44 protein-coding genes are annotated in these 57671 nt (G+C 67.6%); 20 read left to right on the top strand and 24 right to left on the bottom strand.

Annotated features, from left to right (window positions below):
- Positions 1-66 precede the first annotated feature (66 nt).
- Complete coding sequence (locus QMK34_RS22115; protein ID WP_326416105.1) at positions 67-237, top strand: hypothetical protein; 171 nt, start codon at positions 67-69, stop codon at positions 235-237.
- 87 nt (positions 238-324) lie between these two features.
- On the opposite strand, the gene QMK34_RS22110 is transcribed toward QMK34_RS22115, so the two are convergent.
- The 6 genes from QMK34_RS22110 to QMK34_RS22085 all read right to left on the bottom strand — a co-directional run bounded on the left by QMK34_RS22110 (position 325) and on the right by QMK34_RS22085 (position 6623).
- Positions 325-741 carry a type II toxin-antitoxin system VapC family toxin gene (locus QMK34_RS22110; protein ID WP_326416104.1) on the bottom strand — a complete coding sequence of 139 codons (417 nt, stop codon included), beginning with the start codon at positions 739-741 and terminating at the stop codon, positions 325-327.
- Positions 738-1040 (bottom strand): type II toxin-antitoxin system Phd/YefM family antitoxin, encoded by a 303-nt coding sequence (locus QMK34_RS22105; protein ID WP_326416103.1) that lies wholly within the window; start codon positions 1038-1040, stop codon positions 738-740. The genes QMK34_RS22110 and QMK34_RS22105 overlap by 4 nt, the downstream gene beginning before the upstream one ends.
- A gap of 58 nt (positions 1041-1098) precedes the next feature.
- On the bottom strand, positions 1099-2664 hold the full coding sequence (locus QMK34_RS22100) for a hypothetical protein (RefSeq protein WP_326416102.1): 1566 nt from the start codon (positions 2662-2664) through the stop codon (positions 1099-1101).
- A 13-nt stretch (positions 2665-2677) separates the two neighbouring features.
- Positions 2678-3874, bottom strand: coding sequence for an exonuclease domain-containing protein (locus tag QMK34_RS22095; protein WP_326416101.1), 1197 nt, complete (start codon positions 3872-3874; stop codon positions 2678-2680).
- A gap of 375 nt (positions 3875-4249) precedes the next feature.
- Positions 4250-5587, bottom strand: a complete 1338-nt coding sequence (locus QMK34_RS22090) for a DUF6880 family protein (RefSeq protein ID WP_326416100.1) — start codon at positions 5585-5587, stop codon at positions 4250-4252.
- An 88-nt stretch (positions 5588-5675) separates the two neighbouring features.
- Entirely contained in the window at positions 5676-6623 is a 948-nt protein-coding gene (locus tag QMK34_RS22085) for a nitrate- and nitrite sensing domain-containing protein (protein ID WP_326416099.1), read from the bottom strand.
- Between the two features lie 124 nt (positions 6624-6747).
- Between QMK34_RS22085 and QMK34_RS22080 the strand changes: the two genes are divergently transcribed.
- From QMK34_RS22080 to QMK34_RS22055, 6 genes are all read left to right on the top strand, one after another.
- A complete protein-coding gene (locus QMK34_RS22080) occupies positions 6748-7068 on the top strand; it encodes a nucleotide pyrophosphohydrolase (protein ID WP_326416098.1) in 321 nt (106 codons plus the stop codon).
- A gap of 49 nt (positions 7069-7117) precedes the next feature.
- Entirely contained in the window at positions 7118-7804 is a 687-nt protein-coding gene (locus QMK34_RS22075) for a Crp/Fnr family transcriptional regulator (protein WP_326416096.1), read from the top strand.
- A gap of 98 nt (positions 7805-7902) precedes the next feature.
- A complete protein-coding gene (locus QMK34_RS22070) occupies positions 7903-8424 on the top strand; it encodes a hypothetical protein (RefSeq protein ID WP_326416095.1) in 522 nt (173 codons plus the stop codon).
- A 325-nt stretch (positions 8425-8749) separates the two neighbouring features.
- Positions 8750-10678 (top strand): hypothetical protein, encoded by a 1929-nt coding sequence (locus QMK34_RS22065; protein ID WP_326416094.1) that lies wholly within the window; start codon positions 8750-8752, stop codon positions 10676-10678.
- Positions 10671-11627, top strand: coding sequence for a hypothetical protein (locus QMK34_RS22060; RefSeq protein WP_326416093.1), 957 nt, complete (start codon positions 10671-10673; stop codon positions 11625-11627). Before QMK34_RS22065 ends, QMK34_RS22060 begins: the two co-directional genes overlap by 8 nt.
- Before the next feature lie 41 nt (positions 11628-11668).
- Positions 11669-12493: an SDR family NAD(P)-dependent oxidoreductase gene (locus QMK34_RS22055; RefSeq protein ID WP_326416092.1), complete on the top strand. Its 825-nt coding sequence runs from the start codon at positions 11669-11671 to the stop codon at positions 12491-12493.
- Here the strand turns inward: QMK34_RS22055 and QMK34_RS22050 are convergent, their stop codons facing one another.
- From QMK34_RS22050 to QMK34_RS22015, 8 genes are all read right to left on the bottom strand, one after another.
- Positions 12494-13669, bottom strand: a complete 1176-nt coding sequence (locus tag QMK34_RS22050; RefSeq protein ID WP_326416091.1) for a TIGR02679 family protein — start codon at positions 13667-13669, stop codon at positions 12494-12496.
- Entirely contained in the window at positions 13666-17676 is a 4011-nt protein-coding gene (locus QMK34_RS22045; RefSeq protein WP_326416089.1) for a TIGR02680 family protein, read from the bottom strand. The genes QMK34_RS22050 and QMK34_RS22045 overlap by 4 nt, the downstream gene beginning before the upstream one ends.
- Positions 17673-18917, bottom strand: coding sequence for a TIGR02678 family protein (locus tag QMK34_RS22040; RefSeq protein ID WP_326416087.1), 1245 nt, complete (start codon positions 18915-18917; stop codon positions 17673-17675). The genes QMK34_RS22045 and QMK34_RS22040 overlap by 4 nt, the downstream gene beginning before the upstream one ends.
- Entirely contained in the window at positions 18914-20488 is a 1575-nt protein-coding gene (locus QMK34_RS22035; protein ID WP_326416086.1) for a TIGR02677 family protein, read from the bottom strand. Before QMK34_RS22035 ends, QMK34_RS22040 begins: the two co-directional genes overlap by 4 nt.
- A 276-nt stretch (positions 20489-20764) precedes the next feature.
- On the bottom strand, positions 20765-21562 hold the full coding sequence (locus QMK34_RS22030) for a hypothetical protein (RefSeq protein WP_326416085.1): 798 nt from the start codon (positions 21560-21562) through the stop codon (positions 20765-20767).
- 21 nt (positions 21563-21583) lie between these two features.
- The gene (locus QMK34_RS22025) at positions 21584-22750 is read right to left on the bottom strand and encodes a hypothetical protein (RefSeq protein WP_326416083.1); all 1167 of its coding nucleotides are present in this window, start codon (positions 22748-22750) and stop codon (positions 21584-21586) included.
- Position 22751: 1 nt separating this feature from the next.
- Positions 22752-23036 carry a hypothetical protein gene (locus QMK34_RS22020; protein ID WP_326416082.1) on the bottom strand — a complete coding sequence of 95 codons (285 nt, stop codon included), beginning with the start codon at positions 23034-23036 and terminating at the stop codon, positions 22752-22754.
- A 5-nt stretch (positions 23037-23041) separates the two neighbouring features.
- Positions 23042-23296, bottom strand: coding sequence for an SAV_915 family protein (locus QMK34_RS22015; protein WP_326416081.1), 255 nt, complete (start codon positions 23294-23296; stop codon positions 23042-23044).
- A 357-nt stretch (positions 23297-23653) separates the two neighbouring features.
- Here QMK34_RS22015 and QMK34_RS22010 point away from each other — a divergent pair, with 357 nt between their 5' ends.
- The 6 genes from QMK34_RS22010 (at position 23654) to QMK34_RS21985 (ending at position 35120) form a co-directional block, all read left to right on the top strand.
- Positions 23654-26029 (top strand): protein kinase domain-containing protein, encoded by a 2376-nt coding sequence (locus QMK34_RS22010; protein WP_326416080.1) that lies wholly within the window; start codon positions 23654-23656, stop codon positions 26027-26029.
- The gene (locus QMK34_RS22005; RefSeq protein WP_326416126.1) at positions 25912-27303 is read left to right on the top strand and encodes a helicase-related protein; all 1392 of its coding nucleotides are present in this window, start codon (positions 25912-25914) and stop codon (positions 27301-27303) included. Before QMK34_RS22010 ends, QMK34_RS22005 begins: the two co-directional genes overlap by 118 nt.
- Positions 27304-27438: 135 nt before the next feature.
- Entirely contained in the window at positions 27439-29328 is a 1890-nt protein-coding gene (locus tag QMK34_RS22000; protein ID WP_326416079.1) for a DNA/RNA helicase domain-containing protein, read from the top strand.
- Between the two features lie 49 nt (positions 29329-29377).
- A complete protein-coding gene (locus tag QMK34_RS21995) occupies positions 29378-31492 on the top strand; it encodes an McrB family protein (protein WP_326416078.1) in 2115 nt (704 codons plus the stop codon).
- Positions 31489-32664 carry an McrC family protein gene (locus QMK34_RS21990; RefSeq protein ID WP_326416076.1) on the top strand — a complete coding sequence of 392 codons (1176 nt, stop codon included), beginning with the start codon at positions 31489-31491 and terminating at the stop codon, positions 32662-32664. The genes QMK34_RS21995 and QMK34_RS21990 overlap by 4 nt, the downstream gene beginning before the upstream one ends.
- A 125-nt stretch (positions 32665-32789) precedes the next feature.
- Positions 32790-35120: a helicase-associated domain-containing protein gene (locus QMK34_RS21985; protein ID WP_326416075.1), complete on the top strand. Its 2331-nt coding sequence runs from the start codon at positions 32790-32792 to the stop codon at positions 35118-35120.
- A gap of 98 nt (positions 35121-35218) precedes the next feature.
- On the opposite strand, the gene QMK34_RS21980 is transcribed toward QMK34_RS21985, so the two are convergent.
- The 3 genes from QMK34_RS21980 to QMK34_RS21970 all read right to left on the bottom strand — a co-directional run bounded on the left by QMK34_RS21980 (position 35219) and on the right by QMK34_RS21970 (position 38595).
- Positions 35219-35818, bottom strand: coding sequence for a class F sortase (locus QMK34_RS21980; protein WP_326416073.1), 600 nt, complete (start codon positions 35816-35818; stop codon positions 35219-35221).
- Positions 35815-36204, bottom strand: coding sequence for an excalibur calcium-binding domain-containing protein (locus QMK34_RS21975; protein ID WP_326416072.1), 390 nt, complete (start codon positions 36202-36204; stop codon positions 35815-35817). The genes QMK34_RS21980 and QMK34_RS21975 overlap by 4 nt, the downstream gene beginning before the upstream one ends.
- 225 nt (positions 36205-36429) lie before the next feature.
- Positions 36430-38595, bottom strand: a complete 2166-nt coding sequence (locus tag QMK34_RS21970) for a DEAD/DEAH box helicase (RefSeq protein WP_326416071.1) — start codon at positions 38593-38595, stop codon at positions 36430-36432.
- Between the two features lie 71 nt (positions 38596-38666).
- Between QMK34_RS21970 and QMK34_RS21965 the strand changes: the two genes are divergently transcribed.
- Both QMK34_RS21965 and QMK34_RS21960 read left to right on the top strand, forming a co-directional pair.
- Positions 38667-39293 carry a response regulator transcription factor gene (locus QMK34_RS21965; RefSeq protein ID WP_326416070.1) on the top strand — a complete coding sequence of 209 codons (627 nt, stop codon included), beginning with the start codon at positions 38667-38669 and terminating at the stop codon, positions 39291-39293.
- Complete coding sequence (locus QMK34_RS21960) at positions 39293-40855, top strand: hypothetical protein (RefSeq protein WP_326416069.1); 1563 nt, start codon at positions 39293-39295, stop codon at positions 40853-40855. The genes QMK34_RS21965 and QMK34_RS21960 overlap by 1 nt, the downstream gene beginning before the upstream one ends.
- Here QMK34_RS21960 and QMK34_RS21955 read toward each other — a convergent pair.
- The 5 genes from QMK34_RS21955 to QMK34_RS21935 all read right to left on the bottom strand — a co-directional run bounded on the left by QMK34_RS21955 (position 40842) and on the right by QMK34_RS21935 (position 50202).
- Positions 40842-42986 carry an NB-ARC domain-containing protein gene (locus QMK34_RS21955; RefSeq protein ID WP_326416067.1) on the bottom strand — a complete coding sequence of 715 codons (2145 nt, stop codon included), beginning with the start codon at positions 42984-42986 and terminating at the stop codon, positions 40842-40844. The two genes, QMK34_RS21960 and QMK34_RS21955, sit on opposite strands and share 14 nt — an antisense overlap.
- 45 nt (positions 42987-43031) lie before the next feature.
- Complete coding sequence (locus tag QMK34_RS21950; protein WP_326416065.1) at positions 43032-44174, bottom strand: GAF domain-containing sensor histidine kinase; 1143 nt, start codon at positions 44172-44174, stop codon at positions 43032-43034.
- 14 nt (positions 44175-44188) lie between these two features.
- Positions 44189-47455: a thiol reductant ABC exporter subunit CydC gene (gene cydC, locus QMK34_RS21945; protein WP_326416064.1), complete on the bottom strand. Its 3267-nt coding sequence runs from the start codon at positions 47453-47455 to the stop codon at positions 44189-44191.
- Positions 47456-47499: 44 nt separating this feature from the next.
- Positions 47500-48510, bottom strand: a complete 1011-nt coding sequence (gene cydB / locus QMK34_RS21940) for a cytochrome d ubiquinol oxidase subunit II (RefSeq protein WP_326416063.1) — start codon at positions 48508-48510, stop codon at positions 47500-47502.
- Positions 48511-48699: 189 nt separating this feature from the next.
- The gene (locus QMK34_RS21935; RefSeq protein ID WP_326416062.1) at positions 48700-50202 is read right to left on the bottom strand and encodes a cytochrome ubiquinol oxidase subunit I; all 1503 of its coding nucleotides are present in this window, start codon (positions 50200-50202) and stop codon (positions 48700-48702) included.
- Positions 50203-50455: 253 nt separating this feature from the next.
- Here QMK34_RS21935 and QMK34_RS21930 point away from each other — a divergent pair, with 253 nt between their 5' ends.
- Together QMK34_RS21930 and QMK34_RS21925 are read left to right on the top strand one after the other, a co-directional pair.
- On the top strand, positions 50456-51043 hold the full coding sequence (locus QMK34_RS21930) for a TMEM165/GDT1 family protein (protein WP_326416125.1): 588 nt from the start codon (positions 50456-50458) through the stop codon (positions 51041-51043).
- Between the two features lie 207 nt (positions 51044-51250).
- Positions 51251-51862: a DUF998 domain-containing protein gene (locus QMK34_RS21925; protein ID WP_442785188.1), complete on the top strand. Its 612-nt coding sequence runs from the start codon at positions 51251-51253 to the stop codon at positions 51860-51862.
- 58 nt (positions 51863-51920) lie between these two features.
- Here QMK34_RS21925 and QMK34_RS21920 read toward each other — a convergent pair whose 3' ends face one another.
- Both QMK34_RS21920 and QMK34_RS21915 read right to left on the bottom strand, forming a co-directional pair.
- Positions 51921-52562 (bottom strand): IclR family transcriptional regulator, encoded by a 642-nt coding sequence (locus tag QMK34_RS21920; protein WP_326416060.1) that lies wholly within the window; start codon positions 52560-52562, stop codon positions 51921-51923.
- A complete protein-coding gene (locus tag QMK34_RS21915; protein ID WP_326416124.1) occupies positions 52559-53413 on the bottom strand; it encodes a hypothetical protein in 855 nt (284 codons plus the stop codon). The genes QMK34_RS21920 and QMK34_RS21915 overlap by 4 nt, the downstream gene beginning before the upstream one ends.
- Before the next feature lie 94 nt (positions 53414-53507).
- Here QMK34_RS21915 and QMK34_RS21910 point away from each other — a divergent pair, with 94 nt between their 5' ends.
- From QMK34_RS21910 to QMK34_RS21900, 3 genes are all read left to right on the top strand, one after another.
- Positions 53508-54677, top strand: a complete 1170-nt coding sequence (locus QMK34_RS21910; protein ID WP_326416059.1) for a homogentisate 1,2-dioxygenase — start codon at positions 53508-53510, stop codon at positions 54675-54677.
- Between the two features lie 458 nt (positions 54678-55135).
- Entirely contained in the window at positions 55136-56962 is a 1827-nt protein-coding gene (locus QMK34_RS21905) for a substrate-binding and VWA domain-containing protein (protein ID WP_326416057.1), read from the top strand.
- Between the two features lie 11 nt (positions 56963-56973).
- The gene (locus tag QMK34_RS21900; protein WP_326416056.1) at positions 56974-57567 is read left to right on the top strand and encodes a hypothetical protein; all 594 of its coding nucleotides are present in this window, start codon (positions 56974-56976) and stop codon (positions 57565-57567) included.
- Positions 57568-57671: the final 104 nt, after the last annotated feature.

Here is a 57671-nt window from a genome sequence, read left to right as displayed (position 1 = left end):
CGGGTGACCCTTGAGGCAGGGCACAACCCGAAAAAAAGCATTCCTGAGCTGGGAGGGAGGCCCAAGATGTTCTCGATCATCCTGACTTGGGTCGGCGCGGTACTGGGACTGACCTTGCTGGTGGCCATGGCCGCCGGTGCTTTCGTCGTCGATTTCGACGACGCCGTCGGCGACCGGCGGCACAAGGTCCCTGAGGTCCCGGACAACGCGGGCCCGACCACCGCGCCACTGGCCTGACGGCCCGCCGTCACCCGGACCAGGTGCACGGCCGGGTCAGGTGCAGGGGCTGGTCAGTCGATGGGCCGGGTCAGGCGCAGGGGCCGGTCAGGCGAAGGGATTGTGCAGCCGCGCGCCGGTGTCCGCCATGTCCGAGACGTTGCGCGTCACCAGCGTCAGGTCGTGCGCACTGGCCGTCGCCGCGATGAGCCCGTCGATCGACGGGATCCGGTGAGGCGAGCACTGCCGCCCCCACTCGGCCGCGACCTCGGCCGTCACGGCGAAGATCCGGTTCGAAAACTGCTGCGTGAGCGCGGCGAGCCAGCCGGCCAGCGCGTCGGCCTGCTCGCGATCGGACTCACCGCGGTGGCGCAGCTTGTGGATCCCGCGCTCGATCTCCCCCACGGTCAGCACGCTGAGGTAGAGCTTGCTGGACGACACCCCCGCCCACCAGCGGGCGAAGCCGGGGTTCGGCTTGCGCCGCCGCGCCTCGGACACGATGTTCGTGTCCAGCAGGAAGCTCACCCGCCCACCTCCAGCGCGACGTCACGCGGGACGTCCTCCGCTCGCTCGGCGGCGACCTCGTCGAGCACGTCGACCAGCGCGTCGCCGTACTCCTCACCCACCCCGTGCGGCGCGAGCGCCAGCTTGAAGTCGACCTCGACCCCCTGCCCCGCCAGCCGGCGGTAGTCCACGATGTCGATCACCACGGCCACCTCCTCCCCATGCCTGGTGACGAACTGCGGCCCCTCGGCCTCAGCCCGACGCAGCAGTTCACTGAGCCGTTGTTTGGCGTCCTGAACCTGCCACGTTTCGTTCTCCATCTAGACAGACTAGACAGACTTCGGGAGTGGCGGCAAGCAAGCCGGGGCAGACGGCCGCTCAGTTCACTAGATCGAGTGCCTCGCGGTAGTCGTCGAGGTCGAAGTTCATCTCGTCCTCCCCGGCCTCCTGCAACTGCCCGGCGAGCACGTCGCCGAGCCGGTCGAGGATCTCCTCGCGCTCCAGCCCGCCCTCACGCAGCCGGCGCGCGGCCTGCCAGGCCTCCGGCGGCTCGTTGTCCCACAGCTGGTCCACCAGCGCGGTCTTGAGCGCCAGCCGCATCCGCGGCTGGCCGTCGAAGGTGTCCTCGGCCAGCGCCTCGTGGTACTCCGGGTGCTCGCCGATCACCAGCAGCCGCCGCTGCTCGGGGTCGGTCGGCTCGAGGTCGAGCTCCTCGTCGCCGATCTCGGTGTACACCGTCGGCACGGCGAACATCCGGCGGTCCAGCGCCTCGGCCAGCTCGGCCGGGTCGTCGAGCTCCTCGGAACCGTCCAGGTAGGCGTCGAGGGCGGAGTCGTCCTCCTGCGTGAACTCCTCGAGGAACTCGGCGACGGATTCGAGCAGCGGCGCCAGCGCGGGCGCGGGCAGCCCCGCGCGGCTCGCCGCCCACGTGGTCCAGCCCAGCAGCACCGGCTCCAGCGCCGCTTCGTGCTCCTCGGTGAACTCCCCGTCCGTGTGCTCGCCCTCCAGCAGATCCTCCAGGAAGCGGGCGAGCTTCTCGGGGCCGACCCGCAGCGGCGCGACCGGCTCGGTCCGGCAGCCGAAGTCGACGATCAGCCGCGCGCAGGCCCGGTTGACCTCGGTGTCCTCGACCGCGCCCGAACCGAGGAAGTCGGCGACGACCTCGTTCCGCACGGCCTCGGGCCATTCGGTGGTCTCCGGCGACGGCTCGGCCGCGGGCAGCGCGCGGGACCAGGCCAGCGCGAGCGCGTGGAACCGGGCGTAGTCCGCGCTGACGTCGGGTTCTTCGAGGGTGTCCGTCGCGGCCATGCCGTCGGCGAGCAGCTGGTGCGCGCGGGCGGGCAGCACCTGCTCCAGGGTGACCAGCTCGGCGTCTGCCTGGGCCTGCTGCCGCATCTCGGCGAGCACTTCGAGCGGCTCGTCGACGACCACGACGTCGCGGATGCGGCCGCCCTCGGTGAAGTCGACCAGCGCGAGCAGGCCGTGCGACCGCTCGCCGCGGGAGAACACGCAGAGCATCGACGACTGGTCGCCGTAGACATCGCCGCTGCGCCAGCACTCCTCGATGGTCACCTCGGCCAGCCCGTGCTTCCACTCGGGCGCCGGGATTCCCCGGCTCAGCACGGTTTCCAGCGCGATGCCCGCGGCCTCGCGCTCTTCCGGCGTCTCGGCCAGCACGCGCAGCGCGGCGAGCAGGCCGGCGGCGGCGGGGGTGATCTTGCGGGCGGTGAACGCGATCAGCTCGAGCCCGAGCGGGCCGTCCTCTTCGTCGGCCGCGAGGTCCCACCACTCGCCGAGCACCTCGGACGCCAGCAACTCGACCTCGAACACGTCGGGTTCCGCGCCGAGCGCGGAAAAGTCCCGGAGGATGTCCTTGAACAGGCCCGTCACGCTGTGCGTTGCGGGCTGGGGGTTCTTCTTGCGGGCGCGACTGACCGGGCTCATGCCGGACATGCTTTCATCGTCCGGCTCCCGCCCCGATGCCGCGGTCCAGCATCCCGGCGAAGGCGTCCTCGGCGACCACCGGAATGCCGTAGTCGCGCGCCCGGCAAGCCTTCCCCGAAAGAGTGTCGGGATCGGCCGCGACCAGCAGTTTCACCCGTTTGGTCACCGCCGGGTGGACGGCGAGCCCGGCGTCGGTCGCGCGCCGCTCCCAGGCCGGTCGCTCCTGGCGCATCTCCCCGGTGAAGCAGACAAGGTCACCGCGGGCCAGCGCGAACCGGTCGATCACCGGGGCGCGGCCGGGCGCCGGACGGCCGACGTCGTCAGGGGCCAGGCCGAGCAGTTCGGCGACGGCCGCCAGGTCCTCGTCGGCGAGCTGCGCGAGGTAGGCCCGGTGCAGATCGAGCACCGCACGCCTGCCGAGGCCCGACTCCTCGGCGATGCGGACCAGGGCGTCGGCCTCGGCGAGCGAGATGTGCCGGTCGAGCAACGCCCGATCGAGTGAAGCCAGGTAGGCGTCTTGCGCCCCTGGCAACGGTGACCCGAACGGGGTAACGGCGATCCGGCCCATGAAGTGCTCCTCGGCCGCATCCGCCAGCTCTCTGGCCAGCCAGGTCACCCCGGACGGCCAGTAGTGCGGCGAGTAGTAGTGCGGCCACGGGTGTTCACTCGCCAGAGTGAGTTCCTCAGCCCAGCGTGCTCCTGCCGGGTCGGCTCGCACGTACGCCGACAGCAGCTGCGCGGTGGCGAAGGCGTCCGCACTCGCGTGGTGGGCGTCGACCAGGGCGATCCCGACCGCGGCGCAGCAGTCCGCGAGGCTCCGCCCGGCGCCGGGCAGGTACTCGGCGGCCAGCCGCATCGTGCACAGGCCGACGTGCGGGCCCAGCGGGACGCGATAGCCGTGCCGGGAGTACTCCGCCGCGAGGAACCGGCCGTCGAAGTGCAGGTTGTGCGCGACGGTCACGCGGCCGGCGAGCAGCTCGGCGAGCTCGCCCGCGACCAGGTCGAACGTCGGCGCCCGGAGCGCCTGCGCGGCGCTGACCCGGTGGATGCGCTGCGGCCCCAGGTCGCGCCGGGGATTGACCAGCGTCTCCCACTGCCCGGTGAGCTCACCGTCCGGCGAGACGTGCACGACGGCCAGCTCGACGATCCGGTCGCCACGCCGCGGGTCGAGCCCGGTGGTCTCCAGATCGACCACGGCGAACCCCGGCATCCACCACTCCATCCCCGCGCGAGTTCCCGATCACGGAACGCGCTGGGGAGCTTGCCGTATGCCACCACCGGCGGGCGCGGTGACCCCGGGCGCATCGCCCCCGGTGCCCGTCCCGCCGGGAGGAGAACGGGACGGGCACCGGGGGCGCGGGGCCACCGCGACAACGGCTGCCACGGCGACGTTCGTCACCATGGCTTTGACGCGCGGACCGCGGCAGGATCAGCCGCCGGTCGCGACGCCGTTCGAGGGGATTTCACTTTCTGGTCGGCTTTGTTCACGGCAGAGCGAAAAGGCGAAAATTATTCCGGAAATAGCCCGGATTTTCCGTCGGCTCCACCGGCGTACCTACTGGTGAACGACCTGCGGGCGCGGAGGTTACGCCCTGGCGGGCTTCGGAATCGCGATCCGCGCGGCGCGGACTTCGGCGATCAACCGCGTTTTGCGTTTGTGGGTTTCCACCAGCGCGGAGAGGTACGGGCCGAATTCCTCCGTGGTGTCCGTCCGTTTGTGCAGCGTGCGCAATTTCCGAAGATTTTTCGCCGCTTCGGCGTACGAATTCGGGGCTTTCTGGCCGATCAGCTCGTCGACGTGATCGCGGTACACCGGGATCGCCTCGGCGGGATGCTCGGCGGCGCGCGCTTCGGCCAGCTCGACGCGCAGCGCGAGCGACGCGCCGAACCGCGTGCACGCGCGCCAGGCGTCGTCCGGCCGGTCCTCGGCCAGTAGCGCGCGGACCAGCTCACCGGCCTCCACCGGCCCCTCGGCCGCGCGCTCCCGCAGGCGGGCCAGCGCGTCCTTTCGCTGCGACGGCCACTGCCCCGCGGCCGTCGCGCCGTCGCGGAGCGCGACGTAGGTTTCGTGGCAGGGCAGCCGGTCGAACTCCTCGCGAAGGCGGGAAACGCCGTCGTCAACCAGCCGGGGCCGGGGCACCCGGACGACCACCGGGAGACAGCGTTCCTTGTCGTGGGTGAGCGCCCTGGCGGCGTGCGCGATGGCCTCGCCGTGCCGCCCGGCGGCACGCAGCACCCGGACGATTTTGAGACTGACGTCCACGCGCGGCGGCTTGGCCGACAGGATCGCCACGAGCGCGTCGACGTCGCCGGAGACCTCGGCCAGCTCTTCCTGGAGCCGCTGCGCGACCTCACGCCGGGCGCCGGGCGCGTCCTCGGCGAGCACTTTGTCCACAGTGGACTTGACGCGCAGCAACCCGGTGTCGCCCAGCGCGGCGGCGAAGTCGGCCAGCTCGATGACCGGGCGGCCAGTGCCGTCGAACTCGACCTCGAGGATCCAGTCCGCCAGCCGCTCGGCGTCCGGCGGATGCGCGACGCAGGCCCGCGCGTACAGCTCGACAGCGCGTTCGGCCTGGTCACCGACCTCGCCTGAGGAGTCGTCGATCCGCTCCAGCATCTCACTGATGTCATCGACCGTCCGGCGGGCCAGCGGCGCGAGGTCGGCGCGGCTGCCCGCGTCGAGCAGCCGCTGGAGCGTGTCGAGGACGGACCCGACCTTCGCGGCGTACTCGTAGTTCCCGGCCTCGACGGCGGTGTCGAGCAAGCGGTGCGCCTCGGCCACATCACCCCCCTGGGTGGTGGACCGCAATTCGAGTGAACGACGTAACTCAGGGTCACGTTCGGCTTGGGCGTACAGCAGTTCGGCCAACGTCTCCGCGTCCAAGGTGCGCAGGTAAGGCCGCAGATCCGTCGTCGAGCTCACGCGGACCAGTCTGCCCCACGAGTTCGACAGCGCGTGTGGGCCAACCGCGTGCTCTTTTCGGCCTAACCACGCACGTGCGGTGACCGGCTCAGAGTTTCCGGATGCCATCCAGCACCGCCTGCAGGAGCCGGGGATCGGGGATCTCCAGCGACGTCCCGGACGAGCGCGGCCGCGGCACTCTCACCTCGGGCCGCCGGTGCCGCGCCGCCGGTTTCGCGGGGGCGGGTGGCGGGACGACCGGGACCGGCAGCCACCGCGCGAGGCGCAGGACGACGACCGCGATCAGCCCCGCGAACAGCAGGATCGCCGTGGTGGCCGCGAGTGCTCCGCTGAGTGTCCGGCGTCCGCCGTCGATCGAGAGCCGCGTGGCGTAGGTGTCCTGCTGGGTGTAGAGCTCGTCGAGCCGTCCCGCGACCGCGGTGGCCGAAGCCCGCCACACGGCGTACGAGACCGGCAACGGCCTCGCGTCCGCCAGCGCATTTTCGACCGACCCGAGGCGGCTCCAGTCCTCACTGCGAACGAGACTGTCGTACTGCTCGCGACCACTCTGCGTGAGCTTGGTGGACACCACGGCGAGAGCGGTCCGGTAGACACTGACCGTGCCGGCGAACTCGGGCCGCGACTGTTCGTCGAGCCCGGCGGCGGCCAGCGAATCGCCGCGGTACATGCCTTCGGCGGCGGCGAGCAGCTCGACCGCGGTCATCTGCTCGTAGCCAGCGTCGGCGTCCGGCGCGCTTCGGGCCAGGTCCCGCAGCGACGCGACGTCCGCGTCGATCCGGGCGGTGAAGAACGCGTAGCCCGCCGCCTGCGTTCCCGGCGCCTGCAGCGCCCGGTTCCGATCCTGCTGCAACTCGTGGATCCCGCGGGTGACGCCCACGGTGGTGACGGCGGCTTCGGTGGCGCTGTCGCGGGTCTGGATCGCTTGCTGGAGAAGGAATCCGGCGATGACCAACGCGATAAGCCCCAGTGCCGCGCTGGGCACGGACGCGATGAACAGCACGCGGCCACGGAGGGTTCGCAGGTGCTTCAAGTCCATCCTCTCCCGGTTTGTCCCCGAACCCGACTGCGCCTTTCACGCTAGGCAATCTGCAAATTGCAGGTCAACGCGTGTCCGCCATATGGCCGTTAGCCCTGCGTGACGGGCGTGGTAGGCAGTGCCGGTGACCCTCGACGAGCTGACCCTGCGCCTGCGCGACTTCGCCGCGGCCCGCGACTGGGAACCGTTCCACACCCCGAAGAACCTCGTGATGGCCCTTTCGGGAGAGGTCGGCGAGCTGATCTCGCTGTTCCAGTGGCTCACCCCGGAGGAGGTGACCGCCTGGCGTTCGGACCCGAAACTGGAGTTCAACGTCCAGGACGAGCTCGCGGACGTGCTGCTGTACCTGATCCAGCTGGCCGACAGCCTCGGCGTCGACCTCCTCGAAACCGCGAGCGCGAAGGTGGAACGCAACGAAAAGCGCTTTCCGCCGGTGGAGCGCTGAAGCCGTTTGGTTGATACCGGCCGCCCGTTGGTTCGAAGAGACTAGGTACGTGGAACTGCTCCCGCCTGCGTCCTTCGGCGCCCGACTCGGCCGAGAAGCCCTCGAGGAACTGCGTCGAACAGGAATCGCCAAGAAGTACAGCATCGGCGACCTGCTCTTCATGCAGGGAGATGATCACGGAAACGTCTTCCTGGTCGAATCGGGCCAGGTCAAGGTCTACGTGACCGGGCCGGAGGGCGCAGTCCTTATCCTCGGGATTTATGGCAGAGGTGAGGTGCTCTGTGAGATGAGCGCGCTCGAACAGCTGCCTCGGTCAGCGAGCGGCGTAGCCCGGACACCGACGGTCGTGACCGAGATCAACGGCCGGAATTTTCGAGCGTACGTTCGCCGAAATCCGGACGTGATGTCCCACGTTCTGAGCGTCATGCGCCACCGGCTCCACAAGGCCGACGACGAGCGACTTTCATACCTGTCCGAGGGTGTGGTGGTCCGCGTTACTCGCAAACTCCTTGCGTGGGCGGCGACCTACGGTGCCGTTGAACTTGACGGCCGGGTGGAAATCCTCGGTTTCACCCGTCGCGATCTCGCCCAGAGCGTCGCCGCCGCCGAGAAATCCGTGGACGACGTCTTGAGCACCCTGACGAACGCTGGTCTGATCACGACAGGCCGACGTCGATTCGTGCTGCTCGCGCCGGCTCAGCTGCAGGCTTGGCCGGAGCACCAAGCACGTCCCTGACCTTCTGTCTCCCGGTTTTACGGGAGTACGTTCTGCTGCCGGACCGAACACTCTCCTCACCACACCAGTTCGGGAGAGGCGGCAAGTTCATGGTCCAAATGCCCGCGACCAAAGCCCTGTTCGGCTACGACGTGATTGGCGCATCCGGCGTGGATGACGACCTTCTGGACGAGGTCCGACAGAAGGCGGTCGATCTCGTCCAAGAAGCCCTCGAGCACGCCGGGGTCGAAGCCGCCGGGCGCGCGAACTACTCAGCGACCGGCGACGGTTCGCTTGCGGTCTATCCGGAGAGCGACCTACCTGGCCTGATCGATGCCGCACACTTCCTCCAAGGTCGGCTCTACCTGCACAACCGCGAGTTCCTGCCACCCATCCGGCTACGGCTCTGTGTGCATACCGCGCCTGTCCGCGTTGTCGATGGTGATCATTTCCAGCGTCCGACCATAGAGCTGGCTCGGCTTCTCGAAGCGAGCGCGTTCAAGGCGGCCGTCCGCCGGATGGGTACCTACCACCCGGCGACTGTCGCTCTGGTCGTCTCCGACCAGGCCTACCGGGTGGCCGTGCGCGGACAACACACCCAGCGTCTGCGCCCCACGATTTCGGCGAAGTGGAGGTGGTGAATAAGGAGTTCGCCGAACGCTGCTGGGTGTGGGTGCCCGGCCTGGACCCGATGCGCATCCAGGAACTGACTGGCCCGGAAGCACCACCGGAAGCCATACCAACTGGCTCAGCGCCTGAACCGCAGTCACCGGCGGAGGGAACCCAGATCTTCAACGGGGGTTTCCAAGGAAACCATTTCACCGGAAACAACTCGGGCACGATCAGCACCACGTTCGACCGGCCTGGTGACCGTTCGTGACTGTCACAGACAAGAAGACAACGCCGGATGCTGCCGCAGATTCTCCGGAGCACCAACCGACGCCCAGTGGTATGCAAGGAACGGCGATGACCGGGACCAACTCCGGAATCATCGCCAACATCTTTGGCTGGGCACGCCCTTCTGAAAAAGACGAAGTCGATATCAAGAAGATCAAAACCAGCTTGGTCGACGGCCCCGTGCACCAAGCGTTGCAGGACGAAGCTGTGCGGGCGTTCTGTGCCCCGGAACACTACGACAAGGCAGCTCGCATTCTACGGAGAAGAAACCTGGTCCTTCTTTGCGGCCAGTCGACAGGAAGGACGCTAGCCGGCGTCAGCCTGCTGGTCGGCATGGATCTTCCGCATCTTCAGCGTCTCGACCCCGCTCGACCACTCAGGGACATCTTCGATATGAAGATATCCGCCTCCACCGGCTATCTCTGGGATGACATCGCCGCCTCGGCTTGGTCCGAGGGACTCGGAGACAGGACGCTCACGCAGCTCGAACGCAACCTCCGGGAGCAGAATTCGTACCTGGTCATCGCCTACACCGTCGACGACCTGTCGTTCGAGGTGGCCGGAGCGCACATCGTGGAATTGACAGCACCATCCACCCGACTGGTGGCCGATGCGCACATGAAAGCTCTCGGCCTGAGTGGCACCACGCGTACCGAACTGCTCGAAAAGCAAGACCTCGACGCGGTGCTGCCCGACCACAGCAGGCCCAGCCGGGGCGCCAAGGTCGCCAGGGTCCTCCACGAGTTCAACCAGGGGCAGTTGACCGCCGAAGAAGTCGGCGAGATCCTGTACCGGCGGGAGGACCAGGACGTCAAAGCCTGGTTCGAAAAAAACACTGACGTGTCCATCCGCGCGCTGGCCGTTACCATCGCGCTACTCGAGGGGTGCCCGTACAACACGATAACTGCGGCCGCCAAAAGACTCGAGGATCTGCTGAGCAATCCGGAAAACCAAGAGATCTGGCCGTACGATCCCCCAGACATCTTCTTCGAAAGTCGAACTGATCGACTCAAACGCACCCGGGCAAAGATACGCAAAAAGCTTAGAAATGTTAATTGGAACATAGATCCAGAGAATGTCACTTTCACCCGACCGGACTGGGGTCGTCGCCTCTTGCTCCACGTCTGGAAGGAACACGAACGCATCCGGCCGCTGCTGCACGGCTGGATCGACGCAGTGGGTGAACATGATTTACCCGCTTGGGCCGAGGGACACGGCGACGCGCTGAACCGGTTCGGCCAGCTACTGGCGGACTCCGCCGAGCCCGAGACACTGAACTGGGTACGCGAGTGGGCTCGGGCGGAGTCACGAAATCGGCAATCGATGGCAGCCAAAACACTCGACGGTCTGTCTCAGAACAGTTCTTACGTACCGACGATCAAGGATCATCTCCACGCCTGGTGCAGCCCCAGAGTGAGGTTGAGCCTCCGGACCACCGCAGCCATCGCATGTAGCGGCACTCTCGGCCGGAGCCATCCCGAGTTCGCCTTGGTGCAACTCCGCAGATTGACAAAGAACTCAGAAGAGGACCTGCATTTGCTGGTTGTCAAAGCGATTCGAGGACTCCTTGAAGAGCCCAGCAATCGCAGCCTCATCCTCAGCACACTGCCAGGATGGCTCCTGACCGGCGGAGCGACGTCCAAAGACATAGCGCTGCGCTGCTCCCTGGACGCGCTCGCACTGAAAATCGAACCAGTTGCCATATCCAGCAAGGACCAAACACCCGTCCGAATTCTCTTCACTGCACTCCTGGAAAATCGAAAAATGCGAGATCAGACTTTCACATGGCTCAGACATTGGACGGCGAAGGGTGTCGGAAAACCCGAGATTCAAGAGAACATCTCCAGTCTTCTGCGCATTCTGGTCACCAGTCCAGACGTCATACTAGTGCAGAGATTCAGCTTCTTCCTTCGCAAGGAAATGTCTGAGGATCTACAGAAAACAAGACGACTTGCCATCGCCGTGCAGCGTATATTGAAGGAGATCTCCGATGAGTGAGGAATTAACTCAGGATTCATGGCGACAGATACGGCGCCATAGGCGACGATACAACGCCATTTTGCGGCATCAGCTGCGCAGGCGGCGGACCACCGTACTGGTCGCGGAATGCCACGACGGCCTATGGGCCACCTCGAACTTGCACCTCGGCTCCACGACGGGGGTATTGAAGCTCACTCTCGGAATGGCGGGCAGCATCAAGCAACTGTACGAGGTCGACGACTCCCCGACAAGCCTGACGTTCTCAAGCGTATTCGAGACCGAGAACGAGGGAGCGATCGTAGACGGCGATATTTCGGTGGTCTGGCACGTGACTGACCCGGTGGCGCTCATAAAACAGCCGAAATTCGACCACCTGAACGCGATTCGCACCGCGGTCGAAGACGTGCTCCGGTCGATAGTATACAAGACGGCACTCGAAGACATCGAGATACTGGCCGAGCGGGTCGACTCCGAGCTAAAGATGATGCGACAGCTTCGCGAAGGTCCGATCGCGTGGGGCGCGGCTGATACCCTCTTCCGACTCACTGGTATCGGCGCACTGCATCGACATTCACTCGAATCGATACGGCGTGCCCGGATCGTCGACCGAGAACAACGAAGCATGGACCGCGAACGGATCAGCTTCTACGCGGACGTCATAGATTCGGGAAAAATTAGCTTGCTCGCAATGATGCTGAGTAACGACAAAACGAAGATCGACGAAGTGCTGCGGTATATCCAAATGCACGACATCCCGATCGGCCGATCTATACTCGACAAGAACGATCCGTTCCGCAATGCGGTCGGCAGAATAATGAGCGAAGCAGACGAATTCGACTTACACGAAATGCGCCTCGCGTGGCTTGAAAACGTCACGACACGCAGCAGCCAGAGTGCCCTGTCCCAGCTGCAGGAGTCACTCAACGAGACCTTGGAAGGCACCCGAAATGGCACCAAGCGGACCTGATTTCCGTGCTCACAGCACCCGTTTTCCGACAGACTGTGCCCATGGGAGTTCTCGAGGGGAAAGCCGTCATGGTCACCGGAGCGGGGCGCGGGCTCGGGCTCGCATACGCCCAGCACGCGGCGGCGTCCGGCGCGGCCGTGGTGGTCAACGACGTGGACGTCGAGCTGGCCGAAGAGGTGGCGGAGGGCATTCGGGCTTCGGACCGACGGGTCGTCGCCAGCGGCCATTCAGTCACCGACGACGGCCAGGCCGCCGCGATCATCGAGTTGTGTGTCACGGAGTTCGGGGCGATCGACGGACTGGTCGACAACGCCGCGCTGAACCACAAAGCGTTGCCGTGGGACGACGATCCCACTCGCGTCCGCGCACTGGTGGACGTCAACGTGCTGGAACCGTTGTTCTGCGGGATGGCCGCGGCGACGGCGATGCGCGAGCGCGGCGGGGTGGTCGTGAACGTGGCATCGGGATTGGTGCTCGGGCAGCCCAAGGCGGCCGCCTACTCGGCGTCCAAGGGCGCGGTGGCGTCCATGACGTTCTCGTGTGCGGTGGACCTCGCCGCACACGGGATCCGCGTCAACGCCGTCTGCCCGCTGGCCTGGACCCGGATGATCTGGGACGACCCGATCGAGCGCGAGAACGGGAACCCGGAACTCTCACCCGACCGGATCGCGCCGCTGGTGACGTTCCTGCTCAGCGACCTCGCGGCAGGGGTGACCGGCCAGTTGGTCCGCTTCCAGGGCGACCGGCTGCACGTCGTGCGCCAACCGGGGATCAAGCAGCCGGGTCTGCAGCGAGACCACTGGGAGGTCGAGGACTTCGCGGCGGCGTTCGACGGCGGTCTCGAAGGACGGCGGGGACGCTGGTAGTCAACGGCCTTCGATGCTGGTCAGCAGGCGGTCGGTCACCCGCTCCTCCGCGACCGCGGTCTTGTGTGTGCGCAGGGCGTCGGCGAGGGCGGGGTCCCAGGGCGCGTCGGTGACGCGGCCGACCGGGGTGCCGGTGGGGTTCGTGGCCAGCGCGGTGAGGTAGTCCGACGTCGTCAGGTGCCAGGGGCGGGCGCCGGTGCGGGCCATGACGTGGGCTGCGATGCGGAGGCCCTCGCCGTCGAAATCGCCGTGGTAGTGCAGGGAAGCGCCCGCAGCCGCGAGGACGTCGAGCAGGAGCATGCCCGCGCTGTTGGGCCAGCCGGAGGTGCAGACCAGCGGCGGGCACGCCCCGCCGAAGCGGCTCAGCGCGACGGCCAGGACGCTCGGGTTCTCGACGATCCAGACGTCTGGCGGGACGTCCGTGAAGGTGGTGGCGCGGAGCTGTCCCAAGGTGAGTGCGGCCGCGTTGCCCGAGGTGGCGCAGGCTCGGAGGATGACGGCCGCGATCCCGTCGCCGCCCGGGGCGAGGCCGGTGGCCAGTACGACCGCCGACAGCGCGTCGTCGGCGATGCCCGCGCGTTCCCACAGTGCGCGGCGCTCGGCCGCCGACGCCGGTGGTTCCGTGCTGTACACCGTGGCGAGCGCACGCAGCACCAAACTCGACTCCCGCGTGCCGTCGTCCAGCGCGTGGGCGTCGCCCAGGACTTCGTCGGCGAAGGCAGGAAGCGGGACACCTCCGGCAGGGAGTCGCGACAAGACGTGCAACGCCCGCTCCAGCAACTCGCGCGAGACGACGCCCGCGCGACGGACCTGCGCGGTCCAATCACCTAGCGCGGGCTGGCTCACCACGACGTCATGAGTTTCGAGCCAGTGCCACAGTTCTGTCCGCTCCGCGGCGGCCTCGGCTCGCCGGGCCGCGCGATCGTCGAGCGGGCCGAGCAGGTCGGCGACGACCGTGTGGAGGTCGAGGCCGAGCGGCTCCAGGACGGCGTCCAGCCTGCTCAGCGACACCGTCGCGTACTCGGCGGGCAGCTTCGCCAGTCCGAGCAGATCGGCGAGAGCCTCGCGCTCGGCGTCGGCCAGCGGGCCGACGCGCACGGTGCTCACCGGCCGTCCGGACGACAGCCGCTCGTGGACGGCCCGCCACAACGGCCGCAGACCGGGCGAGAGCGTCACGCGTCGTCCGGCAGCAGGTCCGCGCCGTCCCAGACGAAGCGCACGGTGGTGACCGCGTCGTCGCCGTCGCCACCGGTGATCAGCTTGTGGATCGCGATGCCCGGCAGCTCCTGGTAGTCGCACCACTCGTGGTCGGACGTCAGCAGCAGGTCGAGGTCCAGCGACGCCAGCAGGCCGAAGATCTGGCCGCGGTTCGCCGTGTCGACGCCCACGAAAACCTCGTCGAGCAGGATGATCCGCGGCCCCTCTTGGACGGCTTGATAGTGCGCGGCCACCGCGGCGAAGAGCGGCAGGTGCAGCGCGATGGCCTTCTCACCGCCGGACAGCGCGCCGTGCAGCTTCTTCGTCAGCAGCTGCCACCCGGCGCCGTTGGCCCGGTCGATCTTGACCACGAACTGGTGCCAGCTGGTGTAGTCGAAGACCTGCGCGAGCTGTTGTTCCCAGCTCGTCGCGGTGTCGTCGGCCTTCGCCTCCTCAATCCGGTCGCGGAAGAACCGGTGCAGGGACTCGCGATCAGCGTCGCTGAGCCGGACCGGGTCCTTCAGCAACAGCTCGCGCGCGGCCTTCGTCCCGGTCGGCAGGTCGTCGCGAACCTGCCAGACCAGCCGGACCGCGACGTTCGACGCCGTGCGGACCTGCTCCAGCCGCTCGTTCATCGCGTCGACGAGGGCGCCTGCCTGCCGGATCCGCGCGGCCAGGTGCCGCCGGGTGTCACCGGTGAGCGTCTGGTCGAACAGCTCGCGCTCGGCGCCGGTGATGTCACCGCGGCTGCGCTCGGCCTCCGCGCGCAGGATGTCGAGCAGCTCGCTGGCGCCGACACGCATTCCGTTGACCGCCGCGCTGAAGACGCCGACGTCGCCGTCGGTCTCCAGTTCGAGGTCCGCCCGGTCGCTGAGGATCTCGCGGGAGGAGTACACCTCCTCGGTCAGCCGGTGCAGCGCGTCGCCGAGATTTTTGCTGCCGTGCGGCAGATTCGGCCACTTCGCCGCGACGGCCCTGGCGCCTTCGAGACTGGCGCGCGTGCTCTCACCGGCCTCCAGCTCGAGACCAGCGTCGACCGGGAAGCTGCCGGAGGCCAGGTGCCGGAAACGGGACGCGGCCCCGTCGCGTGCGTCGACCGCGGCTTTGCGGGTGTCCTCGTCGATGGACCGCTGCGTGTCCAGCGAGCCGAGCCTGGTCGCCAGCTGGTGCAGCTCCTTGGCGACGTCCTTGGTCCGCAGCTTGACGTCGGCCGCCTCGTCACGCAGGCGGCCCACTTCGGCGAGGACTTCCTGGTAGTCGACGCCGATCGTGCTGTCGATCGCTTCGAGCTTCTCCGCCAGCCCGCCCGCGTCGCGCTCCGCGGTCAGCGCGTCCTCCGCGGACTCCTCGGCAGCCTCCGCCGAACGTCTCGCCTGCTCGGCCCGCTCGGCGGATTTGTCCTTTACCGCCACCATTTTCGCGTGGACGTCGAGCCAGTTGTCCGCCACGTCACGGAAGACTCCGACGGCCTCCGCGAGCGCGTCGAGGCCGTCGCGCTCGGCGGGCAGGCCGTTCTCCGACGCTGTGAACGTCAGCTCCTTGACTGCTGTCCGCACGGCTTGTTCGCAGGCCGCCAGCTGCTCCACCACCCTGGCGACCGCCCGATCCGCGGCACTCACCCGGGAATCCGCGTGGTTCAACGCGGTCGACGCCGCCTCCAAGGGCGCGTGGCCAGGACGGCCCGATCGCTCGGCGGCGAGCTTGGTCCGGCGGCCCGCCAGCACCACGAGCCTACTGTCGAACTCGGCGATCACCGCGCCCAGCTCCCCGATCTTCGCCGTCAGCTCCGCGAGCCTCCGCTGCCGGGCCTGTTCACGCGCGACCGTGCCGATGTACGAGACCTCGCCCTTGTCCCAGCTACCACTCGCGTTCGCCAGCCGCCACCGGCCGTCCGCGCCGATCGCCGCGGAATGCCGCCCCGGCACCGTTTCTCCGTACGCGATCCCGGCGAGCAACCGGGCCACCAGCTCGACCGGCACCGCCCCGCCTGGCTCGGGCCGGAGTACCGAGGCCAGGGACTCGCTCCCGGTCACGGCGGGGAAATCGGTCTCGATGAAGGTGTCGTGCCCGACGACCTCAATGGCGCCGTGGGACGGCACCCACGCGTCGAGCAGGCCGCTGGCCTGCAAGGCTGCCTCCACGCCCGCCTGCTGCCAAGCGGAAACGCCGTCGACGAACGAGACGAGCTTCCAGAACGGCGCACCGTCCATTGTGGATCGATCGGTCGTGCGACCCACCGGCGCGACGGGCGGGAGGTCGACGTCCTCCCGCAGCTGCCGCCGCTCGTCGACGAGGACGGCCAGCGCTTCGTTCGCGGCGGCCCGCTCGGCGGCCACGGTGGTCTGCTCCACCGTGATCTCCTGGAGAACCAGCGCGGCGACGGTGTCGACGAACTCCAGCACCGATGGCTCCGACTCGGCGCATTCGGCCAGCGCGTCGGCGTCGGGGAAAGCCAGCTCCACGCAGCTTCCGGCCCACTCCCGCAGCTTGCGCACCTGCTCACGGACGACGTCCGTATATGCCTTGGCGAGCTCGTCACGCTTGCCCATCGCCTCGGCGAGGTCGGCCCTGACCTGCTCCAACGCGTCTTCGGCGGCGTGCCGCCGGTCGATCGAGGACTCGTGCGCGCCCACCGCCGCGCGCACGACGTCGATCTGTTCCTGCCTGCTCCGGACGGCCGCGCGCAGCAGCTTGCGCCCGGTCTGCGGGTTCGCGGCCATCTCCTCCGAGACTCCGCCCAGCCGCGCTCGTTCCGCGGCACGCGCCGCGTCCGCACCGGCCTCGGACTCGGCTTTCTCGCCTTGGACGGCCAAGTCCGCAGCGATCTCCGCCTGCTGCGCGTCCGCCTCGGCGACGCGCCGCTTCGCCTCCGCCACCTGCCGCTTCAGCGTGGCCGCGGCCTGCGCCGCTCTGGCCTGCTCGCGAAGTTTGTCCAGCTCACGGCCTTGCTTGTACTCGTCGCTGTCCTTCAAGCCCTCGATCCGCGCGCCCAGCTGCTCACTCCGGGTCTCAAGCTCCTCCGCGAGCTTCGCGGCTTCTTCGTGCTTGAGGACCGCTTCCTTGTAAGCGTCTTCGGACTCGCGCGCGGTCCTGGTCAGCCTCGTGAGCTCCGACGTCGCCGAAACCAGCGTTCCGGCCGAAGCCCGGAGGACACGCTGGGCGTACCCGCGCTGCTGGGTGGCGAGCCTGCGCGCGGCCTCGGCCTCGGCGTCAAGGACTTTGAGCTGCTCACGCTGCCTGTCGAGCCGCTCGAATCCCTCGGCGAGCTCGGCGATCTCGCCCTCGCCGAGCGGCGGCAACGCACGGGAAAGCAACGTGGACAACAACGCCGGGTCGAGCCGCTGGGACAGCTTCGGCATACGCAGCTGCAGCAACGCCGTGATCAGCGCGTCGTACCGTTGTTCCGTCAGCCCGGGGAACAGCGTGGCGCGGACAGCCGCGCGATAGTCGGCGGACGTGTCGTGCACCGCGCCGAGCTCACCCAGCTCGTCCTGCAGCGCGGCCTTCGTGAGCGGCTGGCCGGAGTCGGTGACGATCTTCAGCCCGGCAGGCAGGCCGACGCGCCTTTCCGAGGTGAAGTAGTCGACGTGGACGGTCTTCGTGTGCGCGGTGGCCTGCAGCCGAGCCCCGCAAGTGAACCAGGAATCGTTACCCCGGTTGAATTCCAGCCAGACGTACCCGACCCGCGTGGTACCCGTGGCCCCTTCGCCCATCAGGTTCCAGTGCATCGTCCGCTCGCCGGTGCCGAACGTGGACAGCCTGTTGGCGCGGAGGTTGGCGTCGAACAGGAACGGCAGCAGCAGCTCGAGGGCCTTGGACTTGCCCGTCCCGTTGGGGCCGTGCAGCAGCAACCGTCCTTTGTGGAATTCGAAGACCTCGTCGTAGTACCGCCACACGTTGAGGATCCCCGCGCGCGTCGGCGTCCAGCGCGGGGTGCCCGCCGAAGGCTCGATGGTGGCCGCGCGCGGCAGCTCGGTGATCGTCATCGTGTCTCCTCAGAGGACCTGGCGCCGGTGACCGCGTAACGCGACGCCGCGGGCAGTGCGACGACCAGCTCGCCGCTGTGGCGGGCGAGGCCGAAATCCGACAGCACCGCGACGGCGTCGGCCACCAGCTGTTCCTTTCCGTCTTCCCCGCGATATCCCTTGGCCCACTTCGGGAATTCCCGCAGCAGCCGGGCGGCCTCGGCGTTCAGCTGCTCCGGGGCGACACCGCCGTCGGCCGCGGTGATCACGTCGAGCAGCAGCAGCGCGGCGACCTTGGCGTTGCTGGAGTCGTCGGGGAACTTGCCGTCCGTGGCGAGCCCGTCGGGATCGACGAACAGGAACCCTTCGGCCCGTTCTTCCAGCAGGAAACCGCCCTGTTCGGCCGCGCGTTTCAGCAGCTGGCGGCCGGTCGGCGACGACACGTAAGCCAGCTCGGCGGCGGACAGTTCGTCTCGGTAGACGACCGGATCGTCCACCACCCGCCGGAAGACCGAGTGCCGCAACCACAGATTGCGCTGCACGTCGGAGGCGCCATCAGCGGCGTGTGCCGCGTCCGGCGCGTCGCCATATCGCCGCTCCCGGCGCAGCGCGGCCATCAGCTCGTCGAACCGGACGGGAATCTCCTCGACGGGCACACTGAACTGTGAAGCACCGTTAGGTGCGGCTAGCAGGCGCATCACGAGTGTCGAATCGACGCGGTAGAGCACCTTCGCGCCTTCGCTGCCGACGAACGAGTCCGTCGAGCCGTCGACGACCTCGATCGCGCCGTACGACTCCAGCATCCGAAGGACGTCGACGTACGCCATCCGCTCCGCGCGCACCGCGGTGTCGAACGCGTCGATCAGCGGGTCGGCGGCCGTGGCCTGGGTGACCCTGTCCGCGAGTAGGCCGATCGTGGTGACCGGCGCGGCGAGCAACTCGGCCGCGACCAGGCATAACAGTGTGTAGCGGCGCCTGTCGAAGGCCGCGCGCCCGGACCGCGACCGCCGCGCGGGACGGCTCGGATCCGCCTTCGCGCGGACCTTCACCAGCCGCGCGTACCCGAGCCGCGGCTCCACGACGAGCGACCACCCGCAGTAGTAGTCGAACCACTTCCCGATCGGCTCGCGACGACGTCGTACCAGGTCAAAGGCCTCTGGCGTGGCGCTCTCGCTGAGCAGCGGGGCCGCGAGCAGCAGCCGGACGCCCCTGGCGACCTCCTCGCGTTCGGCGATGACGAGCTGGTTGGCGAGGTTGCTCATCCCGTCTCCTCCTGGCCGCGGCGAACCCCGGCGACGCGGATGTCGACCACGAAGTCCGGACCCGCGAAGCGTCCTCGCGGAGTGTGCAGGACCGCGGCCCGGGAGTCCGGGGCCGGTTCGAGCAGGATCTCGACCTTGCCGTCACTGGTGACGCCCCGACGCGTGCCGTCGGTGCTCGGACCACTGGACAGCGCCCGGCCCAACAGATCGAGCAGACGCTGGAAGACGCTGTGCTCAAGCTTCTCGAAGGCCGACAGCCGCACGGGCCCGCCGGTGGCGAGCAGGCTCCACGCGGCCTGAAGCTCCGCCCGCTCGGCCTTGGCCAGCTCGGCACGGGCCGCCTTGATCGCGGTGACGTCGCGAATCTTGCCGGTGCGCGTGAACCGTTCCGTCCGTCCCGAGCTCCTCAGCAGCGCGGACACCTCGACCGACGGCGCGTCTTCCCAGCGGGTGTTGGCGCTGATGAGCTCCGGATCGGCATGTCCCAGATGCGCGTGACGTGAGGAACTGAGCCCGAACGCCGTGGCCCACAGCCGGTGCAGATCAGCCTCCGAGGGCGCGGCGGCGAACCACCGCGCGAGCTCCCGGAAGTCGGCCACCGCACTGCTGGCCCGCCGCCGCGACTCGGTGATCCGGTCCAGGACCTGCAACAACGTCACGATGGCCCGCCGCGCCACGGTGTGCAGCTGCTCGACCCGCGCCGGGCTCCCGTCCGACGGCCGGAACCACGCGCACAACCCCGCCCACCTGGTCCGCCGATGCTCCAGCCAGCTCGCGCCGGCGTCCTCGCCCGCGGTGGGCGGCAGCTCGGCACCTAGCAAAGCTCGCTGCTGCAACACACTCACCCCGCGCTGCTCGACCCGCTCGATCCCGGCCGAGATGGCATGGGCACGCTGGTCGAGATTGGTCAGGAACTCCTGCAAGTACGTCACCGTCGACGCCTTGACCTCGTGGAACGTCGTCAGGTCGGCGCCCTCGGCCCGCAGCAGCCGCTGCAACTCACCGTTGAACTGCTTGGTGTTACCCCGCAGCGCGTCGAGATGGGACTCCAGTTCCATCAACGTCGAGAAGATCCGCCGATTCGTGCTGGAGGCCTCGGCCAGCAACGCGCCGAGGCTGTCGAGCCGGTCGGAAATGGCGTCGAGCACGGCCGTCTGCAACGCACCACTCGACGCCAGCACACTCAGCGCGTGCTCGACACCGGCGAAGGCCGCTTCGCCACGCTTCGTGAGCGAGTACTGCAGGTTCCGGCGCTCGTACTCACTGGCTGTGCGGTAGTTCTCGGCGTGGTTCTGCAGCACGTCGAGCAACTGCCAATCCCGCAGCTTCCCGAGCGCGCCGGACAGGTCCTCGTCGTCCAGCGCGTCGAACCAGCCGATGGACCGCAGCCGCGCCCGCACGTCGTCGAGCCCGAGCGCCGTCTCCAGCCGCTCGTTGGCCTCGCCGAAGGCGTGCAGGATGGCTGTGTACAGCCCGGACAGCTCACCGGTGGTGAAGCGGAACATCTCCGCAGGCACCCTGGCGATCGGCGACCCGCCGTCCACACGCTCTCCACTCCGCTCGATGGCCATCACGGCACACCGTACGGGGAACCTGCCGGTCCCTGAAGGCCACCATCACGGCGTTTAACGCCGTGATGGTGGCCTTCAGGGACTGCTAGGTCCAGGGAACGCGGTGATGTCGGTGGTCGCGTCCCCGCCCGCGAGAGCCTGGCGCTTCCACGGCCGTTGCCCTGTTCGGTGGCGTTCGCGGGGACGGATACGAGCGCCAACGCGGCCGCGAGGACGGTGGTCAGCAGGCGCGAGGTGATCTCCAACGACGTCTGTGGTGGTCGACTTTCGATCTTGTCACGGCGCCAAATCGGCTGCCCGCACTCGGGCGATGGCCGCGTCGGTACCCAGCTCAGCGCGGGCTCCGGGGTTCTCGACGTAGAACTTCAGCAGCCAGTAGACGACCTCGGGTGCCACCGACATCGCGGCGCAATCGACCTCGATCATGGCTGCGGGCGGCACTTTGTCGATCTTCCAGAACCTGACCAGCTGCCGCTTTTCCCAGACGACGTTCGCGTACGCGATGACCAGCACCTCGGGACGGCCGTTGTGAACGGCTTTCACCCCCGCGAACGCTTCCCAGGGCAGGAATGACGAGAACGTCCAACCGCGCTGGTGAACGCCCTGCGCCGACAGGATCACGCTGCCGCGCTTGATCCGGCCGGCCACCACGAGCGCCGGAAAGCTCAGGAGCATGAGTCCAATCAGGCCGAACACGATCGCCGCCCCGATCGTCCCGCCGAGCCGGTAGTCGACAGCGGCGAGCAGGAAGATCGCCGTCAGGCAGCACATCAACCCCACCAGGCACACGAACGCGAAACCCGAGTACCGCACTTGCGTGCCGACCCCGGTGGTGCCGACTTCGCCATTCGGCCGACGCACGCGCGTGTAGTAGCCGTACGCGGCGATCAGCAGGAAGAACAGGGCGAAGAGCAGTCCGTACTTGAGCCCGCCCGGCTTGCCGATACCGACGAACCCGAACCCGGCCACAAGCGCGCCGAGCCCGAACAAGCTCAGGATGACCACGGCGGGCAGGAACCGCGCCCCGCTGTGTGGTGGCCACTCGGCCGGTCGCGGCAAGCTGTCAACAGCCATCGGAAGTTTCGCTCCACCCTGTCAGAAGATCGCATCCCACGCGTCCGCGACCAGCCCGCCCACTGCCTTGCCCGCGTCAGCGACCGCACTGGCACCGTCCGCGACAGCGTCGCCCACCGCGCCGATGCCGTTCTGATAGAGCGAGTCCACCGCGCCCGACGCGAATAATCCCACCACAGCGCCACCGACGGCGCCCACGGCCGTTCCCAGCACCGGCACCGGAATCGCGGTTCCGATCAACGCCCCGGCGGCCACCGACGCCCCAAAGCCGATACCGCCGGAGACGATCGCCTGACCGACCGGCTTGTCGGTGGCCACAATGTCGTACACGATCCCGGCAACCGCCAGCGCTCCGCCGACCTTCAGGCCGATCCGACCCGCGGACCTTTCGGTCTTGGCCGCCGCGGCAGCCGCATCGTCGGCACTGTAGGCGGCCGCCCGAGAGGCGTCGAAGTCCTTGTAGATGGTCGAAGCCGTGCTGCCGGCAGGCGACGTTTTGGCCATGTCCAGGTACTTCGCCGCTTCCTCGGTGAGGAACTTGGACTGTTTCATCAAAATGGACGAATGCGCGGCCGCGAGCGTGCCCCCCGCCCCCGACGCGAGGTCACCGATGACCAGGAACCACTTGGAACTCACGTCGGCCCACACGTTTTTCAGCATGTCAGCGGCAAGCCTGCCAACCGTGCGGGCGGCATCGGCAGCGTGTTGTGCCGCGTCGTAGGCGTTGACCTTGGCGTTGTGCGCGTTCTGCGCGATCACGGCGTCGTTGTGCGCTTTGACGGCCTCCGGTGTTGCCGCGTCGCCTGTCGGCGCCGCACCGGGACCCGACGGTGGCGGTCCCGGCTCGACGATCGTCTCGCCGTCCACCTTGAGTCCGGCGGCAGCGGCGCTGGCCCGCACCGTGCGCATGTCCTCTTGAGCCCGGTGTAACTCGGCGGCGTAGTCATCGAACTTCTGGGCCACGTCGCGGGAAGCGGTCGCCAGACCGTCGGTTTTCTCGGCACCACCAGTCATCTTGGTGCGGAAAGCATCGCTCGCTGGACCGTGCCAGCCGGCGTCCGCGCTATTGCGCGCGGTGTAAATCGTCGACGCGGCGTCCGAGACGCCTTTCGCCAGTGACTCCCTCAGCCAGTGTGAGACCCCGCGGACACTCTCCGGACTTCCGGCGATCTTCGTGTCAATCGCCATCTCAACGCGCCCCAGGAGCGTTGCGCACGTCGTTCGCGGCGCTCGCCTCATTCTGCTGGTAGGCCCCCTTGCCCTCGATCACCGCATCGCCCGCGGCGGCGGTGCCGATCACCAGCTGTCCCGCGTTGTCCACGAGCCTGGCCATGATGCCGATGATCGCGGGCGTGCCGTCGCCCGCATCGGGGGTGCCGGGAACCGAATTGCCCAGGCCATCGACGGCTGAGCTCGTATGGCGGAGCGTGCTGGCGATGCCGTCCATCACCCCGAAGTCCGCCTGCTGATCCACCGGGCTCACTCGGCACCACCGTGACGCTTGTCCTCCGGGATCACGATGTCGAGCAGCAGGAGCTGGAACGGATGCGCCTGTTGCAGCTCATCCAGGGCAGCTGTCGGAAGGACGATCCAGGGCTGCTGCTTGCCGCAACACGTGTGCAGCCGATCCAGCGCCGAATACGCCAGGAGCGCCATCCGGTCGTCTTTCGTCCGCCTGAGCTCGACTCGTGCCTGGCTCGCGTCAGTCACGGTCTCGGCCACCGGCAGGTACACGACCGGCGGAAAGTCTGCTGGAAGCGGTGTGTTTCCAGGTGCCTGTGCTTGAGAAGAAATCACGGTTCGCCCCTCCCCTGGGACTGTTCTACGTCACCTTTCCTCCTCGATTAGAGCACGCTCGCGACCGGTTCGTGGGCTTTCGCGGCTTTCAGGCGATTACGGGTGATTGCCGTCAGACCTGTCGCCTCCGCCACCCGAGTGACGTTGCTGCGAGCGACCTCGACGACCGTGCGTGCTCACCAGGCACAATGCACACCGGCACACCAGCTACCACTGTTCGGTAGAGCGCGGCAGGCTGTCTGTCGGTACAACTACACTCCAGCCGACCGACATACACGACCAGAGGGAGGGACTGTGGCATCGGGCGCCAAGCCTGGCTCTTCTTCAGGTAGGTGGTATCAGCGCAAGCAGTCGGACTACGCCTGGGAACAGGACGGCCTCGACTTCGTCAAGCGGCAGATGCCGGATGCCGAGCCTTACCGCGCCTGGGCGACGTTCTCGTTCACTGCTGCCTCCGGCCGGATCAACGAGTGTGACCTGCTCATCGCAGTCCCTTCGGGTCTGTATCTGCTCGAGCTCAAGGCGCATCCAGGCCGGGTGAGCAACCACGGGTCGACGTGGCGCGTCGCTGATCGCCACAGCGGGCGAGTCCGAACCCTGCAGAATCCGCTCGAACTGACAAACCTCAAAGCCAAGGAGTTGCGGGGGCAGTTAACACGTGCGGCCCAGAAGGCCGGCTACCGCGGCGGGATCCCCTGGATCGAGCCGATCGTCTTCTTGACCGACGCCGGACTCCGCAGCGAGCTGGACGAATTCCAGCGTCCAAACGTCTACGCACGCCACGCGAACAGCGGACTGCCTGCCATCTGGGACGACCTGCTGGCACGTCCGCCGCATCGCGAGACGAACCGGATACGGCCGGACTTCGCATCACGCTTGCTGCCGCAGTTGATGACAGCAATCGGCATCCAGGCCGCCACCGCAAATCTGCGATACGGCGACAACTGGAAGCTCGACCAGCATCCGCTCGACGCAGGCCCCTTCTGGGAAGACAGGCTGGCCAGGCGCGACGACGGCCAGCTCGACGAACAGGGGCGCCTCCGGGTCTACCTGATCAGCGCAGGTACGAGCAAGGCCGACGCGGAGAAAGCTCATCGCGCCGCCAAACGCGAGTACCAGGTGCTCCAGGGAATTGACCACCGCGGTATCGCTCAGGCGCGGCAGTTCGGAGACCATCAAGGACGACCGGCGATCCTGTTCCGGCACCACGAATCAGACCTTCGCCTTGATGCCTACCTGGCGACATTCAGCGACTCGCTGACTTCGGAAACACGCCTCGGCCTGGTCCGCCAACTCGCCGAAGCCGTCAAGTACGCCCATGGCAGGTTGCTCTACCACCGCGCGCTCTCCCCGCGGTCGATCTACGTCTCCTGCAAGCCTGACGGTTCCAAACCGGTACTCCGGCTCACTGACTGGCAGACAGCCGCGCGAGATTTCGAGACCAGCTCGCTGAAGTCCATCGGGGACTCCTCGCTGGACGGGGCGTTCATAGAGGACACAGCTCTGCGTTACCTGGCGCCGGAGTCCGAGCTGCAGTACCCGGACCCGGTCCAACTCGACATCTTCGGGCTCGGGTCGGTGTCGTACCTGGTACTAACGGGACGACCTCCCGCTGCCAGTCGCGCAGAGCTCATTGAACGGCTGAGCACAGATGGCGGCCTTCAGATCTCAGCGGTGGACGACACCTGGCCCTACGAGCTCGGCGACTTGGTCTATGACGCGACCCAATCGGACGTCGTCCTCAGACTGGAATTCGCGGACGCCTTCCTCGATCGACTCGACGATGCGGAGGAGGACGCCAAGCCGGTCCCGACAGGGCGTTCTTTCGTCGATCCACTCGAGGCGATCGCCGGCCAGGAAGTGGACGAGGATTGGTTTGTGCGGCGCGTCCTGGGCACCGGCGCGACAGCGCGTGCACTGCTGGTCGAGCGCCTCAGAGAGACGGACGACGATACGGTCGTCGACGAACGTGTGTTCAAAGTCGCACTCGACGAGGACAATAGAGCCGCAAGACTGCTCGACGAGGCTGAAGCGCTACGCAAGGTCACTGGCGGCACGATCGTCCAGCTGCTCGACGGACCGCGGATGGTCGGCGGTCACACCGCACTGGAACTGGAGCTGGCAGGCGAGGTCTCGCTGGCCCGGCACCTGCGCGAAGAAGGCAGGCTCAGCTACCACGATCTGGACACCTTCGGCAGTCAGTTGTTCGTGGCGATGCATCAGCTGGAAGCAGCTGAGATTCACCACCGCGACATCAAGCCGGACAACCTCGGTATCCATCGCCGCGCGAATCGATCTCGCCAGCTGAAGCTGTTCGACTTCTCCCTGGCGAAGGCCTCCCCCGCGGGTGGCACCTGCTCGCGGTTCTCGAGCGGCTCTCCCGGATCGCCGGATGCCCGCTCCAGCGCATCGGGCTGTCGGCCACCGTGGGCAACCCTGTTGAGCTGTTGGAGTGGCTGCAGGGATCTCAACGTGCCAGGCCGCGAACTGTGGTCTCACCAGCAGGCGGTGCCACCGAACCGCCGGACATCACGGTGGACCACGTGGGCTCGATCGACAATGCGGCGACGGTCGTCGCGGCCCTGCACAAGGGAGAAAAACGGCTGGTCTTCGTCGACAGCCGCCGACGTGCCGAAGAGCTCGGAGCAGCACTCCGGGCTCGGGAAGTAACTACCTTCCTGTCCCACTCTTCGCTCTCTGCGGACGAGCGCCGGAGGTCGGAGCAAGCCTTCGCTGACGCTCGCGATTGCGTGATCGTAGCGACTTCCACCCTGGAACTCGGCATCGACGTAGGAGACCTCGACAGGGTGCTCCAGATCGACGCTCCACGAACGGTGGCCTCGTTCCTCCAGCGACTCGGCAGGACAGGGCGTCGGCCGGGAAGTACCCGGAACTGCCTGTTCCTCTGCCTCGAGGAATCAGCCGTGCTGAGCGCTGCGGGCCTGCTCGAACGATGGGCGGCAGGCTGGGTCGAGCCGATTGTGGCGCCTGCACACCCCCGGCACATCGCCGCTCAGCAGATGCTCGCCCTGGCCTTGCAAGAGAGCAAGATCGGGACACATACCTGGCAGGAATGGTGGGGTGACCTGCCATTGTTCGACGAACACCGCGACGAGATCTTCAGCCATCTGCTCGCCGAAGGCTTTTTGGAGCGGGACGGTGCGATGGCGTTCATCGGGCCGGAAGCTGAGAAGAAATTCGGCCGGCGCTACTTCTCCGACCTTCTCGCGGTGTTCAGCGCACCACCGGAGTTCACCGTGCTCGCCGGACGCGACGAGATCGGCAGGGTCGGAGACGACATCCTGCTCGCGGAGAACCAGGACGGACCTCGTGTTCTCCTCCTCGCTGGCCGCGCATGGAAAGTCGGATACGTCGACTGGAAGCGGCGGCGGTGTTTCGTCGAGCCGAGCGATCTTCCAGGCCGCGCCAAATGGGGCGGCGGCGAAGGCGGCCTGTCCTTCGCCCTGACGCGGGGTCAGCGATCTGTTCTGCTCGGCACCGAGCCTGCCGGAGTCAGATTCACCCGACGCGCCGCTTCGGTTCTCGCCGACCTTCGTGAGAAGCACGCCGGACACATCGCGGACGAAGCAACAGTGTTCACCAGGTCGGTCGGCGACCTCAGATGGTGGACTTGGGCCGGTACCGCCGCCAACCGCACGCTACAGGCGAGTTTTCCGCGCATCATCGATCCGCGTCAGCGCATTGGGGATCACTCCCTCCGCCTGTTGCCGGAGATCTCGAAGTCCGATCTGCTCACTGAGCTTTCCACGCACGCCGTGGTGAAGTCTCCTGATGTGAGTAAGTCCGCGGTCAACGGACTGAAGTTCTCGGCAGCCCTGCCGGAAGCACTTGCGATCGAGACAGTCGCGGAACGCCTTTCGGATCGCCCTCACGTGCAGGCGCTGCTATCGGAACGACACACGTTCGTCGATCTCGACAACTGAGCCCAAGACATGTTGCAGACAGCAAGCCGCTGATCCACTAGCCTGGACTGGCTATGCGGCCCGACGGGCACCGAGTGAGAAAGCTCGTTGCTGCCCCCACCCGCGCGTGGATCACGTGTGCCTTTGTGGGGGAGAATGTCACCGGTCAGGAACAGCGCCCGCGAACTGCTCGAAATTGTCGAGGCGGGCGGCTCGCCACAGTTGCTGGGCGAAGGCACAGGTTCCGCGAGAGAACCTGTGTCCTCTGAAACAGAATCCACGCGACGGGAAAGACTACGGGAGTCTTTCCTCTCGGACCTGGTCGCTGCCGGGCTCGGCGAGCTGGACGTCATGGTGAATCTTCAGCTACCGAACAGCCCCAAGCACGTGGATATCGTGCTCAGCGGCCTTGACCCGCATTCGGGCGAACATAGTTACATGCTCGTCAACCTGGCCGATCTGCCGGACGCGAAGGTCGCAGAGCCAGAGCTGCTCAGCGTTGACGGCGAACTCGTCCTGCATCCAGCGGTCCGAGCGCGCCAGCAGTGCGAGTTCCTCATGGATGCGACACCGGAGTTGGCGAAAAATCCTCGCTCCGTGCACGGGCTCGCCTACGTCGACGGCGACTCGGAAGAGTGGCTGCAAGAATACGATAAATCAGACATTTCTATCGTGTTCACTCCGAACGCCGGAGTGAACCTCCACTACCATCTGCGTGCCCAGTTCGACGCCGCGAGCAGCCGCTCGGCGACGGCAGAAGCCGGAGACGACTTTCTGGCCCTGCATCACGGGCCCACCTACCTGTTCAAGACGGAAGTGTCGGAAAAAGGGCGGGTACAGAAGACCATCCGGGACAACTTTGTCCTACTGGATGAGCAACAGGTCGCCTACCAGCAGGTATTGGCCGCAGTGCACCATGCTCGGGCCGGCGGCAAGCCGACGGTAGTCGTAGTGATGGGTGGCCCCGGTTCCGGAAAGAGTGCAGTCGCGCTCAAGCTGAAGAGAGACCTCGACGCGCAGGGCTTCGAGGTCGAGTACGCAACTGGCTCACGCTCTTTCACCAACACGTTGCGCTCGTTCTCGACTAGCCGCTCCGACCGGCCGCAGGGCGGCTTCCGGTACTTCAACGACTACATGACGGCTGACGAGAACTCCTTGGATGCGCTGATCTGCGACGAAGCGCATCGCATTCGCGAAACGAGCCTCAAGCGCTACACCCCGCGAGCTGTCCGAGAGCGGGCCGGTCGTCAGATCGACGAACTGATCTCTGTCGCGAAGGTGCCGGTCTTCCTTCTCGACGAGAAGCAGAAGGTACGGCCGGGCGAGTTAGGGTCGCTACAGGAGATCACCGCAGCGGCCAGGGCGAACAACCACGAGGTCAGGGTCATCCGACTCGACGGACAGTTCCGCTGCGGCGGGTCGGATTCCTTCGACGTCTGGGTCGCCCGATTGCTCGGACTCAGTTCTCAACCACCAGCACCGTGGAGCAGGATCACCACGCCGGACGATGACCACCTTACCGTCGCCAGTGCTCCGACTCCCGAAGCACTGGAATCTTGGCTACTGCGCCAGCAGGAAGTCGAGGGCGGGACCGCCCGGATCGCCGCAGGATTCTGCTGGCCTTGGAGCAAGGAACCCGAGGTAAGGAACAAAACGCGCCACCTGGTCGAAGACATCGACATCGACGGGTGGCGGCGCCCCTGGAATGCGAGGCCCGAAAAGCCCGTGCCCAGCGCCCCCGCCTCCCACTTCTGGGCGACAGACCCACGAGGCTTCGGTCAGGTCGGTTGCATCTACACCGCCCAAGGCTTCGAGTACCACTGGTCAGGCGTCATATTCGGCCCCGACTTCGTCCGACGCGACGATCAGTGGGTCGCAGACCGGGACAAGTCAGAGGACACCGACGTGCGTAAGGCCGATCCGGAGTACTTCCATACGCTCACCGCGCACACCTACAAAGTGCTGCTGACCCGCGGCATGCGTGGACTTTGTCTGTACTCGACCGATCCGGAAACGCAACGGTTCCTCGACAGCATGACCCAGTAAAGTCATGTCGCAGACACTTCGACTACGCAACGTAACCTCGGGAGGGTGAGTGGCAGACACCGTACGCGTCGCCCCACTGTTACACGCTTGCCTGGAAGCCCTCCGCGACGCGGACAGTCCACTTCCTCCCGAGGCGGTATTCGACCTTGTCGAACAGCGACTGAAATACCACCTCAGCCCCTACGAAACCGCCGTGGACGCAGAGGGACGACAACGCTGGCGCGTGCACATGGGTTACCACACCGGCGACGCGGCAACCATCGGCTGGATGAGCAAGATCGGAGGCTGGTCCCTCACCGAAGCCGGTGAAGCTGCCCTCGAGTCCAACTCCGAGGAAACCCTGTTCTCCGAGCTCAAGTCACGAGTAGCCGAGCTGAGGAAGCAACGTGAGCACGCACTCGTCAAGCTGACAGGCTCCGAGCAGAAGATCGTCCGCCTGGTGAACCTCGTCAACTCGGGCTTCTGGAGCACCTACGACGACCTAGCCGAGATAGCCGACCTTTCGCCGGACGACATCGCACATTTCCTGGCGAAGACCGGTCCCACCGGCGCTCACCGGATCCTGCGAGCAGATGGTTCCCTACCGCCCGAAGGTATGCTCCACGTTCGCTACCGCGGTTCCAACCTGCGAAAACGCCTCACCTCGGAAGGAGTCGAGTTCAACGAGGCCGGTCTAGCCTCGCAGGCCCAGCATCTCGTTCCGATGGCTCTGCGTGAGCAACTGACCGAAGAAGAACTCACGGCGCCTTCAATCACACGGCGCGCATGGCTAGTCCGTGGCAGCTCGGACGACGAGCCGGGGCTGGTCGACAAGTGGCTGGCGCAGAAATTTATCTCTATCACCGCTCAACGCCTTCGCTCGATGAGCCTTCCAGTCTCCCCGGAGCGGCTGAAAAAAGCCATCCAGGATGACTACCAGTACGAATCCTATGCAGCCCGCGACGTGCGATTCGAAGAACTGAACGACTTCCTCAACAGGATGCAGGCGGGCGATTATTTGCTGACCACCACGAAGGACGCGGTTCATTTCGGGCAGGTGGATGGCGCCGCCAGCGTAATTTCCCGTCCGGACCAGCGGTCAACCCTGCGCCGATTCGCGCACTGGTACACGATTGACCAAATTCCACGACTGGACAGTCTACCCAGGCCATTACAGGCAAAGCTGCGTGGCCAATCATCCGTGATCGAACTCACGGAGAATCTCAGTGCGATCGAACAGGTGCTTCGCGACTTCGATGTCTCGATTACCGAACCGGCAACCGAATCACAACGCCCCCTTGAATTCCCGCAGATTCTCGCCGAAGACGCGAATTCACTCCTGGTGGACCATGACTGGCTGACCAAACAGGCCGAACTGCTGTGGGAGTACAAACAACTAGTCTTCCACGGACCACCAGGCACCGGAAAGACATATCTGGCCCAGAAGCTTGCCCGACTGCTCGCAGACGTCAGCGCAGTGAAACTTGTCCAGTTTCACCCTTCATATACCTACGAGGATTTCTTCGAGGGCTTTCGGCCAACACAGGACAAGGATAGGAAGATCGAGTTTGGCCTACACCCGGGCCCATTCCGAACACTCGTTGATGCCGCTCGCAAAAACCCGGCAGAACCACACGTCCTGATCGTCGACGAAATCAATCGAGCCAACCTGGCCAAAGTATTCGGAGAACTCTACTTTCTGCTCGAGTACCGCGACGAGCCGATCAGCTTACTATATTCAGCTGAGGCTAATTTCACATTGCCGGACAATATTTTCATCATCGGCACCATGAACACCACTGACCGATCGATCGCCTTGGTCGATGCTGCGATCCGGCGCCGATTCGTGTTTACTGAGCTGCACCCGTCACTACCTCCCACCTCGGGGCTGTTGAAACGCTGGCTGGACAGGCATCGCGAGTCCGTCGACGATGCGAACTTCAATTCTGACACTCCCGAACTACTCGAGGCACTGAACAACGAGATCGGCCAACGAGAACTGGCCATCGGGCCATCCTTCTTCATGCGCCCAGCAATATACGAACGCGAAGAAGGTCTTGAACGTGCCTGGGAATCCTCGATACTTCCGGTGCTGGCAGAGCACCATTACGGCTCGGACGCATCCGCACTGGATTCGTACAGCCTGGAAGCGATCAGAGCCGCCGTGCCTGAAAGTTCCCCATGATCCCGATCGAGGTCAGCGAAACAGGTGAAACCACGCACTCGCTGACCGACGCACAGGTGGACGCCTTGACCGCAAGCGGCATGGTCACGCTCACACACCTACGAAGAAGCGGCGGAAAGTGGACCATCAAGGGAAAAAGAGGACGCGTCGGAGTTTTTCGCGCCGGCGATCTCCAGGTACTGCTCTTGCCGAAACTGGATGTGTCACGGCTGCTTTTTCTGGCAGGATACGCAAGGAATGCGAACGACTGGTTGGACGAACCAGCCACAGTCACCGTCGCGGCCGGAATCGTGCCGGCCGTAGCTCATATTTTATGGAGACAGGCCGACCAGGCCTTGCGACTAGGCTTGCTGCAGGGCTACGTCACAGTTGATGAAGCGTCCATGACGCTACGCGGCAAAGTGCGGCAGTCCGACCAAATGCGCAAACATTACAGCCAGGCGCTCCCCTTGGAAATTCGTTATGACGAATTCAGCGTCGACGTACCGGAAAATCGAATTCTACTCGCCGCCGTACTGCGCGTCCTGGCCATGCCGGACCTCGACGTCAATGCCAGGGGAAATCTCGATACGATTCGAAGGCGCCTCCGCGACGTGACACCACCCATTGCGGGAGCGCCACTGCCCTCGTGGCAGGCGAACCGGCTGAACGAGCGCTACCACGCAGCACTTCGCCTGTCAGAGGTGATACTGGAGAGCTCGTCACCCGAGCACGGCAAGGGAAATCTCCTGGTCAACGGTTTCGTTTTCAATCTTGAGAAACTTTTTGAGGACTACGTGACCAAAGCGCTCACTCATGCCCTGCAGGAGCGCTCAGAAGGCCGCGGATACCCACAATATCGATGGCACCTCGCTCAGGGGGAAAAACTCCCCATGAAACCCGACCTGGTCTGGAAGAAGCAGGGCTTACCACACCTGGTCTTCGACGCCAAGTACAAGAATGGGCGAAGTGCGGACAACTTCTACCAAATGCTTGGATACTGCGTCGCGCTCGGTGTCAAACAAGGTCATCTGGTCTACGCGAAGGGGCAAAACGAACTCGACCGATACGTGACACAAACTGGCAGTGTGGAGCTATTTGCGCATTCACTCGATCTGATGGCTCCACTACCCGAACTACGTACCCAGATAAACCACATTGCAGATCTTGCACTGAGCGCCGCTCGGCCGTAGTGAGGTACATCCACCGCCCGGCAACTCGAAGGTGACGGTCGACGCGGCGGGTCCCCGGCGTCTCGGGGAGTGCCGCCACTACCCTGAGGAGGGACCCACCTGCCGATTTTTGACGAGGACCCCGCGTGCACCTTGACGACGAGCTGTTCGACTGGCTGACCGGGCTGGACGAGAAGCAGCTGGCGGCATTGCTGGCGAAGCGGCCGGATGTGCTCGGGGAGCCGTGGCCGCGCCGGCTTTCGGCTGTCGCCGACCGGCTGGCGTCGGCCAGGTCGATGATCGACGCGACGCGGTCCGCGGCGACGCCCGAGGTGCAGGTGCTGCGGGCCGTGCAGCTTTGTCTCGCGCTGGAGCCCGGCGATCCGTCCGTGGCCGAGGTCGCCCGGTGGCTCGGTGCCACCACCGCACAGGTTGAGTCCTATGTGGACTCGATGAGTGAGCGGGCGCTGGCCTGGCCCGCGCCGGACGGGCGGATCGCCGTGCCGGAGGTGCTGCACAACGACGGCATCGGATTCTATGGCCTCGGGCAGCCGATCGGCACGTTGCTGGCCGAGTCAACCACCGGCCAGCTTTCGCAGCTGGCGGGCGTACTCGGCATCAGGGCCGAACCTCGCAAGAGCGCTCTGTTCGCCCAGCTCGTCAAGTTTTTCCGGGACGCCGACGGTGTCCGGGCGCTCGTCGCGTCCGGGCCCCAACCTGCCAGGGACCTGCTGGCTGAACTGGCTTTCGACGGCCCCGAACGAGACGGCCTGGTAGATCGGATCCAGTACGGGGCCGGGGCCGCCGGGATCGCGTGGGCCTTCCGGCACTGTCTGCTGTTAGGGACCAATACAGGCAGCGGGTACATGCCGCTCGAAGTCGCGCTCGCCCTGCGCGGGCCCGGCTACCACCTGCCCTTCACGCCCGAGCGGCCCGAGTTCCCGACCGCCGACGTCGGCGTCGAGCGGGTCGAGGCCGAGTCGTCCGCCGCGGCGCTCCGGCTGCTGGACCGGATCACCACCGTCGTCGACGCCGCGCCGCTTCCGCTGCTCAAGGACGGCTCCGTCGGGATCAGGACGATCAAGAAGCTCTCCAAGGACACCGGCGGGTCGGTCGACGAGATCACGTTGGCTGTCACGGTCGCCATCGACACCGGGTTGCTCGACTACCACGAGCCCGAAGTGCCGCCCGCCCGCCGAGGGGCCCGCAAGCCACCGCCGCTGCCTCCGCCCACCCTGGAGCTCGGCCAGAAACCGATCCCCGCCGACCCGGCCGTGCTGCTCAAGTCGGTCGTCGAACTCTGGTGGGCACCCAACGCGCTGGACCCCGACTTCCCGGAAAACGCCGATTCCGGGGCGTATATCCGTCAACTCACCTTGCGGTTGCTGGCCGAAATCCCGCCGGGCACGGCTTCTCTCGACGCCGCGGCGTTCGACACGCTCACCGCCTGGCACGCGCCGATGCTGCCCAAGAACATCGTCACCGAGTTCGGGCACAGATCCCTTGCCGAAGCCGGGTTGCTCGGGCTGGTCGCCTCCGGTGCGGCGAGCCAGCTCGGCCGGGCGCTCGCCGCGGGCAGGGATCTCAGCGACGCCGCGGGCGCGCTCGTCTCTCGAGCCCGGACGACGGCGTTGTTCGGCACGGACCTCACTGCCATTGTGACCGGCTCGCCGGACGCTCGGCTGGCCGCGCTCCTCGACCGCGCCGCGGATCGGGAGGCCCAGGGGTCGGCGACCAGCTGGCGCTTCAGCCCGGCGACCGTCCGGCGCGCGTTCGACCAGGGTGCGACGACCGGGAAACTGCTGGAGGAGCTGGGTTCCGCGGCGCAGGGCGAGCTGCCGCAGCCGCTGGTCTACCTGATCAACGACGTCGCGCGGCGGCACGGCGAGGCGCAGGTGATCGGCGTCGCGAGCGTGGTCGTCGGTGAGGATCCGACGGTCCTCACCGAGATCGCCGCACACCGCAAGCTGGCCAAACTCGGGCTGCGGGCGGTCGCACCGACGGTCCTCACGTCCACTGTGGACGCTGCAGGGACGCTCGCCGCGTTGCGGGAGGCCGGGTACGCGCCGATCCACCGCGACACTGACGGGACCCTGCTCGTGCCCGGCCGGGAAACGCCGGAACCCGGTCCCGAGCCGGTATCCGCCGAGCCTGCCCACCAGCCACGCGTCGAGGATCCGGTCGCCCACGCGGCGAGGCTGCTCGCAGCGCGGCCGACCGGCACCCCGCTCAGGCACGGGCAGCTGACCAAGGCGCTGAGCGACCGGCACAACGGACGGCTGAGCGCCGACTACCAGCGGATGTGCTGGCAGCTCGAAGGCAACCTGCCGGTTTCCGTCGTTTACCGCGAACCTGACGGCACCAGAACGGACCTGCATGTCCTAGCGCCCGAACTGGACGACGGCGCACTCGACGTGTGGAGCGTCGACGAGCACAAGTACCGGCGGCTGGAACTGGACCGGATCGAGGTCCGCTAGCACTCACCGCTGCGCGCCCGCCCGAACGTGAAGCCCCTGAAGGCCACCATGACGGCGTTAAACGCCGTGATGGTGGCCTTCAGGGGCAAGCGGTGGCATTAGGTGTTCAGGCGTGCGTACACCACGATGTTGTCCAGGTAGTTCCCGGTCGAGTGGTCGAAGACGCCGCCGCAGGTGATCAGGCGGAGTTCGGGGCCTGTGGTGTCGCCGTAGACGTCGTCCGTGGGGAACGATGCCTTGGGGTAGTGCTCGACGCGGTAGATGTCGAACACCGCCGTCGTGCCGTCGTCGCGGTGGACGATCGCCTGCTCACCGGGGTGCAATTCCTTGAGCCGGGAGAAGACCCCGGGAACGTGCTTGTAGTCGACGTGGGCGGCGATGACCGCCGGTCCGGCTTCACCCGGCGTCGGGCCTTCGGTGAACCAGCCCGTGGTGACCGCGTCGCGCGGCACCTCGAGTTCGCGGTCCGGGGTCAGGCCGAGGTCCACGAGCCGCTGCGTGCGGACCCCGATCGCCGGTACCTCCAAAGTGGACGGTCGCGAGGGTCCCAGCGCCTTCGACGGGGCAGGAATGGCAACGCTCGACGTTGGAACCGCTTGTGCGGCAACAGAAGTAGCCGGTTCGACCGGGGCAGTCGCGCAGCCGGGCACCAGCAGGATCACCAGCAGCGCCCCGGCCGCCGCGAACTGCCGCCTCAACTGGTTCGGCGACGCAGCAGGAGGACGAGCCCGGCGGACGCCAATGCCGCGGTCGACGCACCGGCCACGAGCAGGACTCCGTTGCCACTGTCGGGCTCGCCGCCACCGGTCGCGACGCCGCCGACGGGCTTCACCTTGACCTGACCGGATTTCTTGGGCTCGCCGAAGCGGGATTCGCAGGCATAGCCGTCCTTGTCGGCGTCCAAGTGGTTCGGATCGGCCGGGTTCGAATCAAGGACGGCCTGCGCCTGCTCCTGGTACTGGAAGTCCGAGCAGTTGAGGTCGGTAGCAGCGCTCACCTGCGCGAACACCATCGGCGCGGGACCGGCCAAAGCGAAACCAGCGGCGACAGCGGCCGTGACGAAGACACGACGAAATAAGGACACGGAGAGTCCCTTCGGGGAGAAAGTCAGAAGCGAGGCGGCGGGAAGGCCGCGATGTGTGGTTACTATCGCGACGCACCGGCAGTCGTTACGCACTGTTTCCGAAAGGAGGAAAAAGGTGCCTACCCACCAAATTCCGCGGATCCGGTGATTCTCTTTCCGACATCGCTGTAGACAATCACCGCCCCAGCTCGGCCGTCACTCGGAAAAGGCCGTCCTACCTGGCAATCAATCCAATCCGAGTCGGTGTCGTTCGGCGGCGAGAACACGACGTTCCAGCGCCGCTTCCGGCACGTCCGGCACTGCCGGGCGATGCTCCCCAGTATCAACTGAGCGTCGATCTTGTTCTTTCACTTCACTCTTTCGAGCGAACTCGTCGAACAGGAGACGCTTACCCTCCTGGATCTCGCGGATGCGATCGTCCACACTGTCCTTCGCGAGCAGCCGATGCACCTGGACCTTGCGGACCTGCCCCATCCGGTGCGCCCGGGCGATCGCCTGTTCCTCGGTGCCCGGTTTCCATTGCGGCTCGGCAATGACCACCACCGACGCGGCTTGGACATTCAGCCCGACGCCGCTCGCCTCGATCTGCCCGAGCAGGACGGCATGACCTTCCTTGGCCGTGAACGCGTCGACGATCTCCTGTCGGCGCGCGGGCGGCACCGAACCACTGATCCGCCCGGTCACCGCATCGCCGACTTTCCGTTCGACGGCGGCCAGCACGGCGAGGAAGTTGGAAAAGATCAAAACCTTGAGACCGTCCTCGCGCGCTTCCGACACTATTTCTGCCAGCCGCTCGAGTTTTGCGGAACTTGCCGACTGGAAAGCGCCCTGCCGTACCGCCATCAGATTTCCGGAACGCACCGCGGCCAAGTACGCGGCTTCGTCCTCGCGGGTGAACCGGACCCAATCCTCGACCTCGATCAAGTCGGGCAGTTCACCGAGGACGTCCTCCTGATTGCGCCGGAGATACACCGGGGCGACGGTCCGGCGAAACGCCTTCGCCCCGGCCAGCGCGTCACCCGCGTCGATCCGCTCAGCGACGTCCGGCTGCAGGTAGCCCACCAGGTTCCGGAATTCGCCGACGCGGTTCTCCATCGGCGTGCCGGTGAGGAACAACGCCCGCGGCGCGGTCTCGACGACCTTCCGCACGCCCCGCGAGCGTTGTGCGGCCGGGTTCTTCACCTGGTGCGCTTCGTCGACGACCACCATCACGGCCTGCGCGAGATCCAGTTTGGGCAGGGTGCCGAAGGTCGTCACGGCCACACCACCGGTGCGATTCCACCGGTCCGCGGCAACGTCACGGCCGGGACCGTGCAGGCTGTGCGCGGCGAGCCCGGTGTGCCGCTCGATCTCGTTGAGCCAGTTGACCTGCACGCTCGCCGGGCACACCACGAGGAACCACTGCTGGCCCTTCGCCGCCAGGTGAGCGAGGACGGCCAGCGCCTCGACGGTCTTGCCCAGCCCCATCTCGTCGCCGAGGATCGCGCGGCCGCGGTGGAGCACGTACTGCGCCCCGAACACCTGGTAGCCGCGCAAGGTCGCGGTCAGCAGGCGCGTGTCGAGCGAGGTCGCGGAAATCTCGCGGTTCAGCTCTTCGGGGACGAAACCCCGGGCGGCCTCCTGATCGTCCGACTCGCCCGCGCCACCGAGCGTCGACAGGAGCGCGTTGAAGGACGCGGCGTCTGCGAGGTAAGCGCGCCAGAGTTCGTCCCGGCCGTACGACGACGGGTCCGCAGCCAACAGGCCTTCGGCCAGGTTTTCCCGCAGCACAAGGGTTTCCGGTCTGGCCAGCACCTCGTCGAGCTGGGACAGCGCCGAGCGCGCGGACTGCTTCTTCCCTCCCCAGGAGAACAGCATCGACAAGCGCCTCGCGGCCCGGCCCGCGTCTTCGAGCAGCGGCGCCACTTCACGATCAAGCCTTCGCAGTGGCTCCTTAATCGCCGAGACAGCCCTGTCCGCGTGACCGATCGCGGTCAGTGTCGCGAGCAACGCGGCCTGCGCCGGGGGACGCTCGTCGACGTCCAGCCGGACCCGGACGTCCTCGGCGACACGGTCGCGGACGAGCGCGGCCGCATCGAGCAACTGCCGCGCGGTGGCGGCCCCGACCCCGGGAGCGGCCTGGAGCTGCGTCGCCGTCGCGGTATCGACGGACCCGACGGTCGTGTACCCGGCGACCTCGGCCTGCCCCAGCCGCACACGCTTGCCGAGGACGTCGCGCAGCGCGGACACCGGCAGGTCCGCCAGCCGCGCGGCCACCTCGTCCTCGGTGAGCCCGGCCAGCTGGTCGCGGGCGAGTTCGCGCAGGCGCTTGGGCGCGGCGGTCAGCGCCTGAGCCTGTTCCCGCAGCTTCCGGGCAGTGGCGACCGTCGCCTTGGCGTCGGCGTTCGTCATGTCCGTCCTTCCCGCTGGCGGAGATCGCTCGCGCCGACGAGCGTAGCGGCCTGACCACGTAACCTCGGGGTATGCCGATCCAGGTGCTGCTCATCGACGACCATGAACTCGTCCGCCGCGGCCTCCGTGACCTCCTCAGCGATGAGCCGGACATCGAGGTGGTCGCCGAGGCGGGCAGCGTGGACGAGGCGCTGGCCGTCGCCATGCTCGTCGAGCCGGACGTGGCGGTGGTCGACGTGCGGCTCGGGGACGGCGACGGTGTCACGCTGTGTCGCGAGCTGCGGTCGAAGCCCAACCCGCCGCAGTGCCTGATGCTCACCGCGTTCGACGACGAAGAGGCCATGGTCGGCGCGATCATGGCGGGCGCCGCGGGGTACCTGCTCAAGCAGGTCCGCGGCCAGGATGTGGTCAACGCCGTGCGCGAGGTCGCCGCGGGTCACTCCCTGCTCGACCCGATCAGCACGGCCCACGTGCTCGACAAGCTCCGCCACCCGCCGACGGACGAGATGGCGAAACTCACCGAGCGTGAGCGTGACGTACTCGAGCTGATCGGCCAGGGGATGTCGAACCGCGAGATCGCCGAGCGGCTCTTCCTCGCGGAGAAGACGGTCAAGAACTACGTGACTTCGGTGCTCGCGAAGCTCGGTATGCAGCGCCGCACCCAGGCGGCCGCGTGGATCGCCCGCCGGGACAAGTAGTGGCTGGAAACGCCACCCCCCCCCCGTCGTTTTGGCGGAAGGTCCCGGTTGATCCGGCGTACGACCACTGGCTGACGGTCGGTTTCGAACGCAAGGTCCTGGTCGTCGACCGCACGGTCACGCCGTTGACCCGTCTGCTGGACATCCTTTCGCTGTTCGAAGGCGACCGCCGGATCCAGATCGTCTTCACCTTCGACGCGGAGCGGCCCGGCATCCTCTCCGCCGGGGTCGCGGACGCCCTGCGCGCGAACGCGGTCGTCTCCTGGGAGGAGGCCGTCAAGACGCGGTTCGACCTGGCGATCGCGGCCAGCGAGAACGACGCGCTGCACGAACTCGACGCGCCGATCCTGCTGGTCCCGCACGGCATCGGGTACCAGAAGTACTACCCAGGCGGCCAGGTCACGTCCGGGATGGACCCGGCCAAACTGGTGCGGCACGGCGAGGTCGTGCCCTCGGCGATCGCGCTGTCCCATTCGGTCCAGCGCGACCAGTTGCGGGCCGCCTGCCCCGAGGCGGTCGGGCGGGCGGTGGTCGTCGGCGATCCCTGCCACGACCGCATGCTCGTCAGCAGGCACCGCGTCGCCCGTTACCGCGCGGCGCTGGGGACGGGGGCGCGCGCACTCGTCGTGCTGACCTCAACGTGGGGGCCGAACTCACTGTTCGGACGTCATCCTGATCTGCCGCGGCTGCTGCTCGGCGAGCTTCCACTCGACGAGTACCAGCTCGCGGTCAGCCTGCACCCCGGCGTCTGGGCGGGCCACAGCTCGTGGCAGATCGAATCCTGGCTGTCCCCGGAACTGCGAGCCGGGCTCGTGCTGATCCCTCCCGACCACGGCTGGCAGGCGACCATCCTCGCCGCGGACTGCGTCATCTCCGACGAGGGCTCAGCCGCGCTCTACGCCGCGGCCGTGGACAAACCGCTGCTGCTGGCCGCCACATCTTCCACGACCACCGTCTCGGACTCACCTCTCGCGGCGCTCGTGCGCTCGGTCCCCGCGCTGCGGGCGAGCGGGCTCCGGGAGCAGGTGGACGCGGTCATCGCCGAGCACCGCGCGGGCGCTCACGACGCCGTCGTCATCCAGGCCGTCGAGGATCCCGGGAACTGTGCCCGATTGCTCGGCGACCTGCTGTACGACTCGCTCGACTTGTCGCGTCCCGCCGAGCCCGCCAGGTTCCCGCCGGTCCCGGATCCGACGCCATTGTCGGCCCCGGTCGCCGCGATGGTCGCCGGGCTGGACGCGGCCGGGGAGCTCGTCCGGTTCCCCGCATCGGTGCACCCGGAGCTGCGCTTTTCGCATATCGTCGCGCACGCGGATCACGCCGAGCTGCACGAGCTCGACGGCGCCGCGATCGTCTACACCGACGACGAGTCGAGGCTCGGTGAGCTGCTGGCCCATTGGCCGATGGCGCGCCTGGCCGCGGCACCCGTGCCAGGAGGCTGCTCGATCCGACTGCCTGGCGGGAAGACCTCTTTCCTGCCGTCAGCGGACGAAGACCCCCTGCGCCTGGCCAGTTTCGCCTACTTGAAACTCGCCACGAACCAAAACGTCACCGCCAGTTGAGCCGCTGACGCAGTTCCGCCTCTCTAGGGTGACCGGCGTCAAAGTACTGCTGCCAAGCGCGCCGCCAATGCTCGTAGGCCGCCGCCAGATCACGCCGCCCGAAGGCAAGTTCGCCGAGAAGCTCCTCGAACTCCGTCGTGTACTGCGTGGCGCCCGATCCGGCGATCAGGCCCCACGCCTGCTGTACCGCGGCCTCGGCATCGTCGAAGTGGCCCACCGCGCTGAGCGCCCTCGCGCGGACCATCAGCACCCGGCCGCGATTGCGGTCGTCCGCGGTGTTTGCCCAGGACTCGTCGAGCAGCGGGAAAGCCTCCCTCGCCTGTCCCGCCTTGACCAGCATGTTGGCCTGCATCCGGGTATGGATGCCGAGCCCGCGGCGCCCCGCGTCGGCCATCGCGCGATCCAGCCGCACCGCCTCGGCCAAGAAGCCGATGGCGGCCGGAAGAAGCCGCTGCTCCTCGTGGAACCGGCCGGAAAACTCCAGCACCGACGCCAGCAGACCGGGGTTGTCCAGCTCGCGGGCCAGGCCGAGCGCACGTTCCAGCAGCGGGCTCGCCCTGGCGAACTCGTGCAGCAGGAAGTACGTCCTGCCTTGCTGGCTGAGGATTCTGGCCAGCAACGCGGGATCGCCGAGCCGTTCGGCGCTCAGGATTCCCCAGCGGTTGATCTCGACGAACAGCCGGTGGTGCCCGCGATTGAGCATCAGGATTTCGAGCGCCCCGCAGATCTGCCCGAGTTCGACATCGCGGCCGCGCAGGTGCGCCTCCCGCGCGAGCGCGCCGTACACCTCGCGGGCGTCCTCGACCCAATCGAGCGGCTGACGGCCCTCGAAGTCGGTGTTCAGCCCGGAAAGTGGCTCGTAGCAACGTAAGCGGTCCATCCCGGCGGCGTAGTCAGCACCGACCGCCTGATCACGATGGAACTCCAGGGCCCGCTCGACGGCGACGTCACTCGTCCCGCGGCGGCGCGCGCCCTCCCGCACGAGGTTGAATAGCTTCTGCCGTCCGGTCCCGGTCGGCGCGAGGAATCCGGCGTCGGTCAGCTCGTCGAGCGCGTCACCGGCCTCGCTGCCCAGCACCGCCGACGCACCGGCACCGGTGAAGTCCGGGCCGGGATGCGACGCCAGGAGAACACACAACTCGGCCGCGTCGGGGGAAAGCTCGGTGAAGGTCTGCTCGAAGGCCTCCGCGATGACGTCGACACCGCCGAGGACGCCCGTGCGCCGGAAGTCGGCGACCACGGACGCCATGGCGTCCGGCACCCGCCGCAGTCGCTTGTGGACACGGGCCCCCGCCAGCCGCAAGGCGAACGGCATGCGGTCGCACAGCTCGGCGAGCTCGAAGGCCGCCTGGCGTTCGGCACCCGTGACGGCCACGCCCGCCACGCTTTCCAGCAGCTCGACCGCGTCGCCGGGTGCGAGGGCGCTCAGCTCGATCGGGGATTCGGGGTACTCGGCCAGCAGATCGTCCGTCTGCCGGATCGAGGTCACCAGCACCAGGCTCGACGGCGAGGGCGGGACGAGCTCGCGCACGTCGGTCACGGATTCGGCGTTGTCGAGCGCGAGGAGGAAACGCAGGCGTGAGGTCACCGAGCGATACTGCGCCCAGAGCTCGGCCGTCCCGGCAGCCTGCTCGCCCTTCGCGACGCCGAGCTGCTCCAGCACGCGAGCGGCGACATCGCTTCGGCGAAGCACGGCGTCTGTCCGGTAGTCGGCGAGGTCCACGTAGACCTGACTATCCGGATACCGCTCGCGCAGGTCCACGGCGAGCCGGCACACCAGCGCGCTCTTGCCGGAACCACGCCGCCCGGAGATCACCCGGACGCCGGGTCCCGCCGCGGCGGAACGCTCGGCCTCGCGGTCGACGAAATGCGCGGGCGCGCCCGGCACGACCCCGGTGTCCCGGGCGCCGGTCCCCAGCGCCAGGACGCCCCGGAGGTGCTCGGCGAACTCCGGATCCGCTTCCATCAACTCACGCACAGCCACCGCGGTGCGGTCTTCGTCGGCGATCAACAGCTCCAGGTCCTGGGCGCCGTGCCGCCTCGCGAGCCGCTTGGACACGACGTCCTTGACGCTCCCGAGCACACCGGCCGCCAGCACTTTCGCCACTTCACCGGCTACGACTTCCCACACGACGTATCCCCCTCGTCACGGTTCGTGCCCACGCTAGCAAGGGAATCAGTCCAACGGCAGGTCGAAGGCCACCAAAGTACCCAGGCTGGGCGAGGAGTTGATGAAGAACTTGCCGCCCGCTGTCTCGGCGCGTTCCGCGAGGTGGCGCAGGCCGCGGGTCGCGACGCCTTGGGGCACACCGGATCCGTTGTCGCGGACGCGGAGTTTGACGCCCTCCTCGTCGCGGCAGAGGCTGACCCTCGACTCGCTCGCGCCGGAGTGCCGGACCACATTGGACAGTGCTTCGCGCAGGGCGGCCCGGATGTGGTCGGCGCGCTCGGCGGGGATGTTCGCGAGCTCGCCGGACAGTTCCAGGGTCGGCGGGAAACCGAGCAGTTCGCCCGCGATACGGACCTCGCCGCGGGCGGACTCGGCGAGGTCGGAGGCGGCGACCGCCACCGGGGCGTCGTGCTCCGGATCGGGCGAGCGCAGCGCGCGGACGGTGCCGCGGATCTCCTCGATGGTCTGGTCGAGCTGGTCGATCGCGTCGGACAGCCGGTTGCCGTCGGCCTGGGCGAAGCGCTTGCGCATGTTGCGGCGGACGCGGTCGAGCTGCATGCCCGCGCCGTACAACCGCTGCACGATGACGTCGTGCAGCTCGCGCGCGATGCGTTCGCGCTCCTGGTAGAGCGTCACGCGGTGACGCGCGTTGGCACCTTCGGCCAGCGCCAGGACCACTCCGGCCTGCGCGGCGAACGCGGTCAGGACCTCGATGGTGCCCGCGGAGAACGGGTAGCGCCCGTGCCGCCGGTACACCGTGAGCGCGCCGAGGATCCGGCCGCCGGAACCGAACGGCGCGGCGGCGAATGGACCGAAGCCCCGCAGCTCGTCCGGGACGAACGGCGCGGTGCGCGGGTCGATGGTGAAGTCCTCGCTGACCACGGGTTCCCCGCCGCGGGCGACCCGGCCCGCCGCGGAATCCGCGGGCAGCGTCAGCCCGCGCAGCCCGGTGAGGGCGCCTTGCGCGGCCTCGACGATGACCCGGCCGTCGTCGGCGCGGACCATGACCAGCCCGAGGTCGGCTTCGGCCAGCTCGGCGGCCCTGGCCACGACGGTGTCCAGCACCGCGCCGGGGTCTTCGCCGGACAGGGCGGTGCTGGTGATCTCGGTGGCCGCGGACAGTGCCCGCGCGGCAAGGGTCGGATCCATGAGCAACACCGACATTAGCCCGCCCCGGCCGACGCGGGTGTACGCGCCGTGACGCGCCCCTCGTGGACCTCCAGCACGACGTCCGCGTCGGCGGCCTCGCCCGCGTGATGGGTCACGTGCACGACGGTCTTCCCCGCGAGCACCTCCCGAAGCCGGGCGCGCAGCAGGCGTGCGGTCGGCTCGTCGAGGTGCGCGGTGGGCTCGTCGAGCAGCACGAGATCGGCGTCCGGCGCGGCCAGCAGCGCGCGGGCAAGCGCCACCCGCTGCGCCTGGCCGCCGGAAAGCCCGGTGCCCGCGCTGTCGAGCATCGTCGCGGGGTCGAGGTCATCGAGCGCCACCAGGTTAAGGATCTGCCGGAGCTGCTCATCGGTCGCGGCGGGGTCGCCGAGCCGCAGGTTCTCCGCGACGGTGGTCGAGACGAGCCGCGGCTCCTGCGGCGCCCACGCGACGCGCCCCGGCGTGATCAGGTGACCACTCGTGGGTGACAGGAACCCGAGCAACGCGGCGGCCAGGGTCGACTTCCCGGCACCGCTGGGCCCGACGACCGCGGCGTACGTCCCGGACGCGAGGTGGACGTCGACTCCGGTGAGGACCGGGCGGCCGGTGCCGGGCCAGCCGAGGTCGGCCCCCTCGATCCGCACGTCATCAGTGTCATGAAAGGGTCTTTCCTGGCAATTTTTGTCCTGAAAGACCCTTTCATGACACTCCGCGAGCCGAACCCGAGCCTGGCGAAGGGTGTCCCAGTGCTGCGCCACCGGAGGCAGCAGAGCGAGGACCTCGGCCAGTGCCAGCGGCACGAGCGCGAGCAGCGGCGTGAGCACCGGCGCGAGAGTCCCCGCCGCGACGGCCTTGGCCGCGAACGCGACACTCGCCACCGCGGCCGCCCCGCTCGCCAGGGTGATCAGCGCGTCGCCCGCACCCGCGCCGAAGGCCTGTCGACGGGCGTCGGCGGCCAGGCGGGCGTCCGTCCCGGCGAGCCGGTCGCGGCGGGTACTGGCGGTGCCGAAAGCCAGGAACTCGGCGGCTGCCTCGAAGAGCGTCAGCACCTGGGCGGACACGGCTCGACGGCCGGTGGCGAGCGCGGTCGTCGCGCGGCGCTCGGCGCGCAGGGCCACCAGCGGTGCGAGCGCGCCGATCGCCACCGCGGCCGCGAGCGCCCCTCCGGCGGCGGGCAGCACCACCGTCTGGACGGTGATCGCCCCGGCCGCCACCAGTGCGACGACCACCAACGGGGTCACCACCCGGGGTAGCAGGTCACGCACGGTGTCGACGTCATCGACCAGCCGGGCCTGGCCCTCGCCCGCCCGCAGGCCGCGCGCCGGTCCGAGCCGGACGAGTGGGCCCCAGAGACGCACCCGCAGCCGCCCGGCGATGCGGAAGGCCGCGTCATGTGTCACCAGCCGTTCGGCGTAACGAAGTCCCGCGCGGCCGAGCCCGAACGTCCTGACGCCGACGATCGCGACGCTCAAGGTCAGGATCGGCGGCTGCTGCGAAGCCTTGGCGATCAGCCAGCCGGACGTCGCCGTCAGCGCGATCCCGGCCAGCAGTGCGGCCGCGCCGAGCAGCGCTCCGGCGAAAAGCCGCTTGTCCAGGAGCGTCCGCCAAGCCATCGGGCGGCCGGACTCCGGCGAAGGCACAGGTGAAGGTGTCACGTCCTGCTCGACGACGACCATGGGTTCGGGCGACATGTCGACACCGGCGGGACGGTCGTGCGCGGCGATGATCGCCGCCGCGCCGCCGTCGACCGCACGCTGGATCGCGGTCATGACCCGGCGCGCGCTGACCTCGTCGAGGTGCGCGGTCGGCTCGTCGAGCAGCAGCAGCCACGCGCCGTCCCGGACCCGCAGCAACGCCCTGGCCACCGCGACGCGCTGGCGCTGTCCCAGCGAAAGCTGAGTGACGGGCCGCTCGGCGAGCCCGGCAATGCCGAGTTCCGCGAGGAGGTCTTCACCGCCGACCTCCTCGCGGACCGTGCCCCCGCCAAACACCGGCGCCTGCGGTACCCACGCCACGTTTTCGCGCCATCGCGTGAGGTCCGCGTCGCGCAGGTCAGTGCCGCCCACGGTGATCGCGCCGTCGTGCGCGGGCACGAAACCGAGCAGCGCGGACAACGTCGTCGACTTGCCGCCGCCACTCGGAGCGCGCAGCCAGACGACCTCCCCCGGCCTGACGGCGAAAGTCTCCCCATCCGGGGCGAAACCGCCGCGCCGCGCGACGCGCAGCCCTTCGACCTGTACCTCGCCGCGCGACGGGGTTTCCGTGCCTTCGGCCGGGATCGGCTCCGCGAGCACCTCCGCGACCCGGCGGACCGCCTCGACGCCGTCCTCACTGGCGTGGAATGCCGCGCCGACCGCGCGCAGCGGCTGATAGCACTCAGGAGCCAGGATCAGCACCCCGAGCCCGATGGCCAGCGGAAGGTCCCCGCCGACGAGCCGCAGACCGATCACCACGGCGACCAGCGCGACCGACAGCGTCGCGACGAGTTCGAGGGTGAAGGCCGAAGCGAACGCCACTTTCAACGTCTTGAGCGTCGCGCGGCGATGCCGCTCCGACACGCGCCGGACCGTCTCGGCCTGCGCCTCGGCCCGGCGGAACGCGACGAGCACCGGGAGCGCGCGGACGAGTTCGAGCAGCTGCCCGGACATCCGGTGCGCCGCGTCGGTCGCGCCCGCGACGCGGTCGGCGGTGTATTTGCCGACGAGAATCGCGAACATCGGCAGCAGCGGCACGGTCAGCGCGATGATCACCGCGGACGGCCAGTCCGCGAACAGCACGGCCGCCCCCGCCGCCAACGGCACCACCACGGCCGTCACCAGCGCGGGCAGGTACTCGGTGAAGTAGGCGTCGAGCGCGTCGAGCCCCTTGGTCGTCAACGTGGTCAGCTCGCCGTGTCCCCGGCGCGCGATCCACTCAGGCCCCAGGCGCAGCGCGCGGTCGACGGTCTTCGCGCGCAGCTCTTCCTTGACACCGGCGGCGGCGCGCGCGGAGACGATCCGCACCGCCCAACTGGTGGCTGCTCGCCCCCCGACAAGCGCGAGCAGCACCCCCAGCTGGACGGCGTGCCCCCCGATGTTCCCGGCCACGATCGCCGCGAGGACGTCCGCGAGCAGGAAAGCCTGTGCCACCAAGAAAGCGGCGTTGAGCAGGGACAGCAGTCCGACGAGGAGCAACGCCCGGCGCGCCACCGGCGAGAGTGCGGGAAGCGCGCCGAGCGGCCCCTTTCCCGGCCTCGCCGCGCCTACTCCGACCCCGCTTCGCGATCCCACCCCCTCCCGGTCCACTTTGGACACCTTGGCGGAAGGGGAAGCGAGGCCGGGAAGCCTGGTCACGGGACGTGCACCGCCGCCGGGATGTGGCGCGTGCCGATGCGCTTACGGAACACCCAGTACGTCCAGCCCTGGTAGACGAGCACGGCGGGCGCGCCGAACACGGCGACCCACGTCATCACCTTGAGCGTGTACGGACTCGACGCCTCGCTCGCGATCGTGAGCGTGTTCGCGACGTCGCCGGTGGATGGCAGGACGGCCGGGAAGAGCGCGCCGAACAGGGTGATCGCACCCGCGGCGATGACCACGCCGAGCGCGGCGAAAGCCTGGCCGTCGCGGTCGAGCAGGAGCCGCCACCACGCGACGACCGCGGCCGCCGCCGCGATGCCGAGCGTCAGCAGTGTCCACAGTGTCCCCTCACGCCACTGCACCACCACCAGGAACACGAGCATCGGCAGCAACAGGACCGGCAACGCCTTCAGCGCGAAGCTCCGGGCACGTTCCCGCAGGTCGCCCTCGGTTTTGAGAGCGAGGAAAACCGCGCCGTGCACCAGCGAGAACCCGGCGATGGCGAGCGCGCCGAGCACGGTGTCCCAGCGGATCGAGCCGAACGCCGAGCCGACGCGGTTGCCCTGGGCGTCGAGCGGGAGGCCGAGCACGGTCGTGGCGAGGATCAGCCCGACGCCCAGCGGCGGCACCCACGAGCCGATCATGATGACCCGGTCCCAGTTGCGCCGCCAGCGGTCCGAGTCGACCTTGCCGCGGTATTCGAACGCGACCCCGCGCCCGATCAGCCCGAGCAGGACGAACAGAAGGGGCAGGTAGGCGCCGGAGAAAAGGGAGGCGTACCAGCCGGGGAACGCCGCGAACATCGCACCGCCCGCGACGATGAGCCACACCTCGTTGCCGTCCCAGACCGGACCGATGGTGTTGACCATGACGCGCCGCTCGGTGTTGTCCCGGGCAAGGATCGGCATCAGCATGCCGACCCCGAAGTCGAAGCCCTCCAGGAACAGGTACCCGAGCCAGAAGAAGGCGATGGCGCAGAACCAGATCGTTTCGAGGCTCATAACACGCCCGCCCGACTCATTTCGCTCGTCCCGCCCCGGTGGCGGAGAGTTATCCACAGTCGGGGCAGTTGTCCACAGATTGCCTGTGGGTAACCCGGAAGAGCGACACTCCCGATACGCTGGGTGCGGGGCCGTCCCCCGGGAAGGGCGGGGGGCGCGCTGGGCGCGTTTCGGCCGTTTCCGCCCGGGTCAGTAGGCGAAGGCGAGTGCTTCTTCATCGGGGTCACCGCCCTGGGAATCGTTGTCTTGCTTGGGTTTCTGGGGTGGCATGACGGCGTCTACGCCGCCTCGGACGTACTTGCGCATCAGGTAGAGCTCGACCACGCCCAGTGCGAGGTAAACCGCGGTCAGGGAGATCAGCGACGTCCACACCTCGCCTGTGGACAACTGGGACACCGCGCGGGCCGTGAACATCCACACGCCGTCCACTCCGGAGGGGTTCGGGGCTACCACGAATGGCTGACGACCCATTTCGGTGAAGATCCAGCCGGCGCTGTTGGCGATGAACGGGGTCGCGATGCCGGCGAGCATCAGCCGGGGGAACCAGCGGGTCGACGGGATGTGCCCGCGGCGGGTGAACCACAGCGCGAGCACGCCGATCCCGGCCGAGATCGCGCCGAAGCCGATCATGATCCGGAAACCCCAGTACGTCACCGGCAGGTTGGGCACGTAGTCGATCGGCTTGCCCGCCAGCGAGCCCAGCTGCGGGTCGTCCGGGTAGTTCGTGCCGTATTTCGCCTGGTACTGGCTGATCAGGTTCTCCACCCCGGGTACTTCGGTGGAGAAGTCGTTGTGCGCGAGGAACGAGAGCAGCGCGGGCACGGTGAACGTCTTGACGTCCTCACAGTTCGCACCCGCGACGTCACCGATCGCGATGATCGAGAAGCTCGCGGGCTTCTCCGTGTGACACAGCGCCTCGGCCGACGCCATCTTCATCGGCTGCTGCTCGAACATCAGCTTGCCCTGCATGTCACCGGTGATCGCCAGGACCGCGAACGCCACCACACCGACCCAGCCGCCGAGCCGCAGCGACGAACGCCAGACAGCGCGGTGCTCGTCGTCCTGCTTCCGCTTGCGCCAGAGGTGCCAGCCCGCGACACCGACCAGGAACGCCGCCGCCACCGAGAACGCGCCCGCGATGGTGTGCGGGATCGCGGCCAGCGCGGTGTTGTTCGTCAGCACCGCCCAGATCGAGTTCATCGTCGGCTTGCCGTCGACCAGCTGCACCCCGACGGGGTGCTGCATCCACGAGTTCGCGGCGAGGATGAAGTACGCCGAAAACATCGTGGCCAGGGAGAACGCCCAGGCACACGCGAGGTGCACCTTCTTCGGCAGCCGGTCCCAGCCGAAGATCCACAGGCCGAGGAAGGTCGACTCGACGAAGAACGCGACGAGCCCCTCCATCGCCAGCGGCGCGCCGAACACGTCACCCACGAACCGCGAGTAGGCGCTCCACGTCATGCCGAACTGGAACTCCTGCACGATGCCGGTGACCACGCCCATGGCGAAGTTCACCAGCAGCAGCTTGCCCCAGAACTTGGTCATCTTCAGGTAGCGCCGGTCGTCCGTGCGCACCCACGCCGTCTGCATCGCCGCGACCAGCACCGACAACCCGATGGTCAACGGAACCATCAGGAAGTGATAGACGGTCGTGACGCCGAACTGCCACCGCGCTAACTCGAGGACCTCCACATCCTTGAGCCTGCTCCGCGACCAGGGGTCCCGCCAGTCCGGCTGGTCCTGACTTGGACGGGACGAAGGTCCCTCGGCCGACACTCCCCAGGAACAGTTTTCGGCGTGCCGAAAAAATAAGTCAGCCCGGCCAGGAAAGTACATTCACACCCGGCGGAGACGACAATTCGCGAGCCCCATCTGCTTGCCCTTTTCTGAATACCCCCTTTATCGTTGCAGTGAAAGGGGCGTGAGAATACCGATGTCTGCCGGAATGGTGGCGCTCGTCAGCGCGTTTGGCCTGGTACTGGCCGTGGAGCTGCTGGACAAGACACTGGTCGCGACACTGGTGCTGACCACCCGTTTCCGCGCTTGGCCGGTATTCGCCGGGGTGTGCGTGGCGTTCGCCGTGCAATGTGTTATCGCCGTGTTGTTCGGTAAGGCACTCACTCTTCTCCCGGACGCACTGGTCACCACCATCGTGGCCGTGCTGTTCGGCGTCGGAGCGTTCATGTTGCTCCGCGAAGGATTCAGCACCGGTGTCGACGGCGAAGAGGACGCGTCACGGTCCGGCCCGAACCCGGTAACGTTCCTGCGCTCGGCGATCACCTCCTTCGGCGTGCTGTTCGCCGCCGAATGGGGCGACGCCTCCCAACTCGCGACGGCCAGCCTCGCGGCCCGCTTCGACAACCCGTTCGCGGTCGGGCTCGGCGCCTTCGTCGCGCTCGTGTCGGTCGCCGGGCTGGCGGTGTTCATCGGCCAGAAGGTTCGCAGCCGGATCCGCCCCAAGCTGATCCAGCGCTGCGCCGGGTTCGTGTTCGCCGGTTTCTCGCTGTTCGCGCTGGCCCAGCTCGTCTTCTGACGGACTCCGCGGACGAACGGACTCAGAGGGTTCACAGGTTCACTGGGTAACCTGAGGCGAAGTCCAGGTGAGGGCAAGGTGAACCGGCGATGAAGCCGGGGCTGCCTTGCCCTCGTCGCATGTCTGCCTCCGACCCCTCAGGAGCCCCCGGTGACAGCGCCAGCCAACGCCGTTTCGCCCCTGCACGGGCGGCTCGCGGTCGCGGGCATGGCGGTGGCCGTCGCCATCTCCGTCGACCTCCACCTGCGGCTGTCCGGCCAGGTCAGCCCCATCTGGCAGACGCTGAGCGAGTACGTCTACGGCCATCTCGGCGACGCCTCGGCGGCCCCGCTGTTCAGTGCGATGTGCGTCGCGCTGGCGCTGGGCTCCCTGGCACTGCTGACCGGCATCGCGCGGGCCCGCCGCGCGGACACCAGCCCGGTGCTCGCGCTGCTCGGTGTCTGGTGCGCGGGGCTGCTCGTCTGCGGGATCGTGCCGGTCGACCCGGAAGGCCAGGCGCGGTCGCTGGCGGGCCAGGTCCACAACTACGCGGCGCTGACGGCCTTCCTCGCCCTTCCCGCGGCGGCTTGGCTGCTGACCCGGCGCGGGCGCGCCCGGTGCCCGTGGGAGCCGCGGCGCACCACCATCCGGGTGCTCGCGACGGCCAGCATCGCCACCGTCGCGGTGGTCCTCGGCGGCTTCGTCTGGACCATGATCACCGGACCGGCGCACCAGGAGTTCACCCTCGGCCTGTTCGAGCGGCTGCTGTTCAGCGTCGACCTGGCCCTGCTGCTGACGATGGTCCGCCCACTACTGGCGGTCCGGCGCACGCTCGTCTAGTGCCCCTGAAGGCCACCATGACGGCGTCTAACGCCGTGATGGTGGCCTTCAGGGGCAGTCAAGAGTCGTTCGGCGAGCGGAGCACCGCGGTCAGCGAAGCGGCGGCCGCGACCACCTGAGGGCCCACCGTCGCGGCGTCCAAGGGCTCCAGAGACACGACGCCGACGCTGGCCCGCAGGCCCGGTACGCCGCGCACCGGCGCGGCCACCCCGGACGCCCCCGCCTCCAGCTCGCCGCTGGAAGTGACCCAGCCTTCGCCGCCGGGCCGCAGGGTCATCGCCTTTCCCGCGGCGCCCGAAGTGAGCGAATGCCGCGTCCCGACCCGGTAGGCGACGTGGAAATTGGTCCACGAGGGCTCCACGACGGCCACAGCCTGCGCCTGCGGCCCCTGGGCGACCGAAAGGTGCGCCGTCGCGCCCACCGCTTCGGCGAGCGCGCGCAGCACGGGCTGAGCGGCCTCCCGCAGCTGCGGGAGGACCTGCCCGGCGAGCCGCAGCAGGCCGACGCCGAGCCGGACCTTGTTCCCGTCCCGCCACACCAGGCCGCGTTCCGACAACGGCACGAGCAGCCGGTACACCGCGGCCCGGCTGGCGCCGATGGTGACCGCCAGCTCGGAGATGGTCGCCGCGTCGCCACCGGCGTCGGCCACCGCCTGAAGCAGCGCCAACCCCCTGTCGAGCGTCAGCGACCCCTCGGTCACAGCAAGCCGAGCTCTGCGAGATCGGCGACCGGCTCCGCGAACGACGCGGCGGCGTAGGACGCGAACAGCGCGCGGACGGCCTTGGCGGCAGGCTCCGAAAGCCCGCTCGCCTCCTCGGACAACGCCTTGGCGTCCGTCGCCTCCAGCGCTCCCCTGACGTCGCCGCCGGAGAGGCTGCGGGCCGACGCCACCAGCAGGTTCAGGAACCCGTGATGGGTGAAACCGCTGTTCTCGTCGGTGTGGCGGACGGCCCGGTGCAGGCTGTTGGTCGCCTTGAACGACGCGCCGTCCGAGCCGCTGACCACCGCGAGGAAGTCGGCGACCTCGTCGACGCTGGGGAAGTTCTCCCCGGCCGGGCCGCCACAGCGGATCTTCGGCCAGCTCCCGTGCTCGATCACCTTCCGCACGCCGTCCAGCCAGCCGACACCGCGGCGCGGCTCGACCACCCGGATGACGTCCTCGGGCACGAACTCCGAGACCCGCTCCAGCCAGACCTCGTCGACGTCCGAGGGCGCGGGCATCTCGACCATCCGCAGCGCGAGCAGCTCACTGCGCGATTCGACGATCGAGATGGCCTTCGGCACCCCGCCGAGACCGGTGTCGATGATCAGGGAAAGCGGCAGCGGCTGCTTCGGTTTGATCTTGATCAGCTCGGTGATGAGCTCCGGCAGCCGCGACCCCTGGCAGAGGAAGACCCCCAGTACACCTGCATGTTCTCCGACTTTGGTCGCGAAATGCTCTCGCAGCGCGTCGGGCATCGTCGCCAGACCGGGCGAGAACAACGCCGAGTCGTCGACGAGCCTGGCGAACAGAGGAGGGATTCCGCGGGGGCCGGGTGGTGTGAGTTCCACAGCGCTTGACACGACTAACACGCTAGTAGCGTACGACATCAGGACAAAATTGTCCGTTAAGCGGACACATTTCAGGTCACCGAAGGAGGCCCCGATGCCCTACTACCGCCAGGTAGGCCAGCTCCCGCACAAGCGGCACACGGCGTTCCGCCAGCCAGACGGCAGCCTCTACGCCGAAGAGCTCATGGGCGTCGAGGGCTTTTCCGCCGACTCCGCGCTGCTCTACCACCGCGGGCTGCCGACGGCGATCGTCGACGCCGTCGCGGTCACCGACGAGCGCGGCACGCTCAACCCGAACCACCCGCTCAAGCCGCGCCACTTCAAGACCCAGGACCTCAAGTTCAGCGACGGCGCCGACGCGGTGACCGGCAGGCGGCGGCTGTTCGGCAACGCCGACGTCTCGATCGGCTTCGCCGCGGCGACCGAGCCCAGCCCGCTGTACCGCAACGCGGCCGGCGACGAGCTGCTCTACGTCCAGGGCGGCACGGCGACGCTGGAGACCATCTACGGCGCGCTGGAGGTCGGTGACGGCGACTATGTGGTCATCCCGACGTCCTGCACCTATCGGGTGCTCCCGCACGGCGAGGTCAAGCTGCTGATCCTCGAGGCGCGCGGGCACATCGGCCCGCCGAAGCGGTACCTCTCGGCGAAGGGCCAGTTCCTCGAGCACTCGCCGTACTGCGAGCGGGACGTCCGCGGCCCGTCGGAGCCGCTGGTCGCCGACGGGACCGACGTCGACGTCCTCGTCCGCCACCGCGCCGGGCTCACCCGTTACACCTATGCGACTCACCCGTTCGACGTAGTCGGCTGGGACGGCTGCCTGTACCCGTGGGCGTTCAACATCGCCGACTTCGAGCCGATCACCGGCCGCGTGCACCAGCCGCCGCCGGTGCACCAGACCTTCGAGGGCCCGAATTTCGTCGTCTGCTCGTTCGTCCCGCGCAAGGTCGACTACCACCCCGAATCCGTTCCGGTGCCGTACAACCACGCGAACGTCGATTCCGACGAGTTGATGTTCTATGTGCGCGGGAACTACGAGGCCCGCAAGGGTTCCGGAATCAGCATCGGCTCGCTTTCCCTGCACCCGTCCGGCTTCACCCACGGGCCGCAGCCCGGCGCGGCGGAGGCGTCGATCGGCGCGCGGTTCTTCGACGAAACCGCTGTCATGGTGGATACTTTCGCTCCGCTGGAGCTCGGCGAAGCCGCCGACGCCACCGAGGATCCCGGCTACGCCTGGACCTGGTCCGGCCGCGGCCCCGCCTGAAACCGCGAGGGCAGAATTCCCGTGCCCGCGACCGGTGGAATTGCCGTCACCGATCGCGGACACGGGAAAAGCGCCTTCCTAAGAAGGTGTCCGGAAACTGATGTCATGTCGTCCAGTTTGGCGCCGAGGGCCGCGTTCCCTTCGGTCGCCACCCCAGACTTGCCGTGTGCCCTGATGGGAGCCTTCACGGCGTTTAACGCTGTCATGGTGGCCTAATGGGGCACACATGAAACGGTCATGGCGGTATGAAACGGGCGAATGGGTGGACTTTCCGTCCTTTGTGGAGGGTAGGCGGCTTCGAAGGACAGGAGCCCGAGGCTTCGAGCGGCGGCTGCTGCGACAGTTCTCAGCGCCTTCCTAAGGGAACCTTCGGTTACGGCAACGGTTCGGCAACGCGGACCCGGTGCCACCTCCGCCGCCGGATAATGGTGTTCCGGCGGGTGTAAGCGGAGGTTCCCTTGATCCACGAAAATCAGCAGGCCGCGGCCCGCCGACGACGCAAGTTCCTGTCGTTCGGAGCCGCCGTGCTCGTCGCGATCGGCCTGATCGTCGGGCTGCGGTACCTCACCAGCGACAACAGCCCGGACCCCGCCGCGCAGGCGAAGTGCACCGGCGCCGACGCGATCGCGCTGCACGTCACGGCGTCGCCGGAGAAGTCCGGCATCGTCACGGAGATCGCCAACGACTACAGCGGCCGCACGGTCGCCGGGCACTGTGTGGACGTGCTGGTGCAGGGCAAGTCCTCCGGCCTGGCCATGCAGGCGCTCGCCCGCGGCTGGAACGACGCGATCGACGGCCCGCGCCCGGACGTGTGGACCCCCGCCGCGTCCGGCTGGGTGAACCTGCTGCGGCAGAGTGTCGCCGGCAGCGATCGGCCCGCGGTCCTGCCCGACGGCGATTTCCCCTCGATCGCGAACTCGCCGCTGACCATCGCGATGCCGAAGCCGATGGCCGAGGCGCTCGGCTGGCCCGCGAAGGGCATCGGCTGGCGTGAGCTGGCCGCGCTCGCCGCGGATCCGGCGGGCTGGGCGAAGTACAACCACCCGGAGTGGGGCAAGTTCCGGCTCGGCAAGACGAACCCGAACATCTCGACCGCGGGCCTGAACGCCACCATCGGCGCGTACTACGCGGCCACCGGCACCTCCTCGGACCTCACCGCCGCCGCGCTGGCGAAGCCGGAGGTGCGGCAGTTCGTCGGCAACGTCGAGCAGGCGATCGTGCACTACGGCGACAACACGCTGACCTTCCTGACGAACCTGCAGCAGGCGGACGACCGCGGCGCGGCACTGTCGTACATCTCGGCGGTGACGGTCGAAGAGAACTCGCTGATCGGCTACAACCAGGGCAACCCGACCAACGACCCGAAGGCGCGCGGCCAGCACGCGAAGCCGAAGGTGCCGCTCGTCGCGATCTATCCCAGTGATGGCACGCTGAACTCGGACCACCCGTACGCCGTGCTGAACTCGGCCGACGAAGCGCGCAAGCAGGTCGCCGCCGATTTCCTCGGCTATCTGAAGTCGCCGGAGGCGCAGGCGAAGTTCACTGACCTCGGTTTCCGCACTTTCGAGGACAAGGTGGGCCCGCAGGCGACGCCGGAGAACGGCGTCCAGGCCAACGCGAAGATCAACCTCATTCGCCCACCCGGCCCGGCGGTGCTCGACGCGCTGCTGAAGTCGTGGACGGATCTGCGCAAGAAGGCGAACGTCCTGCTGGTGGTGGACGTGTCGGGCTCGATGGGTGATCCCGTCAAGGGCACCGGCAAGAGCAAGATGGACCTGGCGAAACAGGCGGCGGCGACCTCGCTGGCGCAGTTCGGCGACAAGGACCAGGTCGGCCTCTGGATGTTCTCCACGCAGCTCAGCGGCGACAAGGACTACCAGGAGCTGGTCACCGTGGGCCCAGTCGGCGACAGCGGTCGCCGAGACCAGCTGAAGGGCAGGCTGGAAGGGCTGACGCCCCAAAACGGTACCGGCCTCTACGACTCGTCGCTGGCCGCGTACCAGTACATGAAGCAGCACCTGGATCCCAACGCGATCAACGCGGTGGTGGTACTGACCGACGGCCGCAACGAGGACCAGAACGGCGTCGACCTGAACAACCTGGTCAGCCAGCTGAAGACGGAGGGCGGCGGCGACAACGTCCGGGTGTTCACGATCGCCTACGGCGGCGACGCGGACCAGGACGTCTTGCGTCAGATAGCCCAGGCGACCCAGGGCTCGGAGTACGACTCCTCCAAGCCCGACTCGATCGACCAGGTCTTCACCGCGGTCATCTCGAACTTCTGAGACCCTGAACGATGCGCTTCGGCAAGGAACTCCTAGAACCCTGGGGCCTGCTACTGGCAGCCACCTCAGCAGGCGCGGCCTGGGCGGTCCAACTACCAACACTGGCAGCACTGGCAGTAGGACTAGGAGTCCTGAGCGCCAAAGCAGGAATAGCAACCCTGACAACAGAAAAAGAACCACCATCCCGAATCCAAAAAAAGCTGGAAATCAACCCCTCCTCCCCAGAAGCAACCTGGCTACACAGAGCCGAAGCAGCAACAGCAAACTTCATAGCCATAAGCAACTCCCTAACCGACGGCCCCCTAGCAGACCGCGTAAGCGACATGCAACCAGCAGTCCACGAAACCCTGGCGACCCTAACCCGCCTAGCAGCCCGAACAACCTCAACAACAAAAGCCCTGTCAAAAATAGACATAACAACAATAAAAACAGAAAAAGCAACCCTAACAAAATCCCTAAAAACCTCCCCAGCAAACATCCGCCCAGACCTAGAACAAGCCCTATCCTCAATCCAGTCCCAACAAGAAATCCACACCCGCCTCTCCAACGCCCAAGCAAAACTCCAAGCCCAACTACAATCAGGAGCCCTAGTACTACAGAGCTAGATCTTTGCGTGTCGGTTCGTGATATCGGCTGCTGGTTGTGCGAGTGTTTGCGTGTGACCATTCCTTCTGCTGGGCGGGCTGGCGTCGCGGGCGGTGCGACTCGG

Source organism: Amycolatopsis sp. H20-H5, assembly GCF_035828755.1.
GTDB lineage: Bacteria > Actinomycetota > Actinomycetes > Mycobacteriales > Pseudonocardiaceae > Amycolatopsis.
Note: the sequence above shows the minus strand (reverse complement) of the source record. Positions and strands in the feature narration are given on the sequence as shown.

Bases quoted from the DNA above. Each gene is read 5' to 3' on its own strand.
- QMK34_RS21930 (WP_326416125.1), top strand. From the start codon at position 50,456: ATGGTGGCGCTCGTCAGCGCGTTTGGCCTGGTACTGGCCGTGGAGCTG.
- QMK34_RS22065 (WP_326416094.1), top strand. From the start codon at position 8,750: ATGACCGGGACCAACTCCGGAATCATCGCCAACATCTTTGGCTGGGCA.
- QMK34_RS22055 (WP_326416092.1), top strand. From the start codon at position 11,669: ATGGGAGTTCTCGAGGGGAAAGCCGTCATGGTCACCGGAGCGGGGCGC.
- QMK34_RS22095 (WP_326416101.1), bottom strand. From the start codon at position 3,874: ATGCCGGGGTTCGCCGTGGTCGATCTGGAGACCACCGGGCTCGACCCG.
- QMK34_RS21965 (WP_326416070.1), top strand. From the start codon at position 38,667: ATGCCGATCCAGGTGCTGCTCATCGACGACCATGAACTCGTCCGCCGC.
- QMK34_RS22025 (WP_326416083.1), bottom strand. From the start codon at position 22,750: ATGGCGATTGACACGAAGATCGCCGGAAGTCCGGAGAGTGTCCGCGGG.
- QMK34_RS22115 (WP_326416105.1), top strand. From the start codon at position 67: ATGTTCTCGATCATCCTGACTTGGGTCGGCGCGGTACTGGGACTGACC.
- QMK34_RS21950 (WP_326416065.1), bottom strand. From the start codon at position 44,174: ATGGATCCGACCCTTGCCGCGCGGGCACTGTCCGCGGCCACCGAGATC.
- QMK34_RS22030 (WP_326416085.1), bottom strand. From the start codon at position 21,562: ATGGCTGTTGACAGCTTGCCGCGACCGGCCGAGTGGCCACCACACAGC.
- QMK34_RS21900 (WP_326416056.1), top strand. From the start codon at position 56,974: ATGCGCTTCGGCAAGGAACTCCTAGAACCCTGGGGCCTGCTACTGGCA.
- QMK34_RS22060 (WP_326416093.1), top strand. From the start codon at position 10,671: ATGAGTGAGGAATTAACTCAGGATTCATGGCGACAGATACGGCGCCAT.
- QMK34_RS22085 (WP_326416099.1), bottom strand. From the start codon at position 6,623: ATGGACTTGAAGCACCTGCGAACCCTCCGTGGCCGCGTGCTGTTCATC.
- QMK34_RS21990 (WP_326416076.1), top strand. From the start codon at position 31,489: ATGATCCCGATCGAGGTCAGCGAAACAGGTGAAACCACGCACTCGCTG.
- QMK34_RS22040 (WP_326416087.1), bottom strand. From the start codon at position 18,917: ATGAGCAACCTCGCCAACCAGCTCGTCATCGCCGAACGCGAGGAGGTC.
- QMK34_RS22000 (WP_326416079.1), top strand. From the start codon at position 27,439: ATGTCACCGGTCAGGAACAGCGCCCGCGAACTGCTCGAAATTGTCGAG.
- QMK34_RS21910 (WP_326416059.1), top strand. From the start codon at position 53,508: ATGCCCTACTACCGCCAGGTAGGCCAGCTCCCGCACAAGCGGCACACG.
- QMK34_RS22105 (WP_326416103.1), bottom strand. From the start codon at position 1,040: ATGGAGAACGAAACGTGGCAGGTTCAGGACGCCAAACAACGGCTCAGT.
- cydB (WP_326416063.1), bottom strand. From the start codon at position 48,510: ATGAGCCTCGAAACGATCTGGTTCTGCGCCATCGCCTTCTTCTGGCTC.
- QMK34_RS21925 (WP_442785188.1), top strand. From the start codon at position 51,251: ATGGCGGTGGCCGTCGCCATCTCCGTCGACCTCCACCTGCGGCTGTCC.
- QMK34_RS22070 (WP_326416095.1), top strand. From the start codon at position 7,903: ATGCCCGCGACCAAAGCCCTGTTCGGCTACGACGTGATTGGCGCATCC.
- QMK34_RS22045 (WP_326416089.1), bottom strand. From the start codon at position 17,676: ATGACGATCACCGAGCTGCCGCGCGCGGCCACCATCGAGCCTTCGGCG.
- QMK34_RS22035 (WP_326416086.1), bottom strand. From the start codon at position 20,488: ATGGCCATCGAGCGGAGTGGAGAGCGTGTGGACGGCGGGTCGCCGATC.
- QMK34_RS22100 (WP_326416102.1), bottom strand. From the start codon at position 2,664: ATGAGCCCGGTCAGTCGCGCCCGCAAGAAGAACCCCCAGCCCGCAACG.
- QMK34_RS21970 (WP_326416071.1), bottom strand. From the start codon at position 38,595: ATGACGAACGCCGACGCCAAGGCGACGGTCGCCACTGCCCGGAAGCTG.